At 67.2% G+C, this 55,125-nt stretch carries 53 protein-coding genes (1 of these 53 running past the window's edge); 25 read left to right on the forward strand and 28 right to left on the reverse strand.

The features are described from left to right. Positions 1 to 263, reverse strand: partial view of a CGNR zinc finger domain-containing protein gene (locus tag AC3WLY_RS24150; RefSeq protein WP_492309467.1) — the 5' portion only. The gene continues 382 nt to the left of window position 1, outside the view; only the first 263 of its 645 coding nucleotides appear in the window; it begins with the start codon at positions 261 to 263; the stop codon falls past the left edge of the window. Positions 264 to 364: 101 nt separating this feature from the next. Here AC3WLY_RS24150 and AC3WLY_RS24155 point away from each other — a divergent pair, with 101 nt between their 5' ends. Continuing rightward, entirely contained in the window at positions 365 to 748 is a 384-nt protein-coding gene (locus AC3WLY_RS24155; RefSeq protein ID WP_072440069.1) for a VOC family protein, read from the forward strand. Between the two features lie 141 nt (positions 749 to 889). On the opposite strand, the gene AC3WLY_RS24160 is transcribed toward AC3WLY_RS24155, so the two are convergent. Further along, positions 890 to 1,738 (reverse strand): ureidoglycolate lyase, encoded by an 849-nt coding sequence (locus AC3WLY_RS24160; RefSeq protein WP_492309466.1) that lies wholly within the window; start codon positions 1,736 to 1,738, stop codon positions 890 to 892. A 663-nt stretch (positions 1,739 to 2,401) separates the two neighbouring features. Between AC3WLY_RS24160 and AC3WLY_RS24165 the strand changes: the two genes are divergently transcribed. After that, a complete protein-coding gene (locus tag AC3WLY_RS24165; RefSeq protein WP_425130840.1) occupies positions 2,402 to 3,223 on the forward strand; it encodes an IclR family transcriptional regulator in 822 nt (273 codons plus the stop codon). A 171-nt stretch (positions 3,224 to 3,394) separates the two neighbouring features. Further along, on the forward strand, positions 3,395 to 3,946 hold the full coding sequence (locus tag AC3WLY_RS24170; RefSeq protein WP_034181621.1) for a hypothetical protein: 552 nt from the start codon (positions 3,395 to 3,397) through the stop codon (positions 3,944 to 3,946). 652 nt (positions 3,947 to 4,598) lie between these two features. Here the strand turns inward: AC3WLY_RS24170 and AC3WLY_RS24175 are convergent. From AC3WLY_RS24175 to AC3WLY_RS24195, 5 genes are all read right to left on the reverse strand, one after another. Further along, a complete protein-coding gene (locus tag AC3WLY_RS24175; protein ID WP_492309465.1) occupies positions 4,599 to 6,956 on the reverse strand; it encodes a bifunctional acetate--CoA ligase family protein/GNAT family N-acetyltransferase in 2,358 nt (785 codons plus the stop codon). Between the two features lie 572 nt (positions 6,957 to 7,528). Then, complete coding sequence (locus tag AC3WLY_RS24180; RefSeq protein WP_034181619.1) at positions 7,529 to 7,831, reverse strand: H-NS histone family protein; 303 nt, start codon at positions 7,829 to 7,831, stop codon at positions 7,529 to 7,531. Between the two features lie 103 nt (positions 7,832 to 7,934). Then, entirely contained in the window at positions 7,935 to 8,207 is a 273-nt protein-coding gene (locus tag AC3WLY_RS24185) for a hypothetical protein (RefSeq protein ID WP_492309464.1), read from the reverse strand. A 61-nt stretch (positions 8,208 to 8,268) separates the two neighbouring features. Further along, on the reverse strand, positions 8,269 to 8,796 hold the full coding sequence (locus AC3WLY_RS24190; RefSeq protein WP_310136709.1) for a BON domain-containing protein: 528 nt from the start codon (positions 8,794 to 8,796) through the stop codon (positions 8,269 to 8,271). Positions 8,797 to 8,850: 54 nt separating this feature from the next. Continuing rightward, positions 8,851 to 10,329: a sigma-54 interaction domain-containing protein gene (locus tag AC3WLY_RS24195; protein WP_175959970.1), complete on the reverse strand. Its 1,479-nt coding sequence runs from the start codon at positions 10,327 to 10,329 to the stop codon at positions 8,851 to 8,853. Positions 10,330 to 10,646: 317 nt separating this feature from the next. Here AC3WLY_RS24195 and AC3WLY_RS24200 point away from each other — a divergent pair, with 317 nt between their 5' ends. Continuing rightward, a complete protein-coding gene (locus tag AC3WLY_RS24200) occupies positions 10,647 to 12,050 on the forward strand; it encodes a GntP family permease (protein WP_175959969.1) in 1,404 nt (467 codons plus the stop codon). Between the two features lie 379 nt (positions 12,051 to 12,429). Further along, the gene (locus AC3WLY_RS24205; protein ID WP_111020388.1) at positions 12,430 to 12,681 is read left to right on the forward strand and encodes a DUF4148 domain-containing protein; all 252 of its coding nucleotides are present in this window, start codon (positions 12,430 to 12,432) and stop codon (positions 12,679 to 12,681) included. Positions 12,682 to 12,720: 39 nt separating this feature from the next. Here the strand turns inward: AC3WLY_RS24205 and AC3WLY_RS24210 are convergent, their stop codons facing one another. Beyond that, positions 12,721 to 14,316 carry a thioredoxin family protein gene (locus tag AC3WLY_RS24210; protein ID WP_492309463.1) on the reverse strand — a complete coding sequence of 532 codons (1,596 nt, stop codon included), beginning with the start codon at positions 14,314 to 14,316 and terminating at the stop codon, positions 12,721 to 12,723. Between the two features lie 296 nt (positions 14,317 to 14,612). Beyond that, the gene (locus tag AC3WLY_RS24215) at positions 14,613 to 15,113 is read right to left on the reverse strand and encodes a GNAT family N-acetyltransferase (protein WP_492309462.1); all 501 of its coding nucleotides are present in this window, start codon (positions 15,111 to 15,113) and stop codon (positions 14,613 to 14,615) included. 561 nt (positions 15,114 to 15,674) lie between these two features. Between AC3WLY_RS24215 and AC3WLY_RS24220 the strand changes: the two genes are divergently transcribed. The 3 genes from AC3WLY_RS24220 to AC3WLY_RS24230 all read left to right on the forward strand — a co-directional run bounded on the left by AC3WLY_RS24220 (position 15,675) and on the right by AC3WLY_RS24230 (position 19,730). Continuing rightward, complete coding sequence (locus tag AC3WLY_RS24220) at positions 15,675 to 18,032, forward strand: phosphocholine-specific phospholipase C (RefSeq protein WP_492332725.1); 2,358 nt, start codon at positions 15,675 to 15,677, stop codon at positions 18,030 to 18,032. 278 nt (positions 18,033 to 18,310) lie between these two features. Continuing rightward, positions 18,311 to 18,580 (forward strand): hypothetical protein, encoded by a 270-nt coding sequence (locus AC3WLY_RS24225; RefSeq protein ID WP_072440048.1) that lies wholly within the window; start codon positions 18,311 to 18,313, stop codon positions 18,578 to 18,580. Between the two features lie 154 nt (positions 18,581 to 18,734). Then, the gene (locus AC3WLY_RS24230; RefSeq protein WP_072440046.1) at positions 18,735 to 19,730 is read left to right on the forward strand and encodes a DedA family protein/thiosulfate sulfurtransferase GlpE; all 996 of its coding nucleotides are present in this window, start codon (positions 18,735 to 18,737) and stop codon (positions 19,728 to 19,730) included. A gap of 55 nt (positions 19,731 to 19,785) precedes the next feature. Here the strand turns inward: AC3WLY_RS24230 and AC3WLY_RS24235 are convergent, their stop codons facing one another. The 7 genes from AC3WLY_RS24235 to AC3WLY_RS24265 all read right to left on the reverse strand — a co-directional run bounded on the left by AC3WLY_RS24235 (position 19,786) and on the right by AC3WLY_RS24265 (position 27,673). Further along, a complete protein-coding gene (locus AC3WLY_RS24235; RefSeq protein ID WP_072440044.1) occupies positions 19,786 to 21,258 on the reverse strand; it encodes an OprD family porin in 1,473 nt (490 codons plus the stop codon). A 164-nt stretch (positions 21,259 to 21,422) separates the two neighbouring features. Next, positions 21,423 to 22,442, reverse strand: a complete 1,020-nt coding sequence (locus tag AC3WLY_RS24240; protein ID WP_047902209.1) for an ABC transporter ATP-binding protein — start codon at positions 22,440 to 22,442, stop codon at positions 21,423 to 21,425. Then, entirely contained in the window at positions 22,439 to 23,431 is a 993-nt protein-coding gene (locus tag AC3WLY_RS24245) for an ABC transporter ATP-binding protein (RefSeq protein ID WP_175959964.1), read from the reverse strand. The genes AC3WLY_RS24240 and AC3WLY_RS24245 overlap by 4 nt, the downstream gene beginning before the upstream one ends. A gap of 1 nt (position 23,432) precedes the next feature. Further along, positions 23,433 to 24,335, reverse strand: a complete 903-nt coding sequence (locus AC3WLY_RS24250) for an ABC transporter permease (protein ID WP_175959963.1) — start codon at positions 24,333 to 24,335, stop codon at positions 23,433 to 23,435. Between the two features lie 13 nt (positions 24,336 to 24,348). Continuing rightward, positions 24,349 to 25,287: an ABC transporter permease subunit gene (locus AC3WLY_RS24255; protein ID WP_047902206.1), complete on the reverse strand. Its 939-nt coding sequence runs from the start codon at positions 25,285 to 25,287 to the stop codon at positions 24,349 to 24,351. Positions 25,288 to 25,298: 11 nt separating this feature from the next. Then, complete coding sequence (locus AC3WLY_RS24260; RefSeq protein WP_175959962.1) at positions 25,299 to 26,912, reverse strand: peptide ABC transporter substrate-binding protein; 1,614 nt, start codon at positions 26,910 to 26,912, stop codon at positions 25,299 to 25,301. A 179-nt stretch (positions 26,913 to 27,091) separates the two neighbouring features. Further along, positions 27,092 to 27,673: a cupin domain-containing protein gene (locus AC3WLY_RS24265; RefSeq protein ID WP_047902204.1), complete on the reverse strand. Its 582-nt coding sequence runs from the start codon at positions 27,671 to 27,673 to the stop codon at positions 27,092 to 27,094. Between the two features lie 498 nt (positions 27,674 to 28,171). Here AC3WLY_RS24265 and AC3WLY_RS24270 point away from each other — a divergent pair, with 498 nt between their 5' ends. After that, positions 28,172 to 29,692, forward strand: coding sequence for a peptide MFS transporter (locus tag AC3WLY_RS24270; RefSeq protein ID WP_425130836.1), 1,521 nt, complete (start codon positions 28,172 to 28,174; stop codon positions 29,690 to 29,692). A 117-nt stretch (positions 29,693 to 29,809) separates the two neighbouring features. Continuing rightward, complete coding sequence (locus tag AC3WLY_RS24275; protein ID WP_175959960.1) at positions 29,810 to 30,016, forward strand: hypothetical protein; 207 nt, start codon at positions 29,810 to 29,812, stop codon at positions 30,014 to 30,016. A gap of 46 nt (positions 30,017 to 30,062) precedes the next feature. On the opposite strand, the gene AC3WLY_RS24280 is transcribed toward AC3WLY_RS24275, so the two are convergent. The 3 genes from AC3WLY_RS24280 to AC3WLY_RS24290 form a co-directional block, all read right to left on the reverse strand. Continuing rightward, positions 30,063 to 31,187 carry an OpgC domain-containing protein gene (locus tag AC3WLY_RS24280; RefSeq protein WP_492309460.1) on the reverse strand — a complete coding sequence of 375 codons (1,125 nt, stop codon included), beginning with the start codon at positions 31,185 to 31,187 and terminating at the stop codon, positions 30,063 to 30,065. 402 nt (positions 31,188 to 31,589) lie between these two features. Next, positions 31,590 to 32,489: an EamA family transporter RarD gene (gene rarD / locus AC3WLY_RS24285; protein WP_175959958.1), complete on the reverse strand. Its 900-nt coding sequence runs from the start codon at positions 32,487 to 32,489 to the stop codon at positions 31,590 to 31,592. A gap of 16 nt (positions 32,490 to 32,505) precedes the next feature. Next, positions 32,506 to 32,802, reverse strand: coding sequence for an acylphosphatase (locus AC3WLY_RS24290; RefSeq protein ID WP_034187849.1), 297 nt, complete (start codon positions 32,800 to 32,802; stop codon positions 32,506 to 32,508). Between the two features lie 203 nt (positions 32,803 to 33,005). Between AC3WLY_RS24290 and hpnA the strand changes: the two genes are divergently transcribed. Together hpnA and AC3WLY_RS24300 are read left to right on the forward strand one after the other, a co-directional pair. Next, positions 33,006 to 34,013, forward strand: a complete 1,008-nt coding sequence (gene hpnA / locus AC3WLY_RS24295) for a hopanoid-associated sugar epimerase (RefSeq protein ID WP_048246118.1) — start codon at positions 33,006 to 33,008, stop codon at positions 34,011 to 34,013. A gap of 108 nt (positions 34,014 to 34,121) precedes the next feature. Then, positions 34,122 to 35,522, forward strand: a complete 1,401-nt coding sequence (locus AC3WLY_RS24300; RefSeq protein WP_492309459.1) for a phage tail protein — start codon at positions 34,122 to 34,124, stop codon at positions 35,520 to 35,522. A 123-nt stretch (positions 35,523 to 35,645) separates the two neighbouring features. Here the strand turns inward: AC3WLY_RS24300 and AC3WLY_RS24305 are convergent, their stop codons facing one another. Beyond that, positions 35,646 to 36,833: a glycosyltransferase gene (locus tag AC3WLY_RS24305; protein ID WP_492309458.1), complete on the reverse strand. Its 1,188-nt coding sequence runs from the start codon at positions 36,831 to 36,833 to the stop codon at positions 35,646 to 35,648. A gap of 397 nt (positions 36,834 to 37,230) precedes the next feature. Between AC3WLY_RS24305 and ispH the strand changes: the two genes are divergently transcribed. Beyond that, complete coding sequence (gene ispH / locus AC3WLY_RS24310) at positions 37,231 to 38,172, forward strand: 4-hydroxy-3-methylbut-2-enyl diphosphate reductase (RefSeq protein WP_034181594.1); 942 nt, start codon at positions 37,231 to 37,233, stop codon at positions 38,170 to 38,172. A gap of 12 nt (positions 38,173 to 38,184) precedes the next feature. Then, positions 38,185 to 39,345, forward strand: a complete 1,161-nt coding sequence (gene hpnH / locus AC3WLY_RS24315) for an adenosyl-hopene transferase HpnH (RefSeq protein WP_034181593.1) — start codon at positions 38,185 to 38,187, stop codon at positions 39,343 to 39,345. 216 nt (positions 39,346 to 39,561) lie between these two features. Here hpnH and AC3WLY_RS24320 read toward each other — a convergent pair whose 3' ends face one another. Together AC3WLY_RS24320 and AC3WLY_RS24325 are read right to left on the reverse strand one after the other, a co-directional pair. Further along, on the reverse strand, positions 39,562 to 40,050 hold the full coding sequence (locus tag AC3WLY_RS24320; protein WP_492309457.1) for a hypothetical protein: 489 nt from the start codon (positions 40,048 to 40,050) through the stop codon (positions 39,562 to 39,564). Positions 40,051 to 40,273: 223 nt separating this feature from the next. Continuing rightward, a complete protein-coding gene (locus AC3WLY_RS24325) occupies positions 40,274 to 40,651 on the reverse strand; it encodes a hypothetical protein (RefSeq protein WP_072440285.1) in 378 nt (125 codons plus the stop codon). Between the two features lie 491 nt (positions 40,652 to 41,142). On the opposite strand from AC3WLY_RS24325, the gene AC3WLY_RS24330 reads away from it, so the two are divergent. Next, complete coding sequence (locus tag AC3WLY_RS24330; protein WP_492309456.1) at positions 41,143 to 41,496, forward strand: DOPA 4,5-dioxygenase family protein; 354 nt, start codon at positions 41,143 to 41,145, stop codon at positions 41,494 to 41,496. 119 nt (positions 41,497 to 41,615) lie between these two features. Continuing rightward, positions 41,616 to 42,047, forward strand: a complete 432-nt coding sequence (locus tag AC3WLY_RS24335; protein WP_492309455.1) for a nuclear transport factor 2 family protein — start codon at positions 41,616 to 41,618, stop codon at positions 42,045 to 42,047. Positions 42,048 to 42,149: 102 nt separating this feature from the next. Here the strand turns inward: AC3WLY_RS24335 and trhA are convergent, their stop codons facing one another. The 3 genes from trhA to AC3WLY_RS24350 all read right to left on the reverse strand — a co-directional run bounded on the left by trhA (position 42,150) and on the right by AC3WLY_RS24350 (position 45,264). After that, entirely contained in the window at positions 42,150 to 42,770 is a 621-nt protein-coding gene (gene trhA, locus AC3WLY_RS24340) for a PAQR family membrane homeostasis protein TrhA (protein WP_175959949.1), read from the reverse strand. A gap of 196 nt (positions 42,771 to 42,966) precedes the next feature. Next, complete coding sequence (locus AC3WLY_RS24345) at positions 42,967 to 43,173, reverse strand: YbdD/YjiX family protein (protein ID WP_006761279.1); 207 nt, start codon at positions 43,171 to 43,173, stop codon at positions 42,967 to 42,969. Positions 43,174 to 43,185: 12 nt separating this feature from the next. Continuing rightward, positions 43,186 to 45,264, reverse strand: a complete 2,079-nt coding sequence (locus tag AC3WLY_RS24350) for a carbon starvation CstA family protein (RefSeq protein WP_175959948.1) — start codon at positions 45,262 to 45,264, stop codon at positions 43,186 to 43,188. Between the two features lie 257 nt (positions 45,265 to 45,521). Here AC3WLY_RS24350 and dapF point away from each other — a divergent pair, with 257 nt between their 5' ends. The 7 genes from dapF to AC3WLY_RS24385 all read left to right on the forward strand — a co-directional run bounded on the left by dapF (position 45,522) and on the right by AC3WLY_RS24385 (position 50,949). Further along, complete coding sequence (gene dapF / locus AC3WLY_RS24355) at positions 45,522 to 46,334, forward strand: diaminopimelate epimerase (protein ID WP_175959947.1); 813 nt, start codon at positions 45,522 to 45,524, stop codon at positions 46,332 to 46,334. Then, positions 46,331 to 47,209 (forward strand): RNA polymerase sigma-70 factor, encoded by an 879-nt coding sequence (locus tag AC3WLY_RS24360; protein WP_310136734.1) that lies wholly within the window; start codon positions 46,331 to 46,333, stop codon positions 47,207 to 47,209. The genes dapF and AC3WLY_RS24360 overlap by 4 nt, the downstream gene beginning before the upstream one ends. Before the next feature lie 162 nt (positions 47,210 to 47,371). Further along, complete coding sequence (locus AC3WLY_RS24365; protein WP_425132308.1) at positions 47,372 to 47,851, forward strand: carboxymuconolactone decarboxylase family protein; 480 nt, start codon at positions 47,372 to 47,374, stop codon at positions 47,849 to 47,851. A gap of 77 nt (positions 47,852 to 47,928) precedes the next feature. Next, the gene (locus AC3WLY_RS24370) at positions 47,929 to 48,333 is read left to right on the forward strand and encodes a cupin domain-containing protein (RefSeq protein ID WP_310136736.1); all 405 of its coding nucleotides are present in this window, start codon (positions 47,929 to 47,931) and stop codon (positions 48,331 to 48,333) included. Between the two features lie 109 nt (positions 48,334 to 48,442). Then, a complete protein-coding gene (locus AC3WLY_RS24375) occupies positions 48,443 to 49,447 on the forward strand; it encodes a LysR family transcriptional regulator (protein WP_175959943.1) in 1,005 nt (334 codons plus the stop codon). Positions 49,448 to 49,652: 205 nt separating this feature from the next. Then, positions 49,653 to 50,408 carry an SDR family oxidoreductase gene (locus AC3WLY_RS24380; RefSeq protein WP_175959942.1) on the forward strand — a complete coding sequence of 252 codons (756 nt, stop codon included), beginning with the start codon at positions 49,653 to 49,655 and terminating at the stop codon, positions 50,406 to 50,408. A gap of 25 nt (positions 50,409 to 50,433) precedes the next feature. Beyond that, entirely contained in the window at positions 50,434 to 50,949 is a 516-nt protein-coding gene (locus AC3WLY_RS24385; protein WP_175959941.1) for an Ohr family peroxiredoxin, read from the forward strand. A 51-nt stretch (positions 50,950 to 51,000) separates the two neighbouring features. Here the strand turns inward: AC3WLY_RS24385 and AC3WLY_RS24390 are convergent, their stop codons facing one another. Together AC3WLY_RS24390 and AC3WLY_RS24395 are read right to left on the reverse strand one after the other, a co-directional pair. Beyond that, positions 51,001 to 51,429, reverse strand: coding sequence for a PRC-barrel domain-containing protein (locus AC3WLY_RS24390; protein ID WP_310136738.1), 429 nt, complete (start codon positions 51,427 to 51,429; stop codon positions 51,001 to 51,003). A 153-nt stretch (positions 51,430 to 51,582) separates the two neighbouring features. Further along, a complete protein-coding gene (locus AC3WLY_RS24395) occupies positions 51,583 to 52,713 on the reverse strand; it encodes a 3-deoxy-7-phosphoheptulonate synthase (RefSeq protein WP_492309454.1) in 1,131 nt (376 codons plus the stop codon). Positions 52,714 to 53,149: 436 nt separating this feature from the next. Here AC3WLY_RS24395 and AC3WLY_RS24400 point away from each other — a divergent pair, with 436 nt between their 5' ends. Next, the gene (locus AC3WLY_RS24400) at positions 53,150 to 53,704 is read left to right on the forward strand and encodes a hypothetical protein (RefSeq protein WP_492309453.1); all 555 of its coding nucleotides are present in this window, start codon (positions 53,150 to 53,152) and stop codon (positions 53,702 to 53,704) included. 31 nt (positions 53,705 to 53,735) lie between these two features. Continuing rightward, on the forward strand, positions 53,736 to 54,158 hold the full coding sequence (locus AC3WLY_RS24405; RefSeq protein WP_492309452.1) for a hypothetical protein: 423 nt from the start codon (positions 53,736 to 53,738) through the stop codon (positions 54,156 to 54,158). Between the two features lie 77 nt (positions 54,159 to 54,235). Here AC3WLY_RS24405 and AC3WLY_RS24410 read toward each other — a convergent pair whose 3' ends face one another. After that, complete coding sequence (locus tag AC3WLY_RS24410) at positions 54,236 to 54,943, reverse strand: YceH family protein (protein WP_175959937.1); 708 nt, start codon at positions 54,941 to 54,943, stop codon at positions 54,236 to 54,238. Positions 54,944 to 55,125: the final 182 nt, after the last annotated feature.

A 55,125-nucleotide genomic window follows, 5' to 3' on the forward strand; every position in this document is an offset into this window, starting at 1 on the left:
CGCGCGAGCATCGCCGGCTCGCCTTCCTCCCCATCGCGCACGCGGCACCGGTCGGCCAGGCCGGCCGGCACGCCGGCCTGCTCGTGGCACCACGACAGCAGGTCGTCCATCGTTCCGAAGGTTTCCGTCGGCGCCTCGCTGCCACGCCAGTACAGCGTGTTGGCGAAATCGATACTCAGGGTTTCGGGCGGCGCAGGAATCAGGCAGTCCATCGTGACGGAAGGTTGCGTATCGCTCATGACGCCATCGTATCTAACCACCATGCCGGTTGACAAGCGTCCGGACGCTTTCTAACATAACCAGCATGGTGGTTAAAACGAAGTTTGCTGCACTGACGTCCCCCTTCAGTTCAAGGAGCCAACAGATGATCGATCACCTTTCCTTCGGCGTCGCCCACATCGGCCGCAGCCGCGCGTTCTACGACAGCACGCTCGGCGCGCTCGGCTACAAGCGGCTGTATAGCGACGACGGATCCATCGGGTACGGCACGACCGAACCGGAGCTGTGGTTGCAGCACGCTGCCCGCCCCGTCGCCGCCGATCCCGAATCGGGGCTGCACCTGTCGTTCAAGGCCGCTTCGCCCGTCGAGGTCGACGCGTTCTACCGCGCCGCGCTCGAGCACGGCGGCCAGGACAACGGCGGGCCCGGCAAGCGCGAACACTACGGCCCCGGCTACTACGCGGCGTTCGTCGTCGATCCCGACGGGTATCGGCTGGAAGCGCATTGCGAACTCGGCAACGTCGTGTGATCGAGCCCGCGTACGCCGCGTACAAACGGCAAGGGCCCAATTCCGCGTTGCGCGGAATCGGGCCCCTGGTTTTGACGCGTCAGCGTCCGGTTTGCGGCGACCGATTGCAGCGGTCGCTCGACGGGATCGCAGCTCGTGCGGTTACAGTGCGCCGCGCGCGTGCTGCAACTGCTCGCCGAGCCCTTCGATCCCCAGGCGCACCCTCTGGCCGGCCTTCAGGAAAATCGGCGACGGCTTGATGCCCATGCCGACGCCCGGCGGCGTGCCGGTCGTGATCACGTCGCCCGGCTGCAGCGTCATGCAACTCGACAGATAAGCAATCAACTGCGCGACGGTGAACACCATCGTGCGCGTGTTGCCGTTCTGATAACGGTGGCCGTCGACTTCGAGCCACAGGTCGAGACGCTGCGGATCGGGCACCTCGTCGCGCGTCACGAGCCACGGACCGATCGGGCCGAACGTGTCGAAGCCCTTGCCCTTGTCCCACTGGCCGCCGCGCTCGATCTGCCATTCGCGCTCGGACACGTCGTTGACGACGCAATAGCCCGCGACGTAATCGAGCGCGCTCGCTTCGTCGACGTCCTTGCACCGCGCGCCGATCACGACGCCCAGTTCGACTTCCCAGTCGGTCTTGACCGAACCCTTCGGGATGTCGATGCCGTCGTTCGGGCCGCAGATCGAACTCGTCCACTTGCCGAACACGACCGGTTCCTTCGGCACCGGCATGCCGGCTTCGGCCGCGTGATCGGCATAGTTCAGGCCGATGCCGATGAACTTGCCGACGTGCCCGACGCACGCGCCGATGCGCGGCTCGCCGGACACGAGCGGCAGCGTGGCCGGATCGATCGCGCGCAGCCGCGCGAGACCCGCGTCGGACAGCACATCGCCGGCAAGATCCGGCACGTGCGCGGACAGGTCGCGAATCCGGCCGTCCGCGTCGAGAATACCGGGCTTTTCCTGGCCGGACGGGCCATAGCGAAGCAGTTTCATCGTGGTCAACCTCTGTTGTCGAATGGGACAGGATACCCGCCGACGCGGCCATTCGCGGCCGCGCGCCGGACTGATTGTCGATCGTCGATTGCACGCGTCGGCGCCGCATCCGGCCTGCCGTCGACGCGCGAGGGTCGCGCGGGCGCAGCGATCGCGGCGCCGCACGGAAGCACGGCGCGCATCGAACGGGCGGCCGCCGGCCTGCGCATCGGCGACGACGGCCCGGCACCCGCGACGCGTGCCGGCCAATGCCGGCCGACTTCACGCGCGGCCGCACCGTCGCGGGCCCGCACGCCTTTGTACCATCGGCCGCGCACCGTGAAATGACGCGCGACGGATACCGACTATTGGTGCGCCTGCAGACACTGCGGCGCAACATTGGACGCGCCAACGCAAAGCGATCCGCCGCGCATGTCGCCGTTGCCTGCCATCGGCGCATGAATACTGGCTATTCGGGGTGCCCCTGTCATCGAAAACGTTTGCCAATCCGTTCTTGTTCAGTAACGATCGGTAAAAAGACGCTGAATTGCACACTATATGTTTATTGTTAAGCTCGGACGAATGGCTTTCGTCGCCATACGCGGGGCCGACTTGTGCGCGTGCAGAACCGGCCAGCGTGCGTCGCCAACCGATCGACGGTAATCCCCCAACCTCACACTAAAAATGCAAACAACCAACGACCCGCTTCCCGGCCGCGACGCACGGGAATCGATGGCCGCAATCGATCGCTATCGCGCACCCGCGCTCGACAAGGGCCTCGACATTCTCGAACTCCTGTCCGAGCAGAAGGAAGGACTCACCCGCACCGAAATCACGAAGGAACTCGGCCGCAACGCGAGCGAAATCTACCGGATGCTCGAACGCCTCGTCGCACGCCGCTACGTGATGCGCTCGACCGGCGGCGACCGCTACACGCTCAGCCTCAAGCTGTTCGCGCTCGCGCACCGGCATCCGCCGATGAACCGGCTGATCGCCGAGGCTTTGCCGCCGATGCAGCGCTTCGCCGATGCCGCCGAACAGTCGTGCCACCTGTCGGTCTACGATCGCGGCAACCTGCTCGTGATCGCGCAGGTCGACGGGCCCGGCCCGTGGGGCGTGTCGGTCCGGCTCGGCTCGCGCGTCGGGCTCGCCGATACGGCGTCGGGGCGCGTGATGCTGTCGTTCCAGGGCGCCGAGCAGCGCGCGCACATGCTGGCCGAGCATCGCAAGGTCAGGGGCGACGCGCCGCTGAACGAGCAGGAACTCGCGCATGCGTGCCAGTCCATCCGGCAGTCCGGCTATCTGCGCCAGGACAGCCGCCAGGCATACGGCGTGACCGACCTGACCGCACCGATCCTCGGGCCGTCCGGCCATGCGATCGCGGTACTGAGCTGCCCGTACATGCGCCGGATCGATACGCACACGGCGCCGTCCGTCGACGTCGCCGTCGAAGGGCTGCGCGACACGGCCGCCCACCTGTCGATGGGCCGCATCGAGGCCTGCTGACGCGCGGGTTCAACGAAGCGCACCGGGCCGGCGCAGTTGCGCCGGCCCGGCCGCGCATGACACCTGTGCAGTGCACGATCGACGGTGCCATATCGTGCGCTCCCGGCGCTACGCTAGAATAGCGGCCCTCTCAAAAACTACGGCGGCCGGCTGTCGCGGCCGTCGTGTCCGATGGATGTCATGGCCAAACTTCTGAACGATCAAGAATTCCAGCGTTTCTCCGAACTTCAGCAGAAGCAGGCAAGCTTCACGATCACGCCCGAGGAGGCGGACGAGCTGCGCGATATCGTCGCGCGCGCGCAGAAGAAGCGCGACGATCGTGCCGCCGCGATGCAGGCGATCGAGAACTACATCGAGCAGTTCGACATCACGCCCGACGAGCTCTTCTCGCCCGAGCAGATCGGCGACGCGGCCCGCACCTACGGGCTCATCACGGCGACCAAGAAGGAACGCACGCTGCCGCCGTCGATCACGTTCAACGGCAAGCCGTACCAGTGGACCAAGACGCTTCCGGACGACGTGCGCGGCGCGCTGTTCGAAGCATTCACGTCCGGCGAGTCGGTCAAGCGCTTCATCGCGATGCCGAAGGACACCGCGCGTTGCGCGCTGACGATCGCCCGCCTCGAGCGCGAAACCGGCGCCGTCTATGCGGATCCGCACCTCGAGGAACTCGCGATTTCGCGCGACCAGGTGAACGACGCGGCGTCGAAACTCGCTGCCTGAATCTGATCGCGGGCACGATTCATGCGTGCCCGCACCCGTGTGTGACGCCGGCATTGGCCGGCGCCGCGCTCGCGGGAGCAGTGCATCCGCATGCTCCCGAAAAGTCTCACCCTGGTGTCCTGCAAACGCTCACCAACAGCTCCCGAAAAAACTCACCCCAGGCTCCTGGAGACGCTCACCAAAGTCTCCCGAATGTGCTCACCGACATCTCCCGCAGCCCCTCACCAACGTGTCCCGGAAAGGCTCACCAGCGCCTCCCGCAGGTGCTCACCTGCCGTTCCCGGGAAGGCTCACCGAACGCTCCCGTATCGGCTCACCACGCTTCCCCGGAAAAGCTCACTCGCGGCTCCCGAAAAGTCTCACCTTTGCGGTGATTCCGAATTGGCGAGGCCGGAACGCGGTTGCGAATGCGCGTGAACGCATGGGGTGAAACGGCCGTGCGGAGCCGATAGTGCGGCACACAGAAAACGCCTCCGGACGCTATGCGTGTGTCGATATCGACGTAGCGAACGAGCCCGATACATTTGGGCGTTTCGTACAAGATGCCGGCTCAAATGTTTTGCACCTCTGAATGAAAACAGGCGCAACACGGTGAAGGATCGGCGCCATCGACTGCAAGCGATCGCGCCGCGCTTCACGCAGCCGAAGGATGCTACGGCTGCAACTTCATCCTGAAACCCACGACGCCCGGCTCCTCGGTCGTCGACACCTCAAAACCGCACGACTTCGCGAGCGAGATCATCGCCGAGTTCTCGCGCAGCGCCTCGCCGATCATCCATGCGGTTCCGCGCGAGCGTGCGTAGTCGATGATGCGGTTCATCAGCAGCCGGCCGAGCCCCTTGCCCTTCTGATCAGGCCGCACCGCGATCGCGAACTCCGCCGTCTCGTTGTCGGGATCGGCGACCGCGCGCACGACCGCCAGCGTATGGTCGCGCCCCGACACATCGGTGTACGACACGATGAGGGCCATCTCACGGTCGTAGTCGATCTGCGTCATGCGCGCCACCTGCGAATGATCGAAGCCGCGCACCGCGCCGAAGAAACGCATCCGCAGATCGTCCGGCGTCATCGCGCCGAGCAGTTCGTTATGCGCGGTCTCGTCTTCCGGACGGATCGGACGGATCGTCACCGTCTCGCCGCGCCACTCGAGCGTCTGCTCGAGGTGGCGCGGATACGGCATGATCGCAAGCCGGCTGCGCCCCGCGGCCAGCGTGATGCGCGGCGCGATCACCTGCGAGCGATCGGACAACACACGCAGCGTGACGGACATCGCGACGACTTCGCGCACGTCGCAGACGACCTGCGACAGCGCCGTCAACGCATCGAGCGTCGGCTCGACGGGCGTACGGCGCGCGTACGGCGAGCGCTCCATCACCGCGCGGGCGAGCACGGTGTTCAGCGGCGGCAGGCCGTAGACGACGAATGGCGCCGACACGCCGTCCGCAGGCGGCACGGCATAGCGAAACACCGGACCGAAGTTCGAATCGTCGTACATGTCGACCGTGACATCGACGACTTTCGCACCGGCCGGCTCGCCCGCCTGCTCGCCTTGCAGGCCGAAATGGGACAGCCAGCGCAGCGCGGCTTCGCCGGCCAGTTCATGCTGGCCGGCTTCGACCATCCGGCGCGCGTCGGCCTGTGCGGACGCAACGCACTCGGCCGGCTGCAGCGGCGTGCCCTCGGGCGTCTGCATCAGCAGTTGCCGCCCGAGGTTGTAGTCGACGAGACGCGCATACGCGCGCGCGAGCCGCTGCGGTGTCGTGTGTACGGGAATGCCGTTCGCGTGCAGCGCATCGCGCGTCGCCGCGTCGACCGCGCCGAAGAAACATGCGAGGATGCCGCGCTGCGCATACTGCCGCGATTCGATCAGCGTGCGCGCAACCGAATCGGCCGGCGCGCTGTGGGACGTCGAATGGACGACGAACAGCGTGCCCGTTTGCGGGAACGGCGCGAGCGCCTTGATCGCCGCGGCGAAGTGCTCGGGGCGCGCGTCGTCGCCCAGCGTCAGCGGATTGCCGGGCGCAGCCAGATGCGGCAGCGCGGCCGACACGGCCGAGGTTGCAGCCGGCGACCAGCCGGACAGCACGTCGCGCACCTCGGCGACCGCATCGACCGCCAGTTTCGCGACACCCGCATCGCTCGTCACGAGCGTCGCCGCGCCGCGCGCCGTGACACGGCCGACACCGAGCGTCTCGATCTCGTCGAGCAGATCGTCGAGCGCATCGACGCGCACCATCCCCGCGCGCTGGAACGCCGCCGTATAGAGCGCGTCGCCGGGATCGGCGCGCCCGGTGCGCAACGCGAGCACCGGCTTGTTGCGTGCGGCCGCACGTGCGGCCGACATGAACTTGCGCGCGGCGCGCACGGTATCGAGTTCGAGCAGGATCGCGCGCGTGCCGGGATCGCTCGCCAGATAGTCGAGCACGTCGCCCGCATCGACGTCGGACTCGCTGCCGAGTGCGACGACATGCGAAAAGCCGAGGCCCCGCGCATCGGCCCAGCCGAGCGCCGCGTTCGTCAGCGCATTCGATTGCGACACCCACGCGACGCCGCCCGAGCGCGCCGTATAGGCCGGCGCGCCGAAATGCGCATGCCGTGCGGGCGACAGCACGCCGAGGCTGCCGGGCCCGACGATACGGAGCACGAACGGCTTCGCCGCCTTCAGCGTGCGATCGAGTGCGGTGCGATCGGCATCCGTGCGCGCCTCACCGACGATCACCGCGGCGCGCGTGCCGAGTTCGCCGAGCTTGCGCACGATGCCGGCCCAGGTCGCGGGCGGCGTGCAGATCACGGCTACCGACGGCGGCGCGGGCAGCCGGTCGACGTCGGAGACGACCGTATGCCCGTTCAGATCGCGATATTTCGGATTGACGGGCCACACGGGCCCGTCGAACGCACCGTCGAGCACGCGCGACCACACCATCGCGCCGATACTGCCCGCGCGCGACGACGCGCCGACGACCGCAACGGACTTGGGCTGGAACAACGCATCGAGATGGCGAACGGTCACATCGGCTCCCTGCGGTAACGAAAGACAGCCCGAGCGGCATACGGCACGGACAGGCCGCGCGCCGCTCGATGCGAACCCCAAGCATAGGCGAAGCGCATGCGGCTGCCTATATGCCGAACGGCCGACTACCCGACGAACGTCAACGCTCGCACCATGGATCTGCAACACAAGCGCGACGCGACATCGCCGCAAGCCGCAAGCAACATGGCGCGACGCTGCCGCTTCCTCAAAGGTGAGGATTTACAGGAGCCATGGTGAGTATCTTCGGGAATTGCACGGCACAACGCGCAAACACGCGAAAGGTGATGGAAATCCGCGGCAGGCGGGCACCGCGGAAATGGCGAATGCCAATGCGCATGCACTGCGCAATTGCACGGTTGTTTACCGGAATTCACCGCGATAAGCAGCCGAATCGCGGCGAATTCGCAAAACGTGATCCGTTAATCGTGCGGCATTGCACTGCAATTCATCAGCCGGAATCGCACGGCGACGGCGCAAAAACAAAACGGTGCAACGGCCGCATGGCCGTTCGCACCGTCAGTCAACCCACGAAAGGTGAGGATTTTCGGGAGTCAGTCCTTGATCAGAAAACGTGCGCGATTCTTGCCGAGCCACGCCGGCGCGCGCCCGCGGCCACTCCAGGTTTCGCCCGTCTTCGGATTCAGGTATTTCGGCGGCAACGTGCGCTTCGGCTTCGAGGTAGCGGCGGCGCCGGTACCTACCGGACGAAAACCGAGTTCTTCCGGCGTGATGTCGTATTCGTCGATTTTCGCGCGGATATCGGCAATCGCGTCGGCAATCGCCTTTTCGCGTTCCTTGTCGATCTTTTGCTGAAGTCGTTCGAGCTGCGCGGTCAGTTGCCTGTAGGTCGCCATATGGATGGGACTCCGTGAGTGTTATTCGTGAAAAATAGACGACTCCAAGCAAACAGAAAAGCGCTTCGCCCGATCGCGGTCTCCTCGGCCGGTCATTTCGCGATCAATAACCGCTTTTCTTCTTGCATGCGAAGAGAAGATTTCGCACGGTGTCATCAGTCGATTGCTGGATCACATCGAAATCCCCGTTGCACATGGCCCGGGCATTGTCCGTGCAATTGCTCCAGCCGCTGCCGGTGCATTGCACCTGCGTGGTCGGGCGCCCGTCCGAAGTGAACAGCGGCGCGCTGCCACCGCACCCGCCGAGCCCTGCAACCAGCGCCAACAACCCGGCCACCCGAGGCCACCGACAGACCGACGCAAGCATGTGTTTCATTATTCTTCCCGTCAACCATTTTTTGAATGTCGCGAGTATGCCATGCGCGGCCCTTCCGTCGTCAGTTCGGCGTGCGGCCCGGTTGCCCGCGCGCCTTGTACGGCAAGCTCCGGCGCGGATCGTCGGTGATGCGAACGAACACCTGCTCGACGTCCGGAAGCGCCTCGAGTTCGCGTTGCAGCGCCTGCCGATCGAACGCCGTATCCGCGCATCCTTCGACATAGATGAAACGCCGCTGCACGGTGATCCACAGGCTCGTACCGTGCAGGCGATCGGAGCCTGCGAAGTGCGCCTTCGCGGCATCGGCGATCGGCGCGTCATACATATACGAATTCGGTTTCGTGCAGCGATGCGCGAGCCAGCAGGTGGTACCGCGTTCGGCGCGGTAATGCGCGTCGTCCGCCATCTCGGCGCGGGTCATCCACGGGCCGAGCGGCAGCGGGCATTCGGCCAGGTCCTGCGACAGCGCGATGAACGGATCGTTGTACCAGTTGCGTCGCGCCTCGGGCGCGTCCGCGTCGCCGGACTGCGCGAGCGCGGAGGTTGCCAGCAACAGGGTCAGCCAACCTGCGATACCGATCCGCTTCATCGTGCTCTCCTGTTCGATGCTTCAACTCCGGCCGCATCGGCGCCGCCGATCGGCCTACCGGTCGATGCCCAGCGCCGCCAGCTTCTTGTACAGCGTCGCGCGGCCGATCCCGATGTGCGCGGCGGCTTCCACGACCTTGCCGTCACAGGCCGCCAGCGCGTCGATCAGGAACTGGCGCTCCCACGCCGCCAATGCATCGGCATACGAAGCGACCGGCGCACCGGATGCACCGGACGCGCCCCGCTCGACCGGCGCTGCGGCAACACGCTGCGCCGGCGATGCGCCGTCCGCCGATATGCGTACCGGCCCGAGGAACGGCGCGAGCGCACGCGCATCGATCACCGAACGGTCCGACAGCATCAGTGCGCGTTCGAGCGTATTGCGCAACTCGCGCACGTTGCCCGGCCACGGATACGCACACAGCATCCGCAGCGCGTCGTCGGTCAGCTCGCAGTGCGCGGCGCGTCCGTGCTGCGCGGCCAGTTCCTCGAGCGTCGCGTACACGAGCGCCGCGATGTCGGACGCCCGCTCGCGCAGCGGCGGTGCGTGGATCGTCAGCACGTTGAGCCGGTAATAGAGATCCGCGCGAAAACGCCCGGCCTCCACGAGCGCCGGCAGGTCGGCCGACGTCGCGGCAATGATCCGGACGTCCGCGCGCACGATCCGGTTCGAGCCGACCGGCTCGAACTCCTTGTCCTGCAGCACGCGCAGCAGCTTGCCCTGCAATGGCAACGGCATGTCGCCGATCTCGTCGAGAAACAGCGTGCCGCGATCGGCCAGCTCGAACTTGCCGACGCGCCCCTTGCGGTCGGCGCCCGTGTACGCACCGGGCGCCGCGCCGAAGAATTCGGTTTCAAGCAGCGTGTCGGGAATCGCGGCGACGTTGACGGTCACGAGCGGCTGGAGCGCACGCGCCGAAGCCGCGTGGATCGCGTGCGCGAGCAGCTCCTTGCCGGTGCCCGTCTCGCCGAGCAGCAGCACCGGCGAATCGACCTGCGCGGCCCGCCGCGCCTGGCGCTTGGTTTCGAGGCTCGCGGCACTCGTGCCGACGAAGCTCGCGAACGTGTATTTCGCGCGGCGCGCCTGTGCGAGCGAGCGCTGCGTCGCGATCAGCTGCTGCTGAAGCTGCACGTAGCGGGAAAAGATCGGCGTAAGCGTCTTCAACTGGTCGAACAGCGCGAAGCCGATCGCGCCGACCGTCTCGCCGGCCTCGTTCTTCAGCGGCAGGCGCGTGACGACGAGCGGCTCGCGGCCCGTCTCCATGATGTCGAGCAGGATCGGCTGCCCGGTCGATACGACCTCGCGCATCAGGCTGTTCGGGATCACGGCCTCGCAGTCGAGGCCGACGGCCTGCTGCGGATCGGCGAAACCGAAGCGCGCCGCGTAACGCTCGTTCATCCACACGACGCGCGCGTCGCGATCGACGACCACCGTGCCCGCGCTCGAATCCTCGAAGGTCCGGAACAGCGACTCGGCGGCGCGCCGCAGCACGTCGCCGTAGTTGACGGGCAGGCGGGCCCAGTCGTTCATCATCGTGTCTTCGTCTCCATGTATTTTCGACCGAATGTCTCCGGAACGAGACGGATTATCTCACTCTGGAGACACGCCACAACGGGTTGTCCGGGAAAGCCCTGCCCGATTTCACGAGCTGGCTGGATGGCCATAACGTCTCCGGATGGAGACGTTTTCTGTAGAATCGTCAGACATGGACCGGCGCGGGCCCGCCGGTCTCCGCCGGACCCATGTCCGGCGGCGCAATCCGGCCGATGGCACGAAACCTGCACGAACCTGAGCCGGTCCGCGGCACGTCGCGAGATCGAACAACTATCAAAGCCATTAGGAGACTCCCCTTGTCTTTCGTGATCGTCCTCGCCGCGCTGGCGTTCCTGATGTATGCCGCGTATCGCGGCTACAGCGTGATCCTGTTCGCGCCGATCGCCGCGCTCGGCGCGGTGCTCCTGACCGAACCCGCCGCCGTCGCACCGGTCTTCTCCGGCATCTTCATGGAGAAGATGGTCGGCTTCGTCAAACTGTATTTCCCGGTATTCATGCTCGGCGCGGTGTTCGGCAAGGTGATCGAACTGTCCGGGTTCTCCGAATCGATCGTCCATGCGGCGATCCGCTACATCGGCCGCTCGCGCGCGAATGCGGTGATCGTCGCGGTGTGCGCGCTGCTCACCTATGGCGGCGTGTCGCTGTTCGTCGTGGTGTTCGCGGTCTATCCGTTCGCGGCCGAACTCTATCGCCAGAGCAACATTCCGAAGCGGCTGATGCCCGGCGCGATCGCGCTCGGCGCGTTCTCGTTCACGATGGATTCGCTGCCCGGCACGCCGCAGATCCAGAACATCATCCCGACCACGTTCTTCAAGACGACCGCATGGGCCGCGCCCGCGCTCGGCACGATCGGCTCGCTGTTCATCGTCGTCGTCGGCCTCTCTTATCTGGAATGGCGCCGCCGCTCGGCGATGGCGAAGGGCGAAGGCTACGGCACGTCGCTCGTCAACGAGCCGGAACGCGTCGAGGCGACGTCGCTGCCGCACCCGGCGCTCGCGATCCTGCCGCTGATCCTCGTCGGCGTGTCGAACTTCCTGTTCACGAAGCTGATCCCGCAGTGGTACGGCGCCGCGTCGTATACGGTCGCGCCGGACGTGCTGCCGGGCGTGCACACGCCGGTGACGACGTCGATCAAGACCGTCGTCGCGATCTGGTCGGTCGAGGCCGCGCTACTGCTCGGCATCGTGCTGGTCGTGCTGACCGCGTTCAATCGCGTCAGCGACCGCTTCGCGGCCGGCTCGAAAGCCGCCGTCGGCGGCGCACTGCTCGCCGCGATGAACACCGCGTCGGAATACGGCTTCGGCGGCGTGATCGCCGCGCTGCCGGGCTTCCTGGTCGTCGGCGATGCGCTGAAGAGCATCCCGAACCCGCTCGTCAACGCGGCCGTGTCGGTCAGCTCGCTCGCCGGCATCACGGGCTCGGCGTCGGGCGGCATGAGCATCGCGCTGGCCGCGATGTCGGACCTGTTCATCAAGGGCGCGCAGGCAGCCAACATTCCGATGGACGTGCTGCACCGGGTCGTCGCGATGGCGAGCGGCGGCATGGACACGCTGCCGCACAACGGCGCGGTCATCACGCTGCTCGCCGTCACGGGCCTCACGCACCGCGAGTCGTATCGCGACATCTTCGCGGTCACCATCATCAAGACGCTCGCGGTGTTCTTCGTGATCGCGGTGTACTACACGACGGGGCTCGTGTAAGTGCCTGCATGAGGCGGCGTTCCGTACGCCGCCTTCCAGCCGGCCGCATCATCGCGGCCGGCCTCGTCGAGCCCGACCCGCGTTACTCGATCGGACCGCATGCGAACCGGAACGGATTCCGGAGTTCGCATGCGGTCCGATTTCATTTCCCCGCTCGCCGGAACCGGTCGGCTCCGCACCGCCGCGCGGCTCGCGTGGCGCCTCGCCCGCCACCCGGCATCGCCCGCCACCGCCTGCCCATTGTTACCCGCAGCAAAACACTGCGTTGGGCGCGATCGCATTTTTCGCGCGCCCGCCCCGGCCTACACTGGTTTCAACGTCGCCCGGCGCTTCGACGAACGAAGCGCGGCGAATCATCGAAATCCTGGAGGTCCCGATCATGAAGCGCCTGATCCAAGCCGTTGCCATTGCCCTGGCCGTATCGGCCCCGCTCGCCGCGCAAGCGCAGTCGAACCAGCCGCTGACGCGCGCGCAGGTCCACGCCGAAGTGAAGGCGCTCAAGCAGGCCGGCTTCCAGTCGAGCGACTGGTTCTATCCGGCCAGCATCGTTTCCGCCGAAGCGAAGATTGCCCGTCAGCACGACGCCGGATACGGCAGCGATCGCGGCGCGTCGTCGGAGTCGGGCCGGTAATCTACCGTCCGGCCCGCTCGACGATGTGCGCGCGCGTCGTTACGCCTTCACCGGCTGGATCAGCTTCGCACACGCCGCTGCCTGCGGATCGCCCGCGGGCAGTTTCCCGCATACGCCGTCGAACTGCTTCACGACCGACCGGACCGACGCATCATGCGCGCCGCCGCTGCGCCAGCGGTTCAATTGCGTGACGACCTTCGTCAATGCGCGCAGGTTCGCGCCGTAGAACGCGTCCCGGGTCTTGTCGGCCTGTGCGAGCACACTCGCGGCAATCCCTTCGATACGCGCCGAATCGTCCGGCGCCAGTTCGACCGCATTCGCAAAATAGGTCGCGCCCCAGCGCAGCTTCGTCGCCGGCCCGCTCGCCAAGTCGTATGCCTTGCGATACCAGTCGAGCGCCGCGGCCTTGTCGCCGCGCGCCTTTGCATTCGCGGCCAGCCCTGACATGAAGTAGTACGGCGTCGACGAACGCGGCAGTTCGGCCTTCAGCAATGCATCCGACTCGTCGTACAGCCCCGCGTCGGTCAGCGTGTCCGCACCTTCGCTGACGAGCGCCTGCCGTTCATACGCATTCGCGGCGCCCTGCACCGACGCGGCAATCTGCTTGCGCGCGGTGTCGGCCAGCGCCGGCGCAGCGAGCGGCGCGCCCTTGCGCGCGTCGCCGCGCGCAAGCAGCACGCGGCCGTGCAGCGCCATCAGCCGGTCGATCGACGACAGCGTGGTGTCGGTCGACAAGCGCGCGAGCGCCGTGTCGTACGCGCCGCGCAATTTCGCGCGCTGCGCGTCGTCGTCGCCGAGATACGCGACCACGCGCGCGGGTGCCGCGACCAGCACGTCCGAATCGGCCCGCGCCAGCGCGGGATCGTGCAGCACCGCGCGCAGCGAATCGGCGAGCGCCGCCTTGTCGAGCGCGCCGGCCTGCGCCGGATCGTCCGACGCGGCGACCACCGCCGACTTCAACGCAAACCGCGCCGATTCGGCCTTCGCGCCGGCCGCCCGCGCGCGTTGCGCGAGCGACTGCAGCGTCTCGGCGACACGATCGGCCGGCACCGGCAGTGCGCCGTCGGTGTCCCACGAATAGTCGGCCAGCAGGCGCCATTCGTCCGGCGTCAGCGACGCGCCGTTCTTCAGCGCAGTCGCGAGCGTCTGCCGCACCGGATGCGCGGCCGTCATCCCGAGCGACAGCGCCTGCATGTAGCGGTCGAGATCGGCCTCGCCCGGCAGCCGCGTCACTTCGGTGCCGTCGGGGCGGAACAGGATCATCGTCGGATAGCCGTGCACCTTGAAACGCTCGCCGAGCTTCTGCGCGCTTTCCGTATCGCCGTCGAGATACACGGGCACGAAAAACGACGAGCGGGTCTTGAATGCCTGCTGGCTGAAGATGGTCGACTTCACCTGGTTGCACGACGGGCACCACACCGCGCCCCAGTACAGCAGCAGCGGCTTGCCGGTGCGCTTCGCCAGCGCGAATGCGGCATCGACATCGCCGTGCTGCCACGCGATGCCGGGCGGCAGATGCGCGCCTTCGGGCGACGCGCTCGCCACCGCGGCGCCCGAAGGCGCGGCAGCGGCAAACGCCGCACCCGCGGCGGCGAACAGGCAGGCGGCAGTCAGATTCCGGAGAGCGGTTTTCATCGAGGCAGGTTCCGTTGAAAGAGACGGTTGCGGGAAGATGTGTCGCGCGAAACGATGACCATGAAGCGATGTTCTTGAAACGATGAAACGCACCGGCGTGCGGCACGACGCAAGCCGGAACGCAGCGGCGCATGGCACGCGCATCGACGCGAAAAAAGCGCACGCCGGCCGAAGCGACCGGTAAATCGATCAACGATACGACCCGCGCAGCCTGCGGAAAACGAACGAATTCTCGAATGAATATGACGCGCGGCACCGTGGCCGCGCGTTCCGTCACGCCTGCGCCGGCCGGCCGTTCACTGCCGGCCCTTGATCCGCGCCATGTGATACACGGCCGCATGCGCGCCGTCGCGCAATGCATAGCCCGGCGATTCGCCTTCGATCCGGAAACCGTGCTTCTCGTAGAGCGCGATCGCCGCGCGGTTGTCGGTGAACACGGTCAACTCGAGGCGCGTGATGTTCAGCCAGTTTTCCGCGAGATCGATCGCGGCCGCGAGCAGCCGGCTGCCGACGCCGCGCCCGTGACGGGCCGCGTCGACCATCATGCCGAGCCCCGCCGCATGGCGCCGACGCGGATTCGGCTCGAACTTCAGGCCGAGATGGCCGACCACCGCGCCGTCGATTTCGGCGACGAGGCTCACGCCGCGCTCGTGCGCGTTTTCGAGTCGCTTCCGCCATTTCTCGAGCGACGGAAACGGATACTGCAGCGTATCCATGTACACCGCGGGATGGGCGGCGATCTGCCGGATCGCGTCGACGTCGTGCGTCTCGCTGTGCCGGATCTTGATGTCGGTCATGGGTGGGCCGGTTCCGAAAAGTCGCGCCGGCGGCGCGGACTGCGCACACGCGCAGCGACGTTTCGAGCTTAGCCGATTTCATGCATTTGAAACATGGGCGACACGTCGTCGCGCGATGCTGTTGTATCTGCAACGACACACGATCACGCCGCAGGCCGCGATTCGGAAAAATATGACCGGTTCCGCATGCGGCGATCGGTAATTCCTTACCCTCTTCCGTCACGCATCGTGTCCGGAATAATCGTTGCGCACACAACGTCACGCGCACGACATGCGATGTCATTTCTTCATCACGTCGACGTCATGTCGGCTCCCTAGACTGGACGCCGCCCAGCCCGGCATGCGCCGGGCCGGTGTGTGCCGACGTCCTGCCCGCGCATCACGAGCGCGCGGCGCGCAGGACCGCGACGACGGCCGATACATCCGCGCGACACCGCTCGACGCCACGCGCGGCCGACGTACTCGCACGCACACGCGTCGCGGATCGTCCCGGGGGGGACGACGCACGGGCGCATCCAGACGAAGTCACGAACGCTCCCACCATCACAGGATCCGAACGCCATGACGTCACGCCGCAAATTCCTTCAGCAGACGGCCACTTCCGGCCTCGCCGCCGCCGCGCTCGCCGCGTTTCCGCCGAGCATCCGCCGCGCGCTCGCCATTCCCGCGTTTCACGAAACGGGGACCATCAAGGACGTCAAGCACGTCGTGCTGCTGATGATGGAGAACCGCGCATTCGACAGCTACTTCGGCACGTTCAAGGGCGTGCGCGGCTACGGCGACCGCTTCGCGGTGCCGTCGCCGAACGGCCGCGACGTGTTCTACCAGACGTACACCAAGGCGACGCCCGCCACGACCTGCACGCCGTATCACCTCGACGCGAGCCAGGGCAACGCGCAGCGCGCGGGCGGTACGCCGCACGCGTGGGCCGATGCGCAGGCCGCATGGGATCACGGCCGGATGAACCGCTGGCCCGACGCGAAAACGCCGCTGTCGATGGGCTATTACGACGCGGCGGAAGTGCCGTTCCAGCGCGCGCTCGCCGATGCGTTCACGCTGTGCGACCACTACCACTGCGGGATGCACACCGGCACGATCGCGAACCGCCTGTTCTACTGGAGCGGCACCAACGGCCCGAACGGCATCAGCCCGGCCGACGGCAGCCGCGTGAAGATCGCCGCGCTGAACAACCAGTTCAACGGCGGCAACGACATCGGCCCGTCGAGCCAGGGCTGGACCTGGACGACCTATGCCGACCGGCTGCAGCAGGCCGGCGTGAACTGGAAGGTCTACCAGAGCCTGATCGACAATTTCGGCTGCAACGAGATGATGAGCTTCCGCCACTGGCGCGCGGCGATCGAGCAGATGCCGGCCGCGCGCCGGCCCGCCTACGTCGCGTCGACGGACATCACGCAGCCCGTGACGGCGGCCGGCGCGTTCTACGATCCGGCGATCGACGATCCGCTGAGCCCGCTCGCGAAGGGCTTCGGCAACACGATGCCGTACGGCTTTCTCGAAACGTTGCGCGACGACATCCGCAACGGCAAGTTGCCGGAAGTGTCGTGGATCATCCCGCCGTCCGCGTACAGCGAACACCCGGGACCGTCGAGCCCCGCGCAGGGCGGCTGGTACGTGCAGGCCGTGCTCGATGCGCTGACGGCGAACCCGGAGGTGTGGAGCAAGACGGTGCTGCTGGTCAACTACGACGAGAACGACGGTTTCTTCGACCATATGCCGTCGCCGGCCGTGCCGTCGCGCAACGCCGACGGCACGCTCGCGGGCGGCCACACGCTGCGGGACGCCGACGTCGCCGTCGAGTACCACGACTTCGCGCCGGCCACGTCGAGCCAGCCGGCGGCGGACGGCCGCCCGTACGGCCCCGGTCCGCGCGTGCCGATGTGGGTCGTGTCGCCGTGGAGCCGCGGCGGCTGGGTCAATTCGCAGGTGTTCGACCATACGTCGACGCTGCTCTTCCTCGAGAAGCGCTTCGGTGTTGCCGAACCGCAGATCAGCGCGTATCGCCGCGCGGTGTGCGGCGACCTGACGAGCGCGTTCAACTTCCGCTCGCCGAACAACGAACCGCTGCCGACGCTCGCGGGCCATACGACGAAAAGCCAGGTCGACGCGCTGAGCGCCGCGCAGCAGGCCGCGCCGAAGATCGTGCCGCCGACCGCGCCGGCGCTGCCCGCGCAGGCCACCGGCGTGCGCCCGTCGCGCGCGCTGCCGTACGAGCTGCATGCGAGCGCGCGCACCGATGCCGGCACCGGCACGGTCACGCTGAAGTTCGCGAACACGGGCCGCGCCGCCGCCGTGTTTCACGTCTATGACAAGCTGCACCTCGAGCGCCTGCCGCGGCGCTACGTCGTCGAGCCGGGCAAGACACTGCACGGCGACTGGGCCGCGCGCGCCGACAACGGCGGCAAATATGACCTGTGGGTGCTCGGCCCGAACGGCTATCACCGCCGCTTCACCGGCGACCTGAGCCGCCTGGCCGGCGCCCGCGCGCCTCGTCCGGAAGTGCGCGTCGGTTATGCGGGCGCGAGCGGCAACCTCCACCTGCGGCTGCGCAACGACGGCGGCGGCACGGTGCGCTTCACGGTGAAGTCGAACCAGGTCTACGGGCCGCTGCCCGGCCACGGCGCGAACGACGATCGCGGTCATGGCCACGGCAACGAGGACGGCAACAACCAGGGCCACTATTACGGCAATGGCAACGGCACGGGCACCACGTGGACTGTCACGGTGCGCGCCGGCGACCAGTCCGAGCTGCACTGGAAGCTCGACTCGACCGGCCACTGGTACGACTTCATCGTCACCGCCGACAGCGACGCGAGCTTCTCGCGCCGCGTGGCCGGCCGCGTCGAAACGGGCCGCCACTCGGTCAGCGACCCGGCGATGGGGCTGGCCGACCGCTTCTGACGCCGCCGCGGCGATGCGGCGACGCGTGTTGCACCGCGTGTCGCCGCCCGCGCCGGCGCGGCCGGGAACGCCGGTCAGGCGCCGGCCCCGGCCACGCGCGATCCGGCTGAAACGCCCGCCCGGCGCGGGTCAAACATCAGAAGGATGTGCGGTACAACCCTCATTTCACCCCAACGAAAATGCTCCGTGTTGCGGCCCGTTCGCGTTAAACTGCGGCAAGCTGTATTCAACAAACACATCTTCGCCGTTACGGCACCCACGACACGAGGATAGGTTCGATGCGCACAACCGGCTCATCCGGGGCAATGACCCTGCTCACCGAACACGACGCGGCCGACGGTCGCCAACTGCGTTCGCTCCGGCTCGAAGCAACCGGCGACGGCAAGAGCGTGCTGCTGATCGAGATCGACGAACGCAAGCCCGGCATCCACCGCGAGGTCCGCTACGAGATCACGCCGGCCGAACTGATCGCGGCGATCCGCTCGCACGGCGCCGAGCTGCCCGGCGAAAACCATGGCGCCGCGTCGCTTGCCCGCACTCCCTCCTGATTTCACACGGTGAGCCGCGCGCAACGCGCCGGCTCACCGGCATTCCCCTGCCGCCGTCAGGCGCTTTGCGTCATTCCCGCCGCTGTCTTGAAAATGGCCGATAATCGGCCCATCTGCGTTTCCTGCCCACGCATTTCCTTTTCGGCCAGCCGTCATGCTCCTCCGTGACCTCGTCGCCCAGTACGGGCCGCTTCTCGTGTTCGCCAACGTGCTCGCGGCGGCCATCGGCCTGCCGGTGCCCGCAATGCCGACGCTCGTGCTGTTCGGGGCGATGTCCGCGATGCATCCGGCGATGATCGGCTCGCAGCTCGTGACGGTAGTCGCGCTGTCGGTGCTCGGCGCACTGATCGGCGACACCGTCTGGTACGTCGCCGGGCGGCGTTACGGCGGCACGACGCTGAAGACGATCTGCCGGCTGTCGCTGTCGCGCGATACCTGCGTGCGCAAGACCGAGCGCTTCTTCGGCCGCTACGGCGTGCGCGTGCTCGCCGTCGCACGCTTCATCCCCGGGCTGTCGCTCGTGTCGGTGCCGATGGCCGGCGCGCTCGGCACGCGCTATCGCACGTTCGCCGGCTACGACGCGCTCGGCGCCGCGGTGTGGACCATCGTCGGACTGGTGGCCGGAATCGTGTTCTACCGGCAGATCGATTGGCTGTTCGCCGGCGCGAGCCACCTCGGCCGCGCGGTGCTGCTGGTCATCGTCGCACTGCTGGCGATCTATGCGGCCGTGCGCTGGATGCGCCGCCGCGCGCTGATCCGCCAGCTCGCGAACGCACGGATCGGCGTCGACGAACTCGACCTGCTGCTGCGCGACGCCACCGCGCCGGTGGTGCTCGACGTGCGCTCGCCCGAGCACCGCAAGCTCGACCCGTTCACGATTCCCGGTGCGCAGTTCGCCGACGAGCGGCAGATCGGCGACATCGCCGCGCGCTATCCGCTCACGCAGAAGTTCGTCGTGTTCTGCTCGTGTCCGAACGAAGTGACGGCCGCGCTGATGGCGAAGCGCCTGCTCGACGCAGGCTTCACCGATGCGCTCGCGCTGCGCGGCGGCCTCGACGCATGGCGCGATACGGGCCGCCAGCTCACGTCGCTCGCGGAAGAGATGCCCGCCGCGAACGATCCGGTCGCGGGGCTGCACAAGCCGGCCTGATCGCACTGCTCGCAGGCCGGCCGCGCGATGCGGGGGGCCGTGCGCCCCCCTTCGATCAGAACGCGTGCAGCGGCAGGTTCACGACCAGACGATACTCGGTGTTGGTCGCATCCGAGTAGTGTGCCGAGCCGTTGTGCCACATCGCGATGAACGTGACCTTCGTGTCCTTCAGCTTGCCGCTCTGGAACGTGTACGACGGGATGAAGCCGAACTCGTGGTGACGGCCTTGCACCGGCGCGCCGTTGCTCCAGTAGATGCTCGACTTGGTCGGGTCGTTCGCCGCGCCCGCGCTGCCGTCCGCACCCCAGCCCGTCACGCCCCAGACCATTGCCTTGAAGCCCGGCAGGCCCGCTTCCTTGCCGTAGAACGTGTAACGCAGCTGCAGCGACTTTTCGTGCGGCGCGTTGTAGTCGACGTCCATCGAGTTGGTCAGGAAGATGCCGTTCGTTTCGTTCAGGTAGTCGAAGAACTGGTCGCCGAGCACCTGCTGGAAGCCGAGCAGCAGCTCGTGCGGGCCGTGCTGCGCGGCCACCGACAGGCTGTATGCGTTGTTGTCGATCTTGCCCTGCCGCGCATCGCCCGTGTCGTGCGTCGAATAGACGTTGCCGAAGCCCGTCCACTTGATCGTCTGCGGGCTGCCGATGCTGTGCTTCACCGACGCGTAGTACTGGTGCCACACGTCGTCGGCCTGGTTCGCATACAGCGCGACTTCGCCGTTCGGCGAGTAATCCCACGTGCCGCCGACATACGACAGGCGATTGATGCGCGTGCCGCCGTATTGCGTCGTCAGGTTGGTGAGCGTCGTATGACCGCGCGCGTCGGTCTTCGTGAAGCTGCCGGCCTCGAGCATCACGTTCTTGAATTCATTGCTGACGATCGTCGCACCGAGGAACGTCGGCGGCAGCGCACGGTTGTCGTGCTGCTCCATGAACGGGTTGTCGACGGCCTGCAGACCGTACTTGACCACCGTGTTCGAGATGCGCGCCTTGATGTCGTAGATGCCGGGGTAGGCCCACGCGAGCTGGTTGCCGCCGCCGCCGCCCTTCGCGATGTGCACCATGCTGCCGGCGCCCTGGCCGCCGTCGAGCTTCAGTGCCGCATACAGCGACGCGTCGAAGCCGATACCGATCAGGCCCGTCGTATAACCCGACTCGAAGTTCGCCATCGCGCCCTGGACCCACGCGTGGCGATGCGGGCCGCCCTTGTTGTCGAGCACGTCCGCATAGTTGCGGAACAGGAAGTCGAGATGGCTGTCGGCGATGAAGCCCTTCGACTTCGACTGGGCCGACGGTTCGTCGGGCGGCGTGACGGCCTGGGTCGCCTCGGCGTTGATGACGGCGTTCGGGGTCGTTGCCTGCGCAACGGCCGTGCCCGTGCCGGCGGCCGGCGCGGCCTGCGCGACCGTCAGCGGCGCGGGGGCTGCGTCGTCGGCGTGCGCGACGCCCGTCAGCGAGACGCCGGCGAGTGCCGGCAGTCCCCATGCAAGCAGCATCTTCGATGCCGTCCCGATCGTCTTCTGCTTTTTCATCGTGATTCTCGTCTTGTGTTGATATCGTCCACGCCGGTTGCGATCCGCTCCCGGCCCCCCGGCGTGCCCGGCTAAGGACGCGCCTGTACCCGCGGCGCGAAGATCGTTCGCGCCGTACCTACCCCTGTTGACCTGCCTGGTTTTATTTGATGCGTTACTTCAAATCACGCCGCGCCCGCGCGGATGCACGCGACACGCGCCGCCGACCCCTGCCGCACTTCCGGCAGCGGCACGTCCTGCGCGCACGCGTCGATCGCGACCGGGCAGCGCGTGCGGAACGCACAGCCCGACGGCGGGTTGAGCGGCGAGGGCATCTCGCCCGCCAGCAGCATCGGACGGCGAGCACGCTCGCGCGCCGGCTCCGGCGTCGGCGCCGCATCGAGCAGCGCCTTCGTGTACGGGTGCTGCGGCACGCCGTACACGTCATGCCGCGTGCCGAACTCCATCACGCGGCCGAGATACATCACGAGCACACGCTGGCTGATCGCCTTCACCACGGCGAGATCGTGTGCAACGAACAGATAGGACAACGACAGTTCTCGCTGCAGGTCGCGCAGCAGGTTGACGATCTGCGCCTGGATCGACACGTCGAGCGCCGACACGGGTTCGTCGCAGATCACGAGCTTCGGCTCGCCGATCAGCGCGCGTGCAATACCGACGCGCTGGCACTGCCCGCCCGAGAATTCGTGCGGATAACGCAACAGGTGATGCGCGTTCAGGCCGACGCGTTCGAGCATCGAGACCACGCGACGGCGCACTTCGGTGCGGCCGAGGCCGGCCTGGTGCGTGACGAGCGGCTCGGCGACGACCTGCTCGATCGTCATGCGCGGATCGAGCGATGCGAGCGGATCCTGGAAGATCATCTGCACTTCGCGCCGCATCGAATTGCCGCGCAGGTGATCGGGCGCGACTGCTTCGCCGCGCCATTTCACGGTGCCGGCCGTCATCGGCACGAGGCCGATCAGCGCGCGCGCGAGCGTCGACTTCCCGCAGCCCGATTCGCCGACGAGCCCGACCGTCTCGCCGCGCTTCACGTCGAACGACACGCCGTCGACCGCGCGCAGCGTGCCCTTCGGCGACCACGGATAGCCGCCGAGCGGCACGCGGAAATGCACCTTCAGATCGTCGACGGACAGCAGCGTGTCGTCCGTCGCGCCGGCATTGCGGCGTTCATCGACGCTCATCGCAGACCTCCCGTCAGATCGGCCACCGGGCGGTGGCACGCGCGCACCGCGCCCGCGGCGCCATAAGTTTCGAGCGCGGGGCGCGCGGCGCCGCAGCGTTCTTCCGCATACGTGCAGCGCTTTGCGAACGCGCAGCCGGCCGGCGCGGTGCCGGGCATCGGCGGGTTGCCGGGAATCGCGACGAGCGGCGCATCGTCCGCATCGGTCAGGCGCGGCAGCGCGTTGAGCAGGCCGATCGTGTACGGATGCGACGGCGCCGCGAAGATCGAATCGGCCGGCGCGTATTCGACGGTGCGGCCCGCATACATGACCATCACGTCGTCCGCGAGGCCGGCGACCACGCCCATGTCGTGCGTGATCAGCACGATCGCGGTGCCGCGCTCGCGGTTCAGCTCGCGCAGCAGGTCGATGATCTGCGCCTGCACGGTCACATCGAGCGCGGTGGTCGGCTCGTCGGCGATCAGGATTTCCGGCTCGGACAGCAGCGCCATCGCGATCATCACGCGCTGGCGCATGCCGCCCGAGAACTCGTGCGGATACATGCGGATGCGCCGCGCCGCGTCGGGAATGCGCACCGATTCGAGCGCCTCGATCGCGCGCTTGTTCGCTTCCCTGCGCGACAGCTTGCGATGCAGCTGCAGCGTCTCGGTCATCTGCCGCTCGATCGTCAGGAACGGATTGAGCGACGTCATCGGATCCTGGAAGATCATCGCGATCCGGTCGCCGCGCACCTTGTTCAGCGCGCGCGTATCCATCTCGAGCAGGTTGTCGCCGCGGTAGCGCGCCGTGCCGGTCGTCGTGCCGTTGCCGGCCAGCAGGCCGAGCAGCGCCATCACGGTCTGGCTCTTGCCGGAGCCCGATTCGCCGACGATGCCAAGCGTCTTGCCGGCTGCGAGCGAGAACGACACGCCGCTCACGGCGTCGATCGGCGGCGCGTCCTTGCGCGTGAAGCGCACGCCGAGGTTGTCGACTTCTAGTAGTGCACCCATCTCAGCGATCCTTCGGGTCGAGCGCGTCACGCAGGCCGTCGCCAACGAAGTTCACGCAGTAGAGCGTCACGCACAGCATGACGGCCGGGGCCAGCAGCAGCCACGGCATCGATTCCAGTTTCTGCGCGCCGTCCTGGATCAGCACGCCCCAGCTCGTCATCGGTTCCTGCACGCCGAGGCCGAGGAACGACAGCACCGATTCGGTCAGCACGATGTTCGGCACCGAAACAGTTGCGTACACAACGACGACGCCAAGCAGGTTCGGCACGACGTGGCGCAGCACGATCGACGCCGGCGTCACGCCGATCGCGCGCGCCGCATCGACGAACTCGCGGCTGCGCAGCGACAGCGTCTGGCCGCGCACGACACGCGCCATGTCGATCCACGAGAACGCGCTGATGGTCAGCACGACCAGCATGAACGAGCGGCCGAACAGGGTCATCATCAGGATCGCGATCAGCAGGTACGGAATCGCGTACATCATGTCGACGATGCGCATCATCACGGAGTCGACGCGGCCGCCCGCGAAGCCCGCGGTCGCGCCCCACGCGACGCCGAACAGGCCCGACACGAGCGTGCCGAGCAGGCCGACCTCGATCGACACGCGCCCGCCGATCAGCGTGCGCACCAGCAGGTCGCGGCCGAGCTCGTCGGTGCCGAACCAGTGCTGGTTCGTCCACGTCGGCGGGAGACTGATCGAGCCCCAGTCGCTTGCAGCGGGATCGGCCGCGAGCACCCACGGGCCGATGAAGCACGTGATCGTGATCAGCGCGAGCAGCACGAGGCTGAACACGGCCGCGCGGTTGTGAAGGAAACGCGCCATCGCAAGCGCGAGCGGCGAGCGCGAACGCGGCGGCGAGTCGGTCTGCACGGGCAGCCCGACGACGGGAGTAGTCGGAGTCATCGCAGTGCCTCGCTCAATAACGGATGCGCGGATCGAGCCACGCGTACGCGAGGTCGACCAGCAGGTTGAACAGCACCGCGCAGACGGTCGTCAGCACGACGAGGCCGAGCACCAGCGTGTAGTCGCGGTTGATCGCACCGTTCACGACGAGCTGCCCGAGCCCCGGCAGCGCGAACACCGATTCGGTGACGACGGCCGCCGTGATCGACGAGATGCAGACCGTGCCGAACAGCGAAACGACCGGCATCAGCGCGGGCTTCAGCGCGTGGCGCAGCACGATCGTCGAGCCCGGCAGGCCTTTCGCGCGCGCGGTGCGGATGTAGTTGCTCGACAGCGTCTCGATCATCGAGCCGCGCATCACCCGCGCGAGCAGCGACATGTTGATGAAGGTCAGCAGCACGATCGGCAGCAGCCGGTACTGCCAGCCGCCGTCACCCCAGCCGCCCGCCGGCAGCCAGCCGTTGCCGGCCGAGGTTTTCAGCAGGATCGCGAAGATCCACACGAGCACCGGGCCGAGCACGAACGGCGGCACGACGTTGCCGATGTTGCCGATCAGCATCACGATGCGGTCGATGAAGCTGTCGCGGCGCACGGCCGCGACGGTGCCGAGCAGCACGCCGAGCCCGATCGAGATCGGGATCGACACGCCGCCTACGCCGAGACTCACCGGCAGCGCCTTGCGCACGAGATCGTTCACGGACCAGTCGACATAGCGAAACGACGGACCGAGATCGCCGTGCAGCAGCGCGTCGAGATACAGCAGGTACTGCTTCCACAGCGGCTGGTCGAGGTGGTACTTCGCGTTCAGGTTCGCGAGCGTTGCCGCGGAAAGCTGCTTCTCCGTATCGAACGGGCCGCCGGGCGTGAAGTGCAGCAGCAGGTAGCAGACGGTGACGACCGCGAGGATCGTCGGCACCGCCCACAACGTGCGTCTCAGTGCGTAGGCCAGCATGATCGCTCCGCTCAGTGCTTGATCAGGTACATGTCCTGCGAAGCACGCATGTCGATCACGTTCTTCAGCGAGTAGCCGCCCACATAGGGCTTCACGAGGCGGTCTGCCGAGTACTGGAACAGCGGCACCATCGGCGTGTCGTTCAGCGCGAGGTCGTGTGCCTGCGTGAGCAGCGCGGCACGCGCCTTGTCGTCGAGCTTCTGGTTGCCTTCGTCGACGAGTGCGTCGGCCTGCTTGTTGCAGTAGCCGACGGTGTTCTGCGCACTGCCGCAACGCAGCAGGTCGAAGAACGTCATCGCGTCGTTGTAGTCGGCGAACCAGCCGTCGCGCGCGATCTGCACCTTGCCGTCATGCCGCTCCTTCATCAGCACCTTGAACTCGACGTTCTCGAGCTTGGTGTTGACGCCGAGCTTCGTGCGCCATTCCGACGCGGCGAACAGCGCGACCTTCTTGTGCAGGTCGTTGGTGTTGTAGGTCAGCGTGAACGACAGCGGCTTCGCATCCGAGTAGCCGGCCTGCTTCAGCAGGTTCTTCGCCGTCTCGACGCGCTTGGCCATCGGCCACGACGCCCAGTCCGGCGTGAACGGCTGCACGCCCTTCGTGCCGTTCGGCATCAGCCCGTACATCGGCTTTTCGCCGGCCTGCGTGAGCTTCGAGGTCAGCACCTCGCGATCGAGCACCATCGACAGCGCCTGGCGCACGCGCTTGTCCTTCAGCGCCGGATCGCTGTTGTTCAGGTAGTAGTAGTACGTCGCGAGCTGCAGGCCCTGGCGCAGTTCGCCGCCGAACTGCTTGCTGACCTGCTGGAAGATCCCCGACGGAATCGAGTAGCTGTAGTCGATCTGGCCGGCCTGGTACATGCGCATCGCGGTCTCGTCGCTTTCGATCGGCAGGTACGTGACCTTGTTGATCACGACCTTCGGCGCGTTCCAGTATTTCGCGTCCTTCGAGATCACGATGCGGTTGTTCGGCTGCCAGTCGACCAGCTGGAACGGGCCGTTGCTGACGATGTTGCCCGGGCGCGTCCACGCGTCGCCGAGCTTCGTCACCGTGTCCTTGTTCACCGGCGCGAGCGGCACCATCGCGGTCAGCTCCGGGAAGAACGCGACGGGCACGTCGGTCGTCACCTCGAGCGTGTACGGGTCGACGGCGCGCACGCCGAGCGTCGACGGCGCGGCCTTGCCGGCGATGATGTCCTTCGAGTTCTTCACGAACTCGACGAGGATCGTGTATTTCGAGCCCGTCTTCGGATCGACGAGGCGCTGCCACGCATAGACGAAATCGGCGGCCGTCACCGGCTGGCCGTTGCTCCACTTCGCGTCGTGGCGAAGCTTGAAGATCCACGTCTGCGGCGTCTTGCGCTCCCACGACAGCGCGACGCCCGGCACGACCTGGCCGGCCGCATCGATGCGGGCGAGCCCTTCGAACAGGTCGAGGCCGATCGTGTTGCCGGTCCACGATTCGATGTGCGCGGGGTCGAGCGACTCGACTTCGGCGGGCACCTGTCGCGTCAGGTCCTGCTGAGGAGCGAGCGCGACGTTCGACGGAACGGTAACGGCGTGGGCGACGGGCGTCGTCAGGGCGAGCGCGGCCAGCACGGCCGACATGGCATGCAAGGATTTCATCGTGGCAGTCTTGAGAAAGTGGGTTCGGTGAGCGTCGCGCGGCGAATGCCGCGGATTACGCGTGAGACGCTGACGGGCGCAGCGATCGAGGAGGCCCGTGATTCCCGTATTTCATCTTAGTATTCCTTACGTTTCTTTCGACAGGCATCCCGTCTTGGAAACGAAGGAATACCTGTGCGTTAGAACAGCCTCGGCGTACCGACCCAGACCACCACCGACTCGATCTTCGCGGTGTTGACCCAGCTGTGCGGGACCGTCGACTGATAGTGCGAACTGTCGCCGGCCTGCAGGACGAACGTCTTGCCTTCCAGCGTCAGAGACACTTCCCCTTCAATCACATACAGGAACTCTTCTCCTGCATGTGTCGTCACCTCGGACCGCTTCTGCCCCGGCGGCAACCTCACGAGGATCGCCTCGAGCTGTCGCCCTTCGGATACGTTCGTCAGCCGCGCGAACAGGTTCGCCGAATCGGCAAACCCGAAGAAGCGCAACTGCTCGCCTCGGCAGACCGAGCGTTCCTCGCTCGGCGTATCCACGAAGTACTGCACCGTCACACCGAGCGCGTGCGCGATACCGGCCAGCGACGTCAGTGACGGCGACGCGAGCCCGCGCTCGACTTGAGACAGAAACGGCTTCGAAATCCCCGCGGCGGTAGCGGTGTCGTCGAGCGTGCGCTTGAGTCGTTGGCGCAACGCGCGAATCTTGCTGCCCAGTACGGCGGCAGCGTCTGCTGACCGCGGGTTTTCAGTGGGGGGAACCATAGCAGGCCGAAAAGTAGTCGTCAAAAAATGTTTGATGGAAAATAACTAAGTTAGATCGATATAGCTTAGTCTTCAGGTTCGCACACGCCTTCGGCGTTGAGCCCGGTGCGCTAAACAGGGCACGAAGCGAGCGAAACGACGCGCTATCTTGCCAGACTCGCCGGCTTCACAGGCAAGCTGCAAGCGGCTCTCCGGGAATCTTCGGAGGGCCCGCCTAGAAGTTTACAAATAGATGATGAGACGAATCTTCCTGAAAGTTGCTGCCATATCGGGAGTTTCCCTAAGTGGCGCATACCGGACGCACCGGACCGGCGAACGTTACCATCCGCGCGCCGGTCGGGGTCGTTCCCCGCCTCATCGGGCGGTGTTCGCTCCCGGCCCGGGCTAACCGCCCGACTGCTCCATCGCCGATGCCAAGCCTACCCGGCCCATTGTGCACAGGCGCCAGTCAGACCCAAGACGACGCGTGATCCGTGCCGTCCGTTTCAACCGAGATTGATGATGCATTCACCTGTTTCACAAACCCGATCGTTCACGACGGTCTTCCTCATCGAAATGTGGGAGCGCTTCGGCTACTACGGCATGGCCGCGCTCCTGGTCCTCTTCATGGTCGACCGGCTCGGTTTCACCGACAGCCATGCGAACCTGACCTGGGGTGCGTTCACCGCGCTCGTCTATGCGGCACCGTCGATCGGCGGCTGGATCGGCGACAAGGTGCTCGGCGCCCGCCGCACGATGATCATCGGCGCGGCCGTGCTGTGCGCGGGCTACCTGATGCTCGCGGTACCGAACGATCACCTGACGTACATGTACGCGTCGCTCGGCGTGATCGTCGTCGGCAACGGCCTGTTCAAGGCCAACGCGGCGAACCTCGTGCGCCGCATCTATGAAGGCGACGATGCGCGCATCGACAGCGCGTTCACGATCTACTACATGGCGGTCAACATCGGCTCGACGGTGTCGATGCTCGCGACGCCGTGGATCAAGGATCACTGGGGCTGGCACGCCGCGTTCGCGGTCTGCTGCGGCGGCATGCTGCTCGCGATCCTCAACTTCATGCTGATGCACCGCACGCTCGCGCATGTCGGCTCGCAGCCGGACGAACAGCCGATCCGCTGGAAGCGCCTCGGCGCGGTCGCGGCAGGCGGCGCCGCGCTCGCGCTGATCACGCTGTACGTGCTGCAGCACAAGCAGCTCGCGGTCGCCAGCGTGTGGACGGCAGCGTTCGCGATCCTCGCGATCTTCGCGTACATGATCGCGAAGTCGGAGCGCTCGGAACGCGCGGGCCTGATCGCGGCGCTCGTGCTGATCGGCCAGGTGATCCTGTTCTTCATCTTCTACGTGCAGATGTCGACGTCGCTGACGCTGTTCGCGCTGCGCAACGTCGATCCGCGCTTCATCCTGTTCGGCACGACGCTGTTCACGTGGAGCGCCGCGCAGTTCCAGGCGCTGAACCCGATCTGGATCATGCTGCTGAGCCCGGTGCTCGTGTGGGTCTACAACGCCGTCGCGAAGGGCGGCCGCGACCTGCCGGTCGCCGCGAAGTACGCGCTCGGCTTCGGCGCGGTCGCCGCGGGCTACCTGGTGTTCACGATCAGCGGCCGCTACGCGGTCGACGGCCGCGTGTCGTCGTGGTTCATGGTGTGGGGCTACGGCCTCTACTCGCTCGGCGAACTGCTGGTGAGCGGCCTCGGCCTCGCGATGATCGCCCGCTACGTGCCGGCGCGCATGAGCGGTTTCATGATGGGTGCGTATTTCGTCGCGACGGGCGTGTCGCAGTATCTCGGCAGCGTCGTCGCGAACTTCGCGCAGATGCCGTCGCACGAGCTGCCGGCCACCGAATCGCTGCCGCTGTACCTGTCGCTGTTCGAGAAGCTCGGCTGGCTTGCCGCGATCGGCATGCTGCTCGCGCTGCTGCTGCTGCCGCTGATGAACCGCCTGTCGCGCCAGCATCAGCGCTGCGCGGAAGAGCGCCGCGAGGAAGCGCTGCAGGCGCAGGCCGTCACCGCGGCCCAGTAAGTACTATCCCTTGGCGTGCGGCATGCACGCCACATTCCCCTGCCGGTTGCGCGATCGCGTCCTACACTGGTGGAAACGCATCCGATCCGTCGCGATGCGCACTGGCGGGAGAAGATCATGAAAAGCAAGACCACGAGGCTGCTGAGGATACTGTCGGACATCCGGCACGCTCAGCGCTGCACCGCGATTCGCGCCGCCCGCGCCGCAGCCGAAGCCGACGCGGTACTCGCGGAGCGCGACGACCCGGCGCCGGACGACCGCGACGACGCCGAATCCGACGAAGCAACCGCCGTTCCCCGCTCCCGTATCGGCTCACCTCACTGACGCCGCGCGGCACGTTGCGTGCCGCACGCGCCTCTTCCCGCGCCGCTCACGCGGCCGCACTGCGCCACCGCGCGATCCACGTTCCCGAACCGGCCACGGCCATCATCAGCCCGAGCGCGCATGCGTCGGCCACGAGGCCCACGCCGACGTGCCGCAGATCGGCGCCGTGCGCGACCGGGTGCAGCAGCGAATCGATGACGAGCGAGATCGCCGCGCCCGCGACGAAGCAGATCAGCCCGCGCTGGCCGACCGCGACGACGGGCCGCACGCCCTGCGCGATCCGCGCGATCCAGCCGTAGCGCACGCAATCGGCCATCAGCCACGCGACGGCCGCAAAGCTCACGACGCGCGGCAGCGCGAGATCGCGCTTGAGCACGCCTTCGGGCAACGGCAGCCCGGAGAACAGCTTGTAGCTCGCACAGCCGAGCACGACCGCGCACGCGACGCCGGTCGCCGCGGCGCCCCACCGCCCGAGCGCGATGCGGCGGTAGAACGGCTGGCAGCGCGCGAGCACGCCGGCGACGAACATCAGTTGCCATGCGAACGGGTTGAAGCTCCAGCGGAAGCCGTCGGTATCCAGCAGTTCGGGGCCGAGCCAGCCCGCCGCCAGCCACGACGCGACGCTGAACGCGACCAGCAGCCACGGCTGGCGGCGCGCGAACGGCACGAGCACCGGCGACGCGAGCGCGAACAGCACGTACATCGGCAGTACCGACGCGAGATACGGCTGGCGCTGGAACGTCAGCAATTCGGCGAGGCCCGTGAGCGGCGAAGCAAGCATCACGCTGACGTCGTCGAGCGCGAGGTTCGGCGCATCGATCCCGTAGTGATCGAGCACGGCCGACACGACGAGCATCAGCGTCGACGTCGCGAGAAACGCGCGGTAGATCTGCATCGCGCGGCGCACGAACCGGCGCTGCGCGGCGCGCGCGCCCTGCCGTTCGGCGATCGCGCCGTACGCGCTTGCGGTCGCGAAGCCGCCGAGAAAGACGAACACCTCGGCCGCGTCGCACAGCGCGAACGCGTGCAGCGTCACGCGCGACAGCACGCTTGCGCCGATGTGATCGACGACGATCATCAACAGCACGAGCCCACGGAAGAAATCGACTTCGATCAAGCGGCCGCTGCGCGACGGCTGGACCGCGACGGACGACGGCATGCTCAACGACATGAGCGCACCTGCGCAACGGCGGCGCGACAGGCGCCGGGGAATGGATCGAAAAGGAGAAGGCGAGCGCGATCAGCGGCGATGCGCGTATGCCCGCATCGCGCCAACCCGGCCGGCCAGGCACGGAGATGACCGTTCATTGGAAAGCTGCATACGAAGGGAAGTCGGTCAGGCCAGTCTAATGGCCGATCCGGGGAGACCCTAAGTAACAAAATGCAACCGAATCTTCTGTTCGATTACAAGCGCGAGGCCGGCGATATGAAGCGGGCAGCGCCGCCAGATTCACGCCAGCGCGTCGCCAGTTTGCGGTCAGTATTGATGCTTTCGAACGTGGTTCGATCGTCCAGCGATACACGATGCGCGGCACGTTCCGCGCGGCCGCCGCACCGCGATCGAGATCGAAACTTATCCGCGCGCGGGCAAGCGCCGCATCAGCATTGCGCTGTGCCACGCGGTCAGCGCGACGGCGACCCAGATCGGCCCGTACGTCGCGAGCTTCGCGACGCTCAGCGTCTCGCCGAGCAGCAGCAGCGACACCGCGACGAGCAGCACGGGCTCGACGTAGCCGAGAATCCCGAACAGCGCCATCGGCAGCATCCGGCTCGCCTTCAGGTAGCTCGCGAGCGCGAGCGTGCTGAGCACGCCGAGCCCCGGCAACAGCGCGGCCCACAACACCGGATTGCTCGCGACGCGCGTCGTGCTCGCCGCGACCATCGCGAAGGCGACCGGGCACAACAGCACGATCTCGATCGCGAACGCGGCCAGCGAATCCGCGTTGATCCGGCGGCGCAGCACGAAATACGGCGGATAGCCGAGCGCGACGACGAGCGTCGGCCACGCGAACGCGCGCGTCGCCCACACTTCGTGCACGACGCCGAGCGCGGCGCACGCGACCGCCGCCCATTGCAGCGGGTCGAGACGTTCGTGATAGTAGAAGCGGCCGACGAGCACCATCGTCAGCGGCAGCAGGAAATAGCCGAGCGACACTTCGAGCATGCGGCCGTGCAGCGGCGCCCACAGGAACAGCCACAACTGCAGGCCGAGCAGCGCCGCGCTCGCGGGCAGCGCGATCAGCAGACGCCAGTCGCGCACGCTGCGCCGCGCGAGGTCGACGAGCGCGGGCCAGCGGTCGCGCAACGCGATCAGCGCGAGCGCGCCCGGCGCGGTCCACAGCACGCGCCACGCGAAGATGTCGAGCCCGGTGAGCGGCGCGAGCAGCTTCGCGTAAACCGACATCAGCGCGAACAGCGTCGACGCCATCACCGACAGCATGAGGCCGCGCCCGGCTTCCGGATACCCCGTCATGGTTGTTGTGCGCCTGTTACTGCTGCTGGAAACGCTCGAAGCGCCTTTCGGTCCGGCGTTCCTCGAACGTCACCTCGGTCACGCGTGCAGCCGGCGGCCCGTGGCGCAGCCACGCGAGCATCCGGTCGATCTGCGCGCCGGGGCCCTGGATCATCGCCTCGACGCTGCCGTCCTCGAGATTCGCGACCCAGCCGCGCAGCTTCAGCGCATGCGCCTCGCGCACCGTCGCATGACGGAAGCCGACGCCCTGCACGACGCCGCGCACCCGCACGTAGTAGGTCTCGATCCGTTCGTCCAGTTCATTGCGGCTCATCGCGTCGCCCTCCCGTTGCATTCAAGCCCGGCATTGTAGTCGCGTCGGCCGCTTCGCACACGCGTGCGGCGGCCCGGCCGCGCGCCGCCACGCAAGCACGGCCCGCCGGGGCGCCGGCGTTGCGTCGCCGCACGCGCCGACCACGTACAATCTCGCCGACGCTCAACCGCCGCGCCGCTCGCGCGCGGCCCTGAAGGAAACGCATGACTGATACCTCCCGCGATCTCGTTCTCGTCACCGGCGCGTCCGGTTTCGTCGGCTCGGCCGTCGCGCGCATCGCGCAGCAGAAAGGCTATGCGGTGCGCGTGCTCGTGCGCCCGACCAGCCCGCGCACGAACGTCGCGGATCTCGACGCCGAGATCGTCACCGGCGACATGCGCGACGAGGCGTCGATGCGCGCCGCACTGCGCGGCGTGCGCTACCTGCTGCACGTGGCGGCCGACTACCGGCTGTGGGCGCCCGATCCCGACGAAATCGAGCGCGCGAACCTCGAAGGCGCAGTCGCGACGATGCGCGCGGCACGCGCGGAAGGCGTCGAGCGGATCGTCTACACGAGCAGCGTCGCGACGCTGAAGGTCACGAGCGCGGGCGACCCGTCCGACGAAAACCGGCCGCTCACGCCCGAGCAGGCGATCGGCGTCTACAAGCGCAGCAAGGTGCTCGCGGAACGCGCGGTCGAGCGGATGATCGCCGACGAAGGGCTGCCGGCCGTGATCGTCAACCCGTCGACGCCGATCGGCCCGCGCGACGTGAAGCCGACGCCGACCGGCCGCATCATCGTCGAAGCCGCGCTCGGCAAGATTCCCGCGTTCGTCGACACGGGGCTGAACCTCGTGCACGTCGACGACGTCGCGCACGGCCACTTCCTCGCGCTCGAACGCGGCCGGATCGGCGAGCGCTACATCCTCGGTGGCGAAAACCTGCCGCTGCAGCAGATGCTGGCCGACATCGCGCAGATGACGGGCCGCAAGGCGCCGACGATCGCGCTGCCGCGCTGGCCGCTGTACCCGCTCGCGGTCGGCGCCGAAGCGGTCGCGAAGTTCACGAAGAAAGAGCCGTTCGTCACCGTGGACGGGCTGCGGATGTCGAAGAACAAGATGTATTTCACGTCCGCGAAGGCCGAGCGCGAGCTCGGCTACCGTGCGCGCCCGTACCGCGAAGGGCTGCGCGATGCGCTCGACTGGTTCGGCTCGGCGGGGTACCTGAAATAACACAAAGCGGCGCGCTTCGCGCCGCCTTGCGCATTTTGTTACACGTCGCACGCGGACCGGCACTGGCGCAGCGGGTAAAATCGCGGGTCTTACGCAGAGAAGACACGCATGAACCTGAACGATCAGATCGATTCGCTCAACGCGGGCGTCGATCAGCTCCTCCACGATCACCACGCCGCGCAGCAGGCGGCCCGCAGCGCGGAAGCCTTCGCGCGCGCCGCAGCAGCGGAAGCCCAGGCCGCCGCGCAACGTCACGCCGCCGCGGAAGCCGAAGCGCAGGCCGCAGCGCAGCGCCACACGGCGGCAGCCGCCGACGCCGAAGCCGCGCAGCAGCGCCACGCGGAAGCCGCCGCCGCCGCCGAAGCCGCCGCCCACCGTCATACGGATGCCGCCGCGCAAGCCGAAGCCGCCGTGCTGCGCCATACGGAAGCCACCGCACGGACCGAAGCACTCGCGCAACGTCATGCGGATGCCGAAGCCGCATCGCAACGACACGCAGCGGCGATCGCCGAAGCCGAGGCCGCCGCGCAACGCCATGACGCCGCCGCGACCGAAGCCGATGCGGCCGCGCAGCGCCATGCGGCAGCGACCGCCGAAGCCGAGGCCGCCGCGAAGCGTCACGCGCAAGCGACCGCCGAAGCCGAAGCGGCCACGCAGCGCCACACGGCCGCGATCGCCGAGGCCGAAGCGCTTGCGCAGCGTCACGCGGAAGCGATCGCCGAAACGCAAGCCGCCGCGCAGCGTCATGCCGATGCGACCGCCGAGGCCGAAGCCGTCACGCAGCGCCACGCCGAAGCGATCGCGCAGGCCGAAGCCGCCGCGCAACGCCACGCCGACGCCACCGCGCAGGCCGAAGCCCTCACGCAGCGCCATGCCGAAGCGATCGCGCAAGCCGAAGCCGCCGCACAGCACCACGCGAAGGCCGTCGCCGACGCCGAAGCGCTGGTCGAGGCCGTCGTCAAGGAAGCCGCGACGAACGCAGTGGCCGCCCCGGCCGTTGCCGCCGAAGTCGTCGAAGCGGCACCGGCAGGCACGCCAGCGGCGGAACCGGCCGTGATCGCATCCGCGCCGGCCGAGACCGATGCAGCCGATGCGGCGGCCGACGCAGGAACCGCTGTCGTCGCGACGGCGCAAGCCGAAGCCGAAACCGCGACTGAAACCGAAGCCGCCACGCACCCGGTCGACAAATCGACGCTGCATGTGGCGCGTCCGTCGCAGAACGAACTCACGCTGACCATCAACGGCGAATCGATCACGCTGCATCCGGAGCAACTGGGGCAGTTGATCGAGGAACTCGCGCATGCGCGCGCGTCGATGCAGCCGGAGCCGCCGCCCGGCATCCCGGCCGGCTGGCGTTTCGTGACGACGAAGAACCCGATGATGGCCGTGCAGAAGCAGTCGAACGGCGACCGCCTGCTGGTCGCCCGCCACACCGGCTTCGGCTGGGTGCCGTTCACGTTCTCGCCCGACGTGGTGATCCAGATGTACATGATGCTGACCCAGCGGTAAGCACCGGCAGGCAGCACCGCCGAAAACGACACAGCCCGACCGGTTTCCGCCGATCGGGCTGTTTGCTTTCCGGCTGCCGGAACGGCAGCGTCCCGGGACGCACGCCGGCGGCGCGCGAAACGCTCAGCGCTCCACCGGCGCCTGCACGCGCGCCTTCCACTGGCCGCCCTTGCCGCGCCAGTAGCGCCACGCGGACGCGAACGTCGCGCCGACGTAGAACAGCGCGACGAGCGGCAGCGCGGGCGCCCACAGCGGCGAGCGCCGGTAGTAGCGCAGCATCGGCGCATATGCGGCGCACATCGACGCCCACGCGAGCCACGCCGGCCACGCGCGCGCGCCGTACGCGAGCGCCGCGACGGGCGGCACGAGGTAGATGATCGCCATCCCGAGCAGCGTGCCGGCCAGCAGCAGCGGCGAATAGTGCAGCTGCGTGAACGCGGTGCGCGCGATCATGTTCCAGATGTCGCGCCAGCTGTCGTACGGGCGCAGCGACACGCTGCGGTCGGCCAGGTCGAGCCGGATCGGATGGCGGCCGCTGCCGCGATGCTTGATCTGCGCGGCGAGGCTGCAGTCGTCGATCAGCGCACCGCGGATCGACTCGATGCCGCCCGCTTCCTCGAGCGCCGTGCGCTTCACGAGCATGCAGCCGCCCGCGGCGCCGGCCGTCCGGTTGCGCGGGTTGTTGATCCACGAGAACGGGTAGAGCTTCGCGAAGAAGAACACGAACGCCGGGATCAGCGCCTTTTCCCAGAACGAATCGCAGCGCAGCCGCACCATCAGCGACACGAGATCGCGGTGCTCGGCCTGCGCGCGCGTGACGAGCTGCGCGACGGCATCGGGCGGGTGGCCGATGTCGGCATCCGTCAGCAGCAGGTAGTCGGCCGGCCGGCCGAGCGTCTGCACCGCGGCGATTCCCTGCGACTGCGCCCACACCTTGCCCGACCAGCCGGCCGGCAGCGGCTTCGCGGCCAGCACCGTCAGCCGGTCGGCGCGGTTGATCGCGAGCGCCGCCGCACGGGCCGCGTCGGCGGTGCCGTCGTCGCTGTGGTCGTCGACAATGATCAGATGAAAGTCGCCCGAATAATCCTGCTCGAGCAGCGAAGTCGCCGCGCGGGCGATCACGTCGGCCTCGTTGCGCGCCGGCACGACCGCGACGACGGCCGGCCAGCCCGCGTCGGCCGCGGCGCCGCGCGCGTCGGGCGGCAGCGGCCGCGCCGGCACCGCGCGCCAGAAGCCGCCGCGCGCGACGAGCAGCACGATCCAGATCATCAGCGACAGGCCGGACACCAGGAAAGCGATCGCCAGCATCATCGGCGCGCCTCCGGCCGGACGCCGGCGTTTTGAATGGGGGTCAGGAACAAAACGCCCGAAACCGCTCGGGCGGCCGGGCAATACGCGTAAGAATCGACGGTCATCGAATGGCCTTGAAATGAGCGCGACGCCGGGCAGCCGGGGCGGCCGCCCGCGAAACCGCGTAGTTTACTGGGTTCCGCGCGCGCCAGCGCCGACGCGGCTCTCACGCAATTGCAACACGGAAGATACGGTACCAGAGCAAGGACTGCCCGATAGGGTTAAAATGCGCGATTAATTCGGGGTTCCGGGGCCTGGTCTGGCCGGTTCGTTCCTGCCTTCATAACTTCAAGCCGGGGCGATCGAGTTGGTGCCAGCTCTTCGAACCCCGGCGTCTGTCGTCGGAGTTCGCTCACTTATGCGAGTCATCCTTGCCCAGCCCCGCGGCTTTTGTGCGGGGGTTGTCCGTGCGATCGAGATCGTCGATCGCGCGCTGCAACAGCACGGCGCGCCGGTCTATGTGCGTCATGAGATCGTTCATAACCGGCATGTCGTCGAAAACCTGCGTAATAAAGGGGCACGATTCGTTGAGGAACTCGACGAGGTGCCGCACGGCGCTGTCGCGATCTTCAGCGCGCACGGTGTCGCCCAGACGGTCGAGCGCGACGCGGAAACGCGCGGGCTCGACGTGCTCGACGCGACCTGCCCGCTCGTCACGAAGGTGCACGTGCAGGGCCGCCAGTATGTCGCGGCGGGCCGCCGGCTGATCCTGATCGGCCACGCGGGCCACCCGGAAGTCGAGGGTACGATCGGCCAGATTCCGGCCGAGGTGATCCTCGTGCAGAGCGAAGCCGAAGTCGCGACGCTGACGCTGCCCGTCGATACGCCGGTCGCGTACATCACGCAGACCACGCTGTCGGTCGACGATACGCGCGGCATCATCGAAGCGCTGCAGCGCCGGTTCACCGACCTGGTCGGCCCGGACACGCGCGACATCTGCTATGCCACACAGAATCGCCAGGCCGCCGTGCGCGAGCTGAGCGAACAGGTTGACGTGCTGCTCGTCGTCGGCGCGACGAACAGCTCGAACTCGAACCGCCTGCGCGAGATCGGCACCGAAAGCGGTGTGCCGAGCTATCTCGTCGCCGACGGCTCGGAAGTGAAAGCCGAATGGTTCGCGGGCGTGCAGACGGTCGGCCTGACCGCCGGCGCGTCGGCGCCCGAAGAGATGGTCGAGGATGTAATCGGCGCGCTGCGCGCGCTGGGGCCCGTCGATGTCGCGACGATGGCGGGCCGTGAGGAAAAAGTCGAATTCAAGCTGCCGGCGAAGCTCACGCAAGCTGTCGCCCGCGAAGTTTAAGGAGGACATCCCTTGTCTATTCCGCTGCTCCAGCAAGTCCGTGTCGGCGCGTATATCGTGCGCCAGCACCTGTCCGGCAACAAACGCTATCCGCTCGCGCTGATGCTCGAGCCGCTGTTCCGCTGCAACCTCGCGTGCAACGGCTGCGGCAAGATCGATTATCCGGACCCGATCCTGAACCAGCGCCTGTCCGTCGAGGAATGCCTGCAGGCCGTCGACGAGTGCGGCGCGCCCGTCGTGTCGATCGCCGGCGGCGAACCGCTGCTCCACAAGGAGATGCCGGAAATCGTCAAGGGCATCATGAAGCGCAAGAAATTCGTGTACCTGTGCACGAACGCGCTGCTGATGGAAAAGAAGATGGACGACTACGCGCCGAGCCCGTATTTCGTCTGGTCGGTCCACCTCGACGGCGACCAGCAGGCGCACGATCACTCGGTGTCGCAGGAAGGCGTGTACGACAAGGCCGTCGCGGCGATCAAGGAAGCGAAGCGCCGCGGCTTCCGCGTGAACATCAACTGCACGCTGTTCAACGATGCGGTGCCCGAGCGCGTGGCGAAGTTCTTCGACACGCTGGGGCCGATCGGCGTCGACGGCATCACGGTGTCGCCGGGCTACGCGTACGAGCGCGCGCCGGATCAGCAGCACTTCCTGAACCGCGACAAGACGAAGAACCTGTTCCGCGAAATCCTGAAGCGCGGCGAAGGCGGCAAGCGCTGGTCGTTCAGCCAGTCGTCGCTGTTCCTCGACTTCCTGGCCGGCAACCAGACGTACAAGTGCACGCCGTGGGGCAACCCGGCGCGTACGGTGTTCGGCTGGCAGAAGCCGTGCTACCTGGTCGGCGAAGGTTACGTGAAGACCTTCAAGGAACTGATGGAAACGACCGAGTGGGACAACTACGGCGTCGGCAACTACGAGAAGTGCGCGGACTGCATGGTCCACTGCGGCTTCGAGGCAACCGCCGTGATGGACACGATCGCGCATCCGCTGAAGGCGCTGCGCGTGAGCACGAAGGGCATCAAGACCGACGGCCCGTTCGCACCGGACATCTCGATCGCGAAGCAGCGTCCGGCCGAGTATGTGTTCTCGCGCCACGTCGAGATCAAGCTCGAGGAAATCCAGCGCGCCGGCAAGGGCAAGCTGCAGAAGCCGGCGAAGCCGGCAACGGCGGCTTAAGCGCGTTTCGCCTCACGGGGGCCGGGCCTCCGCGCAAGCGGGCATGAATGAAGCGCCACGGAGTTCGCTCCGTGGCGCTTTTGTTTTGGGCCGACGGATTGCCCGCATCACGTTGTCGCGGCAGCCGCGCAATCGCCCGCGTCGCGCGATTGCATCGGCCGCGCCGGTGCGGCCGGCCCTGTCTCCTCCATCCTCCCCGTGAAACCGGTTGCGGCGCTACGCGGCCAGCGACTCGGCCGCGTGCATGCGCATCTTCTCCGCCGCGCGCGCCACGAGGGCCGGCTGGCCGCTCGACGCGAACACGCAGACATGACGCCACAGCTCGGCGAGCCGATGCCGCGTGAGCGTCGCGACGCAGGTGTCGTGCGCCGCAAGCACGCGCTCGAGCACTGCGCATTCGTCGTCGCGCAGCGCCCATGCGCCGCTTTGCGCCGCGCGCGCCACGCCCGCATCGAGCGCGCGCTCCGCGTCGACGCACAGGTCGATGTCCGCGCCCCCGCGCACCGCATCGTCGATCGACAGGAACACCAGATAGACGCTCGTGCGCAACCGCATCAGCAGCGCCTCGTTGCCGTGTTCTCCGCGCAGCGCGACGAGCGCCATGTGGCATTTCAGCGAGATGTCGCGTGCATGCACGGGCGGCAGCGGCAGCAGCCACTCGCGGGTCAGCGGCACGTGGCGACGTTTCTTCCGGGTGGCCTTCATGATTCGCGCTCGCCCTCGGCAGCATCGCTCGACGCGAAATCCGGCCACGCGGCGCGACACGCGGTCGTGCCGCGCCCCGCAGTGCGGTTGTCCTTCGCACGGCGCCGCGCGCCGTGCCCGTCGTTGCGTCGCGGCGTCGCTCGCGCATCCGGCAACCGGCGCGGCGCTGACGCGCGCGCGACGTTGGCGGATCGAAGCTGGCAAGCCATGCTCGTCTGCCGCATCAGAACGTGTTCTCGCCTTTCAGGTAGTACGCGGTCTTCACGAAGAACGCCTTGACCGGATGGCCGCCCTGCACGTCGCGCGCAGCGCGCGCTTCCATCGCGGCCCGCTCTTCGCGCGACCGGTCCGGCACCGGATTGCGGACACGTTCGAGCGCACGCTGCATCGCGAGCGGATAGTTCTGGTTGCCGGCCGTCGTCGCGCGATAGCCGGCACGGGTCATCTGCATCAGTTGCGCGTCGGTTTCGGCGCGCGCCGCCGACCAGCTCAGCCGCGCGGCATTCGACTGCCAGTCGGAGCCGGCCGACTGCGCAAAGCTGACGGCGGGCAGCGCAACGAGGGCGCAGGAAAGAACAGCAACGGGAACGAGGGATCGCATGGTGGCCTCCAGATGGTTGTCCCCGCATCGATCGCGATCGTCGATGCGTTGAAACCATCGTATGTCGCGCCGCATTCCGCTTGAATAGCCGATTTCGCAATTGATATTTTCAGCTTTGCATTCGACGTGCGATCTGGGTCGTTCGTGAATCCCGCCGAAATGGAATTTCTTTATTTCATTCAACTGCCTGATCGCACTTTTCCGGACGACCCGAGACGGCACGCGCACCGCTTTTTCAGTTTTCGAAATGACGTGTTGCCGGTGCGATTGCGGCTTGCGCAAGTGCCGACAAGGCTTTCGGCGTGATATCGCGCACGCGGATACCACGGGAGCGGTTTCATCGGATCAAACGGTTCTTCTGATACAGGACAAATCATCGGCTTCGGATTGCCGGACCGTGACACGACGCATAGGGCAAGGACGCGCGATAATCACGCATCGGCCGTTTCGCACGGCGCCTCATGCATTCCCCTTTTTTATCGAGTCCTTCCATGGCTGCCCCCGACACCACCGCCATCGACAGTTGGCACGCGCACGTCTATTTCGATGCGGCCAGCCGCGACGCGGCCTGGGCGTTTCGCCAGGTCGTCGACGAACGGTTCGGCGCGGTCATCGAACTCGGCCGCTTTCACGAACGCCTCGTCGGCCCGCATCCGGCCTGGTCGTACCAGATCGCATTCGACGCCGCGCGATTCGACGACATCGTGCCGTGGCTCGTGCTGAACCACGGCGCGCTCGATATCTTCCTGCATCCGAATACCGGCGACGACCTGCGCGACCATCGCGATTGCGCGGTGTGGATCGGCAAATCCTATGTGCTGAATCTCGACGCGCTGGCCGGATAAGGTCTGACGCGCGGCCGCCTTCAACCAGGGCCGCATCCACGTTTCGGGCCGACGTGAAACGTCTTGCGGCGTCGCGCCCATACAGTGGGTTCCGTTATCGACACTTCAGGGAATCCGCCATGACACACGCCGACGCCGATGCCCGGCGCATCCATGAAGGCTGGCACGCCGCCGTCGTCGCTCGCGACTTCGATGCGCTGATGTCGCTGTACGCGGACGACGCGGTGCTCGAAACGCCGCTCGCCGTCGTCACGCTGCCCGACCACGGCTCCGGCGTGCTGCATGGCAAGGCCGCGATCGGCAAGTTCTTCGCGGCCGGCCTGCGCAATCCGGGCAACAGGCTCGGACGCTGGTACCGGACCGGGTTGTTCTTCTCGAACGGCCGCCAGCTCACATGGGAATATCCGCGCGAAACGCCGGAAGGCGACCAGGTCGATCTCGTCGAGGTGATGGATCTGCGCGACGGGCTGATCGCGCATCATCGCGTTTACTGGGGATGGGTCGGCTTTCTCGCGCTGCAAGCCGCAACGCCGACGCCCGACCGCGCCTGACGGCCGCCGGCGAGCGGGCCGCGGCCATGACCGCCGCGCGCCGACAGGCATTCCCCGGACGCGCCCGTTGCGCGTCGTCACCGTGTCAACGCCGCCTTCCGCTCACGCCACATACATCGCGACACTGACGAACTGGCACAGGCTGCCGCCCAGCACGAAAAGGTGCCAGATACCGTGCCCGTGACGGATGCGTTCGTCGTTGATGAAGAAGTAAATCCCGGCACTGTAGATCACGCCGCCGGCCACGAGCCACGCGGTGCCCACCGGCGGCAGCGCATGGATCAGCGGGCGCACCGCGACGAGCGCGAGCCAGCCCATCAGCACGTACAGGATCATCGACAGCATGCGCGTGCGCCGCCCGAGCGTCAGTTCCTGCACGATGCCCAGCACGGCGAGCCCCCAGCTCACGCCGAACAGCGACCAGCCCCACGGGCCGCGCAACGTGACCAGCGTAAACGGCGTGTAGCTGCCGGCGATCAGCAGGTAGATCGCCGAATGGTCGCATTTCTGCAGGATCGCTTTCAGGCGCGGGTTGCGCACGCTGTGGTACAGCGTCGAGATCGCGTAGAGCAGGATCAGCATCGCGCCGTACACGCTGAAGCTCACCACCTTGTACGGGTCGCCTTCGAGCGCGCCCATCGTCACGAGCGCCACGAGGCCCGCCACCGACAGCACCGCGCCGACGAGATGGGAAATGCTGTTGAAACGCTCACCGACATGCACGACGTGTTCTCCTGCGGGTCCATCGGGGAAAAATGAGTTCTATGATACCGGCCGCCGGACATTGCCGTGCTGCGCGCCGGCAAACGACGCGGCAATATCCGCGACAGGCGCGCCGCCTGCCCCGCCAAAGAAAAAGCGCCGCGAAATCCATCGCGGCGCTTCCTTGTAAATCACCGAACCGTTTCACCGGCCCGGTTCAGCAGCACTTCCCTGCTCCCGACCCGTACCGCGCATTCTGACGCTCGCGGAAAAATTCCTCGTACGTCATCGGCTCGCGGTCCGGATGGGTTTCGCGCATGTGCGCGACGTAGGTGTCGTAGTCGGGCAGGCCGACCATCAGCCGCAACGCCTGCCCGAGGTAACGCCCCGCACTGCGCAGGTCGCCGCCAAGATCGCTGAACATCGCGGCCTCCCCTTAACGTCCGCTGCCGAGCGCCTGCGCGGCCGGCATCGCTTCGTACGGCGTCTCGCGCACGGTCGGCTTCGACTCGCGGCGCGCGCGCAGCACGGCGATCACGCCGTACACCGCGATGCTGATGACGACGAAGATGAACAGCCCGGCCAGCGCCGCATCGATGTAGTCGTTGAAGATGATCCGCTTCATCTGTGCGATCGACTTGGCCGGCGCGAGCACCTTGCCTTCGTCCACCGCGGCCTGCAGCTTCGCGGCGTGCGAGAGGAAGCTGACCTTCGGGTTCGCATCGAAAATCTTCTGCCAGCCGGCCGTCAGCGTGCAGATCAGCAGCCATGCCGTCGGCACGATCGTCACCCATGCATAGCGCTCGCGCTTCATCTTGAACAGCACGACGGTGCCGAGCACCAGCGCGATCGCGGCGAGCATCTGGTTCGAGATGCCGAACAGCGGCCACAGCGTGTTGATGCCACCGAGCGGATCGACCACGCCCTGGTACAGGAAGTAGCCCCACGCGGCCACGCACAGCCCGGTGGCGACCAGGTTCGCGGGCAGCGACTCGGTGCGCTTGAGCGCCGGGTGGAACGTGCCGAGCAGATCCTGCAGCATGAAGCGGCCCGCGCGCGTGCCGGCGTCGACGGCCGTCAGGATGAACAGGGCCTCGAACAGGATCGCGAAGTGATACCAGAACGCCATCATCGCTTCGCCGCCGATCACCTGGTGCAGGATGTGCGCCATGCCGACGGCCAGCGTCGGCGCGCCGCCCGCGCGCGCGATGATCGTCGTTTCGCCGACGGCCTTCGCGGTCTGCGTCAGCATATCGGGCGTCAGCACGAAACCCCACTGCGTAACCGTGTTCGCGACGGCTTCCGGCGTCGAGCCGAGCACGGCGGCGGGCGCGTTCATCGCGAAATAAATGCCCGGCTCGATCACGCACGCGGCGACCAGCGCCATGATCGCGACGAACGATTCCATCAGCATCGCGCCGTAACCGATGAAGCGCGCGTTGGTTTCGTTGTCGATCAGCTTCGGCGTCGTGCCCGACGAGATCAGCGCGTGGAAGCCCGACACCGCGCCGCATGCGATCGTGATGAACAGGAACGGGAACAGGTTGCCCGACCACACCGGGCCCGTGCCGTCGACGAACTTCGTCAGCGCGGGCATCTTCAGTTCCGGCGCGACGACCAGGATGCCGATCGCGAGGCCCAGGATCGTGCCGATCTTCAGGAACGTCGACAGGTAGTCGCGCGGCGCGAGCAGCAGCCACACCGGCAGCACCGATGCGACGAAGCCATAGCCGATCAGGATCCACGTGAGCTGCGTGCCGCTGAACGTGAACCATGCGGCGAGCGCGGGCGAATCGTGCACGGTCTGGCCGAACGCGATCGACGCCATCAGCAGCACGAAGCCGATGATCGACACTTCGCCGATGCGGCCCGGACGGATGTAGCGCGTATAGACGCCCATGAACAGCGCGATCGGAATCGTCGCGGCGACGGTGAACGTGCCCCACGGCGAATTGGTCAGCGCCTTCACGACGATCAGCGCGAGCACCGCGAGGATGATCACCATGATCAGAAACGCGCCGAACAGCGCGATCACGCCGGGCACCGTACCGAGCTCCATCTTGACGAGATCGCCGAGCGAGCGGCCGTCGCGGCGCGTCGAGATGAACAGCACGATGAAGTCCTGCACCGCGCCGGCGAACACGACGCCGGCCAGGATCCACAGCATGCCGGGCGTGTAGCCCATCTGCGCGGCGAGCACGGGCCCGACGAGCGGCCCCGCGCCGGCGATCGCGGCGAAGTGATGGCCGAACAGCACGTACTTGTTGGTCGGCACGTAGTCGAGGCCGTCGTTGTACTTGACCGCCGGCGTCATCCGCAGCCCGTCAAGCTGCATGACCTTGCTGGCGATGAAACGGCTGTAGAAGCGATACGCGATCAGATACACGCAGACAGCGGCGATCACGATCCAGAGGGCACTCACGCGCTCGCCGTGCGCGAGTGCGATCGTTCCGAACGAGAACGCGCCGAGCAGCGCGACCGCGATCCAGAGCAGGGTACTGGAAGCCCGATTCATGGCGTCTCCTGGTCTCCAATGTGGTTTTGATGGCATGCGGCGAAGTGGCCGCACACGCGTGACGTCGATGCGTCGTGCCACGGTCTTGCAAAGGCCGCGACAATGGGCCGTAGTATTCCGTGCGACGGGGGCGGCTTACAAGCGGATAACTACGTATGCGGGGCTACGTAAAATTACGTAGACGCGCGCACCGTCCGCGATTGATCGCGCCCGGCAAGCCACGTACAGTGTTGGCGTGCCTCGATTCCGGAACCGCCATGCCGATCCGATTTCAGAAGATGAACGCGAATGGCGACGACTTCGTCGTCGTCGACCTGCGCGGCCAGGATCAGGCTCAAGCACACGCGATCGACCGCGACCTCGTCCGGCACATGGGCGACCGGCATCGCGGCATCGGCTTCAACCAGCTCGCGGTGCTATCGGACTGCGACGACGCGGCGGCCCGCGTCGCGTTCTGGAACCCCGACGGCTCGATGCTCGATACCTGCGGCAGCGCGACGCGCGGCGTCGCATGGAAGGTGATGCGGGAAACCGGCGCGGCGTCGGTCGTGCTGCGCACCAACCGCGGGCGCCTGCTCTGTTCGCACGATGCGCACGGGCTGATCACGGTGGAGATGGGCACACCGCGCATCGGCTGGCAGGACGTGCCCGTCGCCGAAGCCGTCGACACGCTCGCCCTCCCGCTGCCCGGCGCACCGGCCGCGTGCAGCATGGGCAATCCGCACTGCACGTTCTTCGTCGACGATCTCGGTACGGTCGATGTCGAAGCGCTCGGCCCGGCAATCGAAACGCATCCGCTGTTTCCGCTGAAGACCAACGTGCATTTCGTTCAGGTCGTCAGCCGCTCGCATATCCGCCTGCGCATCTGGGAGCGCGGCGGCGGCGTGCCGCTCGGTTCGGGCTCGTGTTCGTGCGGCGCGGCGGTCAACGGCATCCGGCGCGGGCTGCTCGACCACACGGTGCGGGTGGAATGCGACGGCGGCGACGTCGCCGTTCAATGGGACGGCACCGGCAGCGTGTTCCTGAGCGGGCCGGTCTCGTTCGGTTTCGACGGGGTGTGGACTGCATGAACGACGACACCCGAACCTTCGACGCGCTGCGCCCGCGCCTGCAGAAGATCGCCTACCGGATGCTCGGCTCCGTCGCGGACGCGGAGGACATCGTGCAGGACGTCTGGCTGCGCTGGCACGAAGCGGCACGCGACGAAATCGAGAACGGCGAGGCGTGGCTGGTCGCAGTCACGACGCGGACCGCCATCGACCGCCTGCGCGCGGCGAAAATCCGGCGCGAGCAATACACGGGTATCTGGCTGCCGGAGCCCGAGCTCGGCGAATCGCCGGCGACGCCCGAGGAATTGACGGAGCGCGCGAACGACGTGTCGGTCGCGTTCCTGCTGCTGCTCGAGCGCCTGACGCCGGAAGCGCGCGCGGCCTTCCTGCTGCGCGAAGTGTTCGACGTCGACTACGACCAGATCGCCGATGCAATCGGCAAATCCGAAGCCGCGTGCCGGCAACTCGTCAGCCGCGCGAAGGCCCAGTTGCGCGACGACGGCCGGCCGCGTTACGCGGTGCCTCGCGAAACGCACCGGCAATTGCTGCAGACGTTCTCGCACGCGCTCGCGCAAGGCGACTTCCCGTCGATCCAGGCGCTGCTCGCGGAAGACTCGATGCTGATCGGCGACGGCGGCGGCAAGGTCCAGAGTTTCCCGAAACCGATGGTCGGCGGCCGCCGCATCGCACAGCTGTTCTACGCGACATGGCTGCGCTGCGGCAGCGGCGTCGAGATGCGAACGGTCGTGCTGAACGACGAATGGGCGATGCTGCGCTTCATCGCCGGGCAGCTCGAATCCGCGATGTCGTTCGAGACGGACGGCACGCGGATCGTCCGGATCCTCGTGCAGCGCAACCCCGACAAGCTTGCGCGGATCGCTGCCGCGTGCGCGTGACGCACGCCCCGCTCGCCGATTGGTGCGCCGCCGGCAACACGATGCGTCACCTTGCGTGTCTACCGGGACGGACGCCGTACTCCTAAGATGATTCGGCGCGGCGCAATGCCGCCTCCGACGCCCGCGAACCGCGGGCGATTCTCTTCGTCGCCAGGAGAAATCATGACGCAACGTCTCAACTACATGCATCAATCGCCCGAGCTGTTCAGGCAATTCCTCGAGTTCAGCAACCTGCTGCGCGACAGCACGATCGAGGAATCGATCCGCGATCTCGTGTCCGCGCGCGTATCGCAAATCAACGGCTGCGCATTCTGTCTCGACATGCATGTGAAGGAAGCGCGCCTCCACGGCGAGCGCGAACTGCGCCTTCATCATCTCGCGACGTGGCGCGAATCGACGCTCTTCTCGCCGCGCGAGCGGGCCGCGCTTGCATGGGCCGAAGTACTGACGAAGCTGCCCGAGCATGGCGTGCCGGACGACGTCTACGACCGGGTGCGCGGCCAACTGTCCGAGAAGGAACTGTCGGACCTGACGTTCGAAGTCATGGCGATCAACGGCTGGAACCGCGCGAACGTGGCATTCCGCACCGCACCGGGCTCGGCCGACAAGGCATTCGGCCTCGACAAGGCGAATCTCGCCTGACGCCCGCGCCCGGCCCGGGCCACCGCCCGCCTTCGCCGCCGGCCGCCCGCCGGCGGCACTCACCGGAAACCCTCCCCATGATTCGCTTGAAACATGCATTCGCGGCCGCGCTCGTCGTCGCGGGCGCAACCGCCGGCGCTGCCCATGCGGCGCCCTCCGCCATCGTCACGCCGCTCATGACGAAGCCGCTCGACGCGTATCCGGGCAAGGAAGCGCTGATGATCTCCGTCGAATACCCGCCCGGCGCGGTCGACCCCGTCCACCGCCACCATGCGCCTGCGTTCGTCTATGTGGTCGAGGGCTCGATCGTGATGCAGGTGAAGGGCGGCGAGCCCGTCACGCTGAAGCCAGGCCAGACGTTCTACGAGGGCCCGAACGACCTGCACACGGTTGGCCGTAACGCGAGCCGCACGAAACCCGCGAAGTTCATCGTGCTGCTGCTGAAGGACAAGGGCGCGCCGGTGCTCGTGCCTGAGCGATAACCCGCTCGCCCGCCGCCGCCGCCTTTCTTGAAAAATGCGACGGACGGTGTCACAGGCGGCAGCGCCGAAACGTCTAGTCGCATACGGACACTACGACTTCCGCGCCTCCATGTCAGACACCGCCATCCACCGCCCCGACGCCGACGATCCATACGCACGCAGCTTCTCGACCTGCTACGCCGGCGTCGTCACCTTCCTCGCCGTCGTCACCGAAGGCAGCTTCGCCCGCGCCGCCGACCGCCTCGGCGTCGGTCGCTCGTCGGTCAGCCGCCACGTGCAGAAGCTGGAGGACCGGCTCGATGCCCGCCTGTTCCAGCGCACGACGCGCAGCATGTCGCTGACGCGCGAGGGCGAGCTCTTCTACGAGAATTGCCGGCCCGGCATCGAACATCTCGCGCAGGCGCTCGAGGACATGCGCGAGCTACGCAGCGGGCCGCCGAGCGGACACCTGCGCATCGGCTCGACGCCCGGCTTCGGACGCAAGATCATCGCACCGCTGTTGCGCGATTTCCACGCGCAGTATCCGGACATCACGCTCGAACTGCTGCTGAACGACCGCCCGGCCGACTTCTCGGCCGACCGCATCGACGTCGCGTTCCGCGACGGGCGCATGGAGGACAGTGCAATCGTCGCGCGCCAGTTGATTCCGATGCAGATGATCGTCTGCGCGTCGCCGGCGTATGCGCATCGGCACGGGCTGCCGCGCCACGTCGACGAGCTCGCGCGGCATCGCTGCATCAACCTGCGCACCGCATCGGGGCGCGTGACAGAATGGGAATTCAAGATCGACGGGCTCGCGCAACAGCGCCAGCTCGCCGCGCACCATACGTTCAACGATCTGGACCTCGTCGTCCGCGCGGTGCTCGACGGGCTCGGCATCGCGCAGCTGCCGGCGTACCAGGTGTGCGACCTGCTCGCCGACGGGCAACTGGTGAGCTGTCTCGGCCAGCACGCGCCGGACGACGGCGGCCATTACCTGTGTTATCTCAGCCGCAAGCACCTGCCCACGCGCATTCGCGCGTTCATCGACTACATGATCGAACAGACGCGTGCGCGCGACCTGCAGTGCCTGACGACGATGACGACGATGGCGCCGCTGGAGACGGTCGATTGATGCATTCGACGCAACACGGTGAGCACTCGCAGCGCACTACCGGATCAAGCGGCGCATGCTTACGATGCGTGCTGGTCGAAAAACGCGCGCATCCGGTTGCGCGCCTTTCGGCAACATGCCGGCGCGATCGCGCGAACGCGATGCGCCCCGGATTCGACAGATTCAAGCGGCGCGCATGTCGCGCGCCCGTTCAAGGAGAGCAATCGTGAAAATCATCGTGATTGGTGGTACCGGCCTGATCGGCGGCAAGGTCGTCAGGAACCTGATCGCGCGCGGTCACGAGGCCGTTGCGGCAGCACCGTCGACGGGCGTCGATACGATCACGGGTGCGGGGCTGACCGACGCGCTCGCGGGCGCGGACGTCGTGGTCGATCTCGCGAACTCGCCGTCGTTCGAGGAAGCGGCCGTGAAGGCGTTCTTCGAGACGTCGGGGCGCAACCTGCTCGCGGCCGAGCGCGCGGCGGGCGTGCGCCATCACGTCGCGCTGTCGGTGGTCGGCACCGACCGCCTGCAGCAGAGCGCGTATTTCCGCGGCAAGATCATCCAGGAGAACCTGATCCGCGAAGCGGGCGTGCCGTATACGATCGTGCGTTCGACGCAGTTCTTCGAATTCCTCGGCGCGATCGCGCAATCCGGTGCGGAAGGCGACACGATCCGGCTGAGCACCGCGCACTTCCAGCCGATCGCATCGGACGACGTCGCGGCCGCCGTCGCCGATTTCGCGCTCGATGCGCCGCGCAACGGCATCGCCGAAATCGGCGGCCCGAATCGCGTGCGGCTCGCCGATCTGGTCGAGCATTTCCTGTCGGTCACGCACGACGCGCGCACGGTGGTCCGGGATGCGGGCGCCGGCTACTTCGGCGCGACGGTGCAGGACGACACGCTCGTTCCCGGGCCCGGCGCGCGCCTCGGCGCGACGACCTTCGACGCGTGGTTCCGCCAAGGCCAGGCCGCACGCTGAACGCCGAAGCACGATCGCACGCGCCATGACTCCGCTGCGTCCGCCGCCGCTCTCGCTGCTCGACAGGTATCGCGGACGGGAACCGCAGACGCTGTACTCGACGACGGTAACCGTCACGGGCGGCGCGGCGCAGCACGGCCGCGCGTCGGGCATCGCGCGTTCCGACGACGGACGCCTCGACATCGAGCTGCGCCTGCCGTCCGCGCTCGGCGGGCCCGGCGACGGGCCGAACCCCGAGCAGTTGTTCGCCGCGAGCTATGCGGCATGTTTTCACGGTGCGCTCAGCCTGCTGGCCGCGCAGGCGGGCGTGTCGATCGCCGGCGCGTCGGTGTCCGCATCGATCGACTTCTGCCGCGATCCGATGGACGGGCTATTCATGCTGAACGCGAACATCCGCGTCCGGTTGCCGGGCGTCGAACGCGCGGTGGCGGAGGAACTCGTGCGCAATACGGAGCGCTTCTGCCCTTATACGAAGATGGCGCACGAAGGAATCAGCCACGTCGTCGCGCTCGCGCCGCCGGACGATGCTTCGAGCAGCTGACCGCGGATGCGGCGCCGGCGCTTCGCGCGACGGACGCCGCGAGAGGGCGGATCAGTGCTTGTCGTCGACCTTCTTCGGCTTCGGCGGCGACGGCACCTTCGCGTACTGGAACGCCGGCGTCGCCTTCAGCGCATCCTTCGTCGCGCCCGGCAGGTAGATGTTGCCGTTGCGCACGTCGAGCGACGCGATCGGCACCGCGACGTCGTGCGCGGCCACGCCGAGGAAGCCGCCGGCCGACACGATCGCCGCCGATACCGAGCCGTCCGGCGCGACGATCAGGTCGCGCACGGTGCCGACCTTCTGGTTCGCGTCGTTGTACACGGTCTTGCCGAGCACGCTCTTCTTCACGCTCCAGCCTTCGAGCAGTGCCTGCGATTGCTCGACGGTCACGCTGAGCGGCTGTGCGCCGGCGATCTGCGCGTGTGCGCTGACGCTCGATGCGAGGATGGTTGCTGCGATGAGGGTTTTGTAGAACGCCATGTTTTTATGCACTCCGGTGAATGATTGTCGATATCGGCGGCCGGCCTCGCCGCCTCCGTGCGCGCGACACATCGCACCGGCGCCATGTTAGCGCCACTCGCGAGATGCTGCATCGAACGCGACAACGCAGCACTCATATCGGCGCCGCCCCTGTCACGCATTCCGCGAATACACCCTGCGATGCCGCACCGCCTCCGCCAGCACATCGAGCACCGGCTCCGTCTGCGTCCAGCTCAGGCACGCATCGGTGATCGACACGCCGTACTGCAACGGCACCCCCGGCTTCAGATCCTGCCGCCCGGCCTCGAGATGGCTCTCGACCATCACGCCGACGATCCGGTGCTCGCCCTGCGACAGTTGCCGCGCGAGATCCTGCGCGACATCGATCTGCCGCTCGTGCGACTTGTTCGAGTTCGCATGCGAGCAGTCGACCATCACCTGCTCGCGCAGCCCGGCCTTGCGCAGCACCGCGCAGCACGCCTCGACATGCGCGGCGTCGTAGTTCGGGCCGCTCTTGCCGCCGCGCAGGATCACGTGCGCATCGTCGTTGCCGCGCGTCTCGAAGATCGCGGCCATCCCCATCTTCGTCATCCCCATGAACGCATGGCTCGCGGCCGCGGCGACGATCGCGTCCGACGCGACCTGCACGCCGCCGTCGGTGCCGTTCTTGAAGCCGATCGGGCAGCTCAGCCCCGACGCGAGCTGGCGGTGGCTCTGGCTCTCGGTCGTGCGCGCGCCGATCGCGCCCCACGCGATCAGGTCGGCGATGTACTGCGGGCTCAGCAGGTCGAGGAATTCGGTCGCGGCCGGCAGGCCGAGCGCGTTGACGTCGAGCAGCAGCTGCCGCGCGGCGCGCAGCCCTTCGTTGATGCGGAAGCTGCCGTCGAGGCGCGGATCGTTGATGTAGCCCTTCCAGCCCACCGTCGTGCGCGGCTTCTCGAAGTAGACGCGCATCGTGATCAGCAGGTCGTCCTTCAGCGCATCGGCCGCAACTTTCAGGCGGCGCGCGTAGTCGAGCGCCTGGTCGTGATCGTGGATCGAGCACGGGCCGACGACGAGCAGCAGCCGGTCGTCGCGGCCGTGCAGGATGTCGCCGATCGCGCGGCGCGTATCCTCGACGAGCGTCTGCGTGGCGGCCGGCACCGGCAACTCGTCGAGCAGCAGCGCCGGCGAAATCAGCGGACGCACGGCGCCGATGCGGACATCGTCGATGAGCGTGGTGTCCTGCGTCGCGTCGGCGCTGCCTACCTCGCGATCGTGAGAAGGATTGTCGAGGTTCTGCATGGTGATTCTCCGGGGGACGTCTGGAATGATGTGCAGGCTCGATTATGGCACCCAGGAGAGGCGGCAGCCGGTCGCGGCGGGGGAATGCGGGTGACGGGAGTCAGGGTCGTGCGACAGACGGCCGGACACGGAATGGAACAAGGGCGATCCGCGGCGGATCGCCCTGCCCTTCGCCGCGTCGCCCGACGCGTCTAGTGCGGCGTCTCGGGCGCCAGCGAATTGCTCGGCAGCAGCGCCGTCAGCCAGCAATTGCTCGGCGCGGCTTTCCCGTTGAAGCGGTTGTAGAGCCACGGCCGTTCGGCCGACTGCCCGCACCCGGATGAAGTGCCGTACGATCACGGCTGTCCGTTACCGAAGCGGCCCGTCGTGCGATGCGGGTCGCGCGGCGCACCGCCTGCCTGTGACCGATCGTTTCCTGCCCAACCGACACGCCACGATGACCGTATCCGAACTGCTCCGTGCCATCCGCCAACCCTATATCGACCTGCTCGCGAAAGCGGCAGCGCAACCGGCGGTGACCGTCGAACCGGCCTACCGGCAGGCCGACGGCGCGCTGGCCACCGAAGGGCCGCTCGCGCTGCCGTGCCGGGCCGACACGATCCCGGCCGAAGGCGACGCGGCCGGCCAGCCGTCGATGGTCGATTCGACCTCGCAACTGGATTTCGAACCGTTCGCGTTCGATCTCGAAACGGCGGCCGTATCGATCCGCCCGTTCGTGTGGGACTGGGCCGCGATCGAGGCCGACGGTCTCGACGAAAGCGCGGCGGTCGACGCGCTCAAGACATGGTTCTTCGCGTGGTTCGATGTGGACGACGAGAACGCGCCGGCCGAAGACGGGCTGCATGGCATCGTTCACTACCTGTCGGAACCGGTTCGCACGGAACAGGGGTGGCGCGTCAATGCGGATCTCGGTTCCGCGCCCGAGACGGCCGTCGAGGATCTGCTGTTCCGGCTCGTCGATGCGGGGGCTACGCGGATCAGTGTCGGTTGAAAGGCCGCTTTATCTCTTGCAAACCACCATCATGAAAAATGCCCTCGCCGCGGTACTGCTCTGTATTTCGTTGCCGGCGCTCGCCAAGGTTTCCACCGAAGTGTTCTGCTTCACATCGGATGGCGACAAACCCGTGCGCTTCGAGATGCGCACCTACTACGACGATGCGGTCAATTGGACGGGCGGCATGGTCCGGTACGCGAAATCGAAAACGGCCCTGCCGTTGGTGATCGAACACGAAGAGGACGAAGTGCTCGCCGAAGACCGTCCGCACCAGTTCACGACAACCTGGGTCGAAATGGTCGACGGCAAGATCAACGGGAGATACGAAATGATGTCCCAGGGCGCCAACATCTATTCGATGACCTACACCAATGCGCGCACCGGCAAGAAAACCGCGTTCGGCAGGGCGCTGGATGTCGACGTTTCGCCGCAATCGGGGTGCCGCTGGTAGCGATGGCGTCGCGGCGACTGATGCCCGCTGCACGGCGCGCGTGCACGCGCCGGCACCGCTTCGCATCGCGCCGTGGATCAGCCCGCGCCGCCCTGCGCGTCGACGTCGATCCCCAGTTCGCTGGCCATCCGCTGAACCAGCGCATTCAGTCGCGCCACTTCATCAGCGAGGCGTTTCTGTTCGGCCTTCAGCGCCTCGAATTCGGAAGGCGGCACGGAATCCGCGCCGCCGCCGTCCGCGCTCGCGAAGTCGGCCACGTTCACCTCGCCGCACATCAGGTGCATCCAGCGGTTCTCGCGCGCGCCCGGCGCACGCGGCAGCCGGACGACGAGCGCCTGCGCGCGCGCCGCGAGTTCGTCGAGAAACGCCTCGACCGACGAGATATCCGCGAAGCCGTGCAGGCGCGCGCTGTTCAGGCGCAGCTCGGCGGCCGTCTGCGGGCCGCGCAGCAGCAGGATCGTCAGCAGCGCGATCGCCTGGCTCGGGATGCCGAGCACGCGGTTCATGTTGTGCTCGAAGCGCGGCACACGGCTGCTGCTGCCTTCCATCACGAGGCTCAGGTGCTTCAGCCCGTCGAGCGCGGTCGTGACTTCGTCCTCGCTGACGTTCATCACCGGCGAGCGCGCGGTTTTCTGGTTGCAGCCCGCGGTCAGCGCATTCAGCGACAGCGGGTAGGTGTCCGGCACCGTGTGCTGTTTCTCGACGAGCACACCGAGAATGCGGGCCTCGAGAGGCGTGAGTTCGCGAAGGGCGCGTGGCGTGGGCGTATCCGGCGTGGTGTTCATGGTGGCGTCGCAGCGTGCAGCAGGTGAGGGGAAACGGTCGCGGCCCGTCCGGCATCGCGCACGGGCGAGCCATATGATAGCTCGCGACGCATGGCCCGGCGCTACTCGCGGACCTATCCGTGATTTCGTGGGCGGGGCATATCATGAGGTGTAAAGGTCATGGATATGCCAATGAAGAAGAA

The sequence above is a fragment of the Burkholderia sp. FW306-1C-G01B genome, assembly GCF_058781685.1.

Coding starts and splice junctions, on each gene's coding strand:
- AC3WLY_RS24395 (WP_492309454.1), bottom strand. CDS start 52,713: ATGCAGAACCTCGACAATCCTTCTCACGATCGCGAGGTAGGCAGCGCC.
- AC3WLY_RS24345 (WP_006761279.1), bottom strand. CDS start 43,173: ATGTTCAGCGATCTTGGCGGCGACCTGCGCAGTGCGGGGCGTTACCTC.
- AC3WLY_RS24370 (WP_310136736.1), top strand. CDS start 47,929: ATGATTCGCTTGAAACATGCATTCGCGGCCGCGCTCGTCGTCGCGGGC.
- rarD (WP_175959958.1), bottom strand. CDS start 32,489: ATGACGGGGTATCCGGAAGCCGGGCGCGGCCTCATGCTGTCGGTGATG.
- AC3WLY_RS24180 (WP_034181619.1), bottom strand. CDS start 7,831: ATGGCGACCTACAGGCAACTGACCGCGCAGCTCGAACGACTTCAGCAA.
- AC3WLY_RS24320 (WP_492309457.1), bottom strand. CDS start 40,050: ATGAAGGCCACCCGGAAGAAACGTCGCCACGTGCCGCTGACCCGCGAG.
- AC3WLY_RS24300 (WP_492309459.1), top strand. CDS start 34,122: ATGAACCTGAACGATCAGATCGATTCGCTCAACGCGGGCGTCGATCAG.
- AC3WLY_RS24260 (WP_175959962.1), bottom strand. CDS start 26,912: ATGAAATCCTTGCATGCCATGTCGGCCGTGCTGGCCGCGCTCGCCCTG.
- AC3WLY_RS24170 (WP_034181621.1), top strand. CDS start 3,395: ATGGATGTCATGGCCAAACTTCTGAACGATCAAGAATTCCAGCGTTTC.
- AC3WLY_RS24270 (WP_425130836.1), top strand. CDS start 28,172: ATGATGCATTCACCTGTTTCACAAACCCGATCGTTCACGACGGTCTTC.
- AC3WLY_RS24410 (WP_175959937.1), bottom strand. CDS start 54,943: ATGAACACCACGCCGGATACGCCCACGCCACGCGCCCTTCGCGAACTC.
- AC3WLY_RS24305 (WP_492309458.1), bottom strand. CDS start 36,833: ATGATGCTGGCGATCGCTTTCCTGGTGTCCGGCCTGTCGCTGATGATC.
- AC3WLY_RS24185 (WP_492309464.1), bottom strand. CDS start 8,207: ATGAAACACATGCTTGCGTCGGTCTGTCGGTGGCCTCGGGTGGCCGGG.
- AC3WLY_RS24190 (WP_310136709.1), bottom strand. CDS start 8,796: ATGAAGCGGATCGGTATCGCAGGTTGGCTGACCCTGTTGCTGGCAACC.
- AC3WLY_RS24225 (WP_072440048.1), top strand. CDS start 18,311: ATGCGCACAACCGGCTCATCCGGGGCAATGACCCTGCTCACCGAACAC.
- AC3WLY_RS24405 (WP_492309452.1), top strand. CDS start 53,736: ATGAAAAATGCCCTCGCCGCGGTACTGCTCTGTATTTCGTTGCCGGCG.
- AC3WLY_RS24335 (WP_492309455.1), top strand. CDS start 41,616: ATGACACACGCCGACGCCGATGCCCGGCGCATCCATGAAGGCTGGCAC.
- AC3WLY_RS24255 (WP_047902206.1), bottom strand. CDS start 25,287: ATGCTGGCCTACGCACTGAGACGCACGTTGTGGGCGGTGCCGACGATC.
- AC3WLY_RS24155 (WP_072440069.1), top strand. CDS start 365: ATGATCGATCACCTTTCCTTCGGCGTCGCCCACATCGGCCGCAGCCGC.
- AC3WLY_RS24215 (WP_492309462.1), bottom strand. CDS start 15,113: ATGACCGACATCAAGATCCGGCACAGCGAGACGCACGACGTCGACGCG.
- AC3WLY_RS24265 (WP_047902204.1), bottom strand. CDS start 27,673: ATGGTTCCCCCCACTGAAAACCCGCGGTCAGCAGACGCTGCCGCCGTA.
- AC3WLY_RS24230 (WP_072440046.1), top strand. CDS start 18,735: ATGCTCCTCCGTGACCTCGTCGCCCAGTACGGGCCGCTTCTCGTGTTC.
- AC3WLY_RS24350 (WP_175959948.1), bottom strand. CDS start 45,264: ATGAATCGGGCTTCCAGTACCCTGCTCTGGATCGCGGTCGCGCTGCTC.
- AC3WLY_RS24160 (WP_492309466.1), bottom strand. CDS start 1,738: ATGAAACTGCTTCGCTATGGCCCGTCCGGCCAGGAAAAGCCCGGTATT.
- AC3WLY_RS24235 (WP_072440044.1), bottom strand. CDS start 21,258: ATGAAAAAGCAGAAGACGATCGGGACGGCATCGAAGATGCTGCTTGCA.
- AC3WLY_RS24365 (WP_425132308.1), top strand. CDS start 47,372: ATGACGCAACGTCTCAACTACATGCATCAATCGCCCGAGCTGTTCAGG.
- AC3WLY_RS24280 (WP_492309460.1), bottom strand. CDS start 31,187: ATGTCGTTGAGCATGCCGTCGTCCGTCGCGGTCCAGCCGTCGCGCAGC.
- AC3WLY_RS24330 (WP_492309456.1), top strand. CDS start 41,143: ATGGCTGCCCCCGACACCACCGCCATCGACAGTTGGCACGCGCACGTC.
- AC3WLY_RS24240 (WP_047902209.1), bottom strand. CDS start 22,442: ATGAGCGTCGATGAACGCCGCAATGCCGGCGCGACGGACGACACGCTG.
- AC3WLY_RS24325 (WP_072440285.1), bottom strand. CDS start 40,651: ATGCGATCCCTCGTTCCCGTTGCTGTTCTTTCCTGCGCCCTCGTTGCG.
- AC3WLY_RS24250 (WP_175959963.1), bottom strand. CDS start 24,335: ATGACTCCGACTACTCCCGTCGTCGGGCTGCCCGTGCAGACCGACTCG.
- AC3WLY_RS24205 (WP_111020388.1), top strand. CDS start 12,430: ATGAAGCGCCTGATCCAAGCCGTTGCCATTGCCCTGGCCGTATCGGCC.
- hpnA (WP_048246118.1), top strand. CDS start 33,006: ATGACTGATACCTCCCGCGATCTCGTTCTCGTCACCGGCGCGTCCGGT.
- AC3WLY_RS24360 (WP_310136734.1), top strand. CDS start 46,331: ATGAACGACGACACCCGAACCTTCGACGCGCTGCGCCCGCGCCTGCAG.
- AC3WLY_RS24375 (WP_175959943.1), top strand. CDS start 48,443: ATGTCAGACACCGCCATCCACCGCCCCGACGCCGACGATCCATACGCA.
- AC3WLY_RS24290 (WP_034187849.1), bottom strand. CDS start 32,802: ATGAGCCGCAATGAACTGGACGAACGGATCGAGACCTACTACGTGCGG.
- AC3WLY_RS24245 (WP_175959964.1), bottom strand. CDS start 23,431: ATGGGTGCACTACTAGAAGTCGACAACCTCGGCGTGCGCTTCACGCGC.
- AC3WLY_RS24275 (WP_175959960.1), top strand. CDS start 29,810: ATGAAAAGCAAGACCACGAGGCTGCTGAGGATACTGTCGGACATCCGG.
- AC3WLY_RS24210 (WP_492309463.1), bottom strand. CDS start 14,316: ATGAAAACCGCTCTCCGGAATCTGACTGCCGCCTGCCTGTTCGCCGCC.
- AC3WLY_RS24400 (WP_492309453.1), top strand. CDS start 53,150: ATGACCGTATCCGAACTGCTCCGTGCCATCCGCCAACCCTATATCGAC.
- AC3WLY_RS24385 (WP_175959941.1), top strand. CDS start 50,434: ATGACTCCGCTGCGTCCGCCGCCGCTCTCGCTGCTCGACAGGTATCGC.
- AC3WLY_RS24220 (WP_492332725.1), top strand. CDS start 15,675: ATGACGTCACGCCGCAAATTCCTTCAGCAGACGGCCACTTCCGGCCTC.
- AC3WLY_RS24195 (WP_175959970.1), bottom strand. CDS start 10,329: ATGATGAACGACTGGGCCCGCCTGCCCGTCAACTACGGCGACGTGCTG.
- ispH (WP_034181594.1), top strand. CDS start 37,231: ATGCGAGTCATCCTTGCCCAGCCCCGCGGCTTTTGTGCGGGGGTTGTC.
- AC3WLY_RS24390 (WP_310136738.1), bottom strand. CDS start 51,429: ATGGCGTTCTACAAAACCCTCATCGCAGCAACCATCCTCGCATCGAGC.
- dapF (WP_175959947.1), top strand. CDS start 45,522: ATGCCGATCCGATTTCAGAAGATGAACGCGAATGGCGACGACTTCGTC.
- AC3WLY_RS24165 (WP_425130840.1), top strand. CDS start 2,402: ATGCAAACAACCAACGACCCGCTTCCCGGCCGCGACGCACGGGAATCG.